At 61.7% G+C, this 57,671-nt stretch carries 52 protein-coding genes and 1 pseudogene (1 of these 53 running past the window's edge); 12 read left to right on the top strand and 41 right to left on the bottom strand.

The features are described 5' to 3' along the window. The 7 genes in view from KY459_08420 to KY459_08390 are tightly spaced (at most 38 nt apart) and all read right to left on the bottom strand, a layout consistent with a single transcriptional unit that may run on beyond the window. Positions 1-210: the start of a lysophospholipid acyltransferase family protein gene (locus KY459_08420; protein ID MBW3564735.1), read on the bottom strand. The gene continues 486 nt to the left of window position 1, outside the view; 210 of the gene's 696 nt are visible here — the first part of the coding sequence; its start codon is at positions 208-210; its stop codon lies beyond the left edge, outside the window. Then, entirely contained in the window at positions 200-2,098 is a 1,899-nt protein-coding gene (locus KY459_08415; protein ID MBW3564734.1) for an ATP-binding cassette domain-containing protein, read from the bottom strand. The genes KY459_08420 and KY459_08415 overlap by 11 nt, the downstream gene beginning before the upstream one ends. Further along, entirely contained in the window at positions 2,095-3,204 is a 1,110-nt protein-coding gene (gene lpxB, locus KY459_08410; protein ID MBW3564733.1) for a lipid-A-disaccharide synthase, read from the bottom strand. Before lpxB ends, KY459_08415 begins: the two co-directional genes overlap by 4 nt. 19 nt (positions 3,205-3,223) lie before the next feature. Next, positions 3,224-3,712: an HIT domain-containing protein gene (locus KY459_08405; GenBank protein ID MBW3564732.1), complete on the bottom strand. Its 489-nt coding sequence runs from the start codon at positions 3,710-3,712 to the stop codon at positions 3,224-3,226. 6 nt (positions 3,713-3,718) lie between these two features. Beyond that, positions 3,719-4,015, bottom strand: a complete 297-nt coding sequence (locus KY459_08400; GenBank protein MBW3564731.1) for an integration host factor subunit beta — start codon at positions 4,013-4,015, stop codon at positions 3,719-3,721. Between the two features lie 38 nt (positions 4,016-4,053). Beyond that, complete coding sequence (sppA, locus tag KY459_08395) at positions 4,054-5,028, bottom strand: signal peptide peptidase SppA (protein MBW3564730.1); 975 nt, start codon at positions 5,026-5,028, stop codon at positions 4,054-4,056. Continuing rightward, on the bottom strand, positions 5,025-6,887 hold the full coding sequence (locus KY459_08390; protein MBW3564729.1) for a 30S ribosomal protein S1: 1,863 nt from the start codon (positions 6,885-6,887) through the stop codon (positions 5,025-5,027). Before KY459_08390 ends, sppA begins: the two co-directional genes overlap by 4 nt. A gap of 196 nt (positions 6,888-7,083) precedes the next feature. Between KY459_08390 and KY459_08385 the strand changes: the two genes are divergently transcribed. Continuing rightward, a complete protein-coding gene (locus tag KY459_08385; protein ID MBW3564728.1) occupies positions 7,084-7,293 on the top strand; it encodes a hypothetical protein in 210 nt (69 codons plus the stop codon). A gap of 425 nt (positions 7,294-7,718) precedes the next feature. Here the strand turns inward: KY459_08385 and KY459_08380 are convergent, their stop codons facing one another. The 4 genes from KY459_08380 to KY459_08365 all read right to left on the bottom strand — a co-directional run bounded on the left by KY459_08380 (position 7,719) and on the right by KY459_08365 (position 15,050). Continuing rightward, the gene (locus tag KY459_08380; protein MBW3564727.1) at positions 7,719-9,002 is read right to left on the bottom strand and encodes a hypothetical protein; all 1,284 of its coding nucleotides are present in this window, start codon (positions 9,000-9,002) and stop codon (positions 7,719-7,721) included. A 52-nt stretch (positions 9,003-9,054) separates the two neighbouring features. Further along, on the bottom strand, positions 9,055-11,256 hold the full coding sequence (locus KY459_08375; protein MBW3564726.1) for a Na-K-Cl cotransporter: 2,202 nt from the start codon (positions 11,254-11,256) through the stop codon (positions 9,055-9,057). Positions 11,257-11,281: 25 nt separating this feature from the next. Beyond that, positions 11,282-13,396, bottom strand: a complete 2,115-nt coding sequence (gene tkt / locus KY459_08370) for a transketolase (GenBank protein MBW3564725.1) — start codon at positions 13,394-13,396, stop codon at positions 11,282-11,284. 379 nt (positions 13,397-13,775) lie between these two features. After that, a complete protein-coding gene (locus tag KY459_08365) occupies positions 13,776-15,050 on the bottom strand; it encodes a M48 family metallopeptidase (GenBank protein MBW3564724.1) in 1,275 nt (424 codons plus the stop codon). 30 nt (positions 15,051-15,080) lie between these two features. On the opposite strand from KY459_08365, the gene KY459_08360 reads away from it, so the two are divergent. Further along, positions 15,081-15,548, top strand: a complete 468-nt coding sequence (locus KY459_08360) for a bacterioferritin (GenBank protein MBW3564723.1) — start codon at positions 15,081-15,083, stop codon at positions 15,546-15,548. A 17-nt stretch (positions 15,549-15,565) separates the two neighbouring features. On the opposite strand, the gene KY459_08355 is transcribed toward KY459_08360, so the two are convergent. The 3 genes from KY459_08355 to KY459_08345 are packed head-to-tail and all read right to left on the bottom strand — an operon-like array spanning position 15,566 to position 17,795. Next, a complete protein-coding gene (locus KY459_08355) occupies positions 15,566-16,435 on the bottom strand; it encodes an ABC transporter substrate-binding protein (GenBank protein MBW3564722.1) in 870 nt (289 codons plus the stop codon). Further along, positions 16,432-17,061, bottom strand: a complete 630-nt coding sequence (locus tag KY459_08350; GenBank protein MBW3564721.1) for an ABC transporter permease — start codon at positions 17,059-17,061, stop codon at positions 16,432-16,434. The genes KY459_08355 and KY459_08350 overlap by 4 nt, the downstream gene beginning before the upstream one ends. Further along, positions 17,055-17,795: an ATP-binding cassette domain-containing protein gene (locus tag KY459_08345; protein ID MBW3564720.1), complete on the bottom strand. Its 741-nt coding sequence runs from the start codon at positions 17,793-17,795 to the stop codon at positions 17,055-17,057. Before KY459_08345 ends, KY459_08350 begins: the two co-directional genes overlap by 7 nt. Before the next feature lie 82 nt (positions 17,796-17,877). On the opposite strand from KY459_08345, the gene KY459_08340 reads away from it, so the two are divergent. Genes KY459_08340 through KY459_08330 form a run of 3 tightly spaced genes read left to right on the top strand, consistent with a single transcriptional unit; the run spans position 17,878 to position 20,094 of the window. Continuing rightward, the gene (locus KY459_08340; protein ID MBW3564719.1) at positions 17,878-18,504 is read left to right on the top strand and encodes an RNA polymerase sigma factor; all 627 of its coding nucleotides are present in this window, start codon (positions 17,878-17,880) and stop codon (positions 18,502-18,504) included. Next, on the top strand, positions 18,483-19,379 hold the full coding sequence (locus tag KY459_08335) for a methylated-DNA--[protein]-cysteine S-methyltransferase (GenBank protein MBW3564718.1): 897 nt from the start codon (positions 18,483-18,485) through the stop codon (positions 19,377-19,379). The genes KY459_08340 and KY459_08335 overlap by 22 nt, the downstream gene beginning before the upstream one ends. After that, positions 19,372-20,094 (top strand): serine/threonine-protein phosphatase, encoded by a 723-nt coding sequence (locus KY459_08330; protein MBW3564717.1) that lies wholly within the window; start codon positions 19,372-19,374, stop codon positions 20,092-20,094. Before KY459_08335 ends, KY459_08330 begins: the two co-directional genes overlap by 8 nt. 48 nt (positions 20,095-20,142) lie before the next feature. Here KY459_08330 and KY459_08325 read toward each other — a convergent pair whose 3' ends face one another. Then, positions 20,143-20,730: a TMEM165/GDT1 family protein gene (locus KY459_08325; protein MBW3564716.1), complete on the bottom strand. Its 588-nt coding sequence runs from the start codon at positions 20,728-20,730 to the stop codon at positions 20,143-20,145. A gap of 212 nt (positions 20,731-20,942) precedes the next feature. Here KY459_08325 and KY459_08320 point away from each other — a divergent pair, with 212 nt between their 5' ends. Both KY459_08320 and KY459_08315 read left to right on the top strand, forming a co-directional pair. Continuing rightward, positions 20,943-21,863: an ATP-binding cassette domain-containing protein gene (locus KY459_08320; GenBank protein ID MBW3564715.1), complete on the top strand. Its 921-nt coding sequence runs from the start codon at positions 20,943-20,945 to the stop codon at positions 21,861-21,863. Then, positions 21,860-23,203, top strand: coding sequence for an ABC transporter permease (locus tag KY459_08315; GenBank protein ID MBW3564714.1), 1,344 nt, complete (start codon positions 21,860-21,862; stop codon positions 23,201-23,203). The genes KY459_08320 and KY459_08315 overlap by 4 nt, the downstream gene beginning before the upstream one ends. A 68-nt stretch (positions 23,204-23,271) precedes the next feature. Here KY459_08315 and KY459_08310 read toward each other — a convergent pair whose 3' ends face one another. Further along, the gene (locus tag KY459_08310; GenBank protein ID MBW3564713.1) at positions 23,272-24,291 is read right to left on the bottom strand and encodes a hypothetical protein; all 1,020 of its coding nucleotides are present in this window, start codon (positions 24,289-24,291) and stop codon (positions 23,272-23,274) included. 98 nt (positions 24,292-24,389) lie between these two features. Here KY459_08310 and KY459_08305 point away from each other — a divergent pair, with 98 nt between their 5' ends. Beyond that, positions 24,390-25,802, top strand: coding sequence for a S8 family serine peptidase (locus KY459_08305; protein MBW3564712.1), 1,413 nt, complete (start codon positions 24,390-24,392; stop codon positions 25,800-25,802). 69 nt (positions 25,803-25,871) lie between these two features. Here the strand turns inward: KY459_08305 and rapZ are convergent, their stop codons facing one another. From rapZ to KY459_08240, 13 genes are all read right to left on the bottom strand, one after another. Beyond that, positions 25,872-26,798: an RNase adapter RapZ gene (rapZ, locus tag KY459_08300; GenBank protein MBW3564711.1), complete on the bottom strand. Its 927-nt coding sequence runs from the start codon at positions 26,796-26,798 to the stop codon at positions 25,872-25,874. Between the two features lie 9 nt (positions 26,799-26,807). After that, entirely contained in the window at positions 26,808-27,845 is a 1,038-nt protein-coding gene (hprK, locus tag KY459_08295) for an HPr(Ser) kinase/phosphatase (GenBank protein ID MBW3564710.1), read from the bottom strand. 17 nt (positions 27,846-27,862) lie between these two features. Further along, entirely contained in the window at positions 27,863-28,432 is a 570-nt protein-coding gene (raiA, locus tag KY459_08290) for a ribosome-associated translation inhibitor RaiA (GenBank protein MBW3564709.1), read from the bottom strand. Positions 28,433-28,445: 13 nt separating this feature from the next. Then, on the bottom strand, positions 28,446-29,885 hold the full coding sequence (rpoN, locus tag KY459_08285; GenBank protein MBW3564708.1) for an RNA polymerase factor sigma-54: 1,440 nt from the start codon (positions 29,883-29,885) through the stop codon (positions 28,446-28,448). A 29-nt stretch (positions 29,886-29,914) separates the two neighbouring features. Further along, a complete protein-coding gene (gene lptB / locus KY459_08280; GenBank protein ID MBW3564707.1) occupies positions 29,915-30,694 on the bottom strand; it encodes an LPS export ABC transporter ATP-binding protein in 780 nt (259 codons plus the stop codon). Further along, positions 30,691-32,661, bottom strand: coding sequence for a hypothetical protein (locus KY459_08275; protein MBW3564706.1), 1,971 nt, complete (start codon positions 32,659-32,661; stop codon positions 30,691-30,693). The genes lptB and KY459_08275 overlap by 4 nt, the downstream gene beginning before the upstream one ends. Before the next feature lie 116 nt (positions 32,662-32,777). Then, positions 32,778-34,334, bottom strand: coding sequence for a BatD family protein (locus KY459_08270; GenBank protein MBW3564705.1), 1,557 nt, complete (start codon positions 34,332-34,334; stop codon positions 32,778-32,780). Further along, positions 34,331-34,984 (bottom strand): hypothetical protein, encoded by a 654-nt coding sequence (locus KY459_08265; GenBank protein MBW3564704.1) that lies wholly within the window; start codon positions 34,982-34,984, stop codon positions 34,331-34,333. Before KY459_08265 ends, KY459_08270 begins: the two co-directional genes overlap by 4 nt. Next, on the bottom strand, positions 34,981-35,958 hold the full coding sequence (locus tag KY459_08260) for a VWA domain-containing protein (protein ID MBW3564703.1): 978 nt from the start codon (positions 35,956-35,958) through the stop codon (positions 34,981-34,983). Before KY459_08260 ends, KY459_08265 begins: the two co-directional genes overlap by 4 nt. Continuing rightward, the gene (locus tag KY459_08255; protein ID MBW3564702.1) at positions 35,937-36,944 is read right to left on the bottom strand and encodes a VWA domain-containing protein; all 1,008 of its coding nucleotides are present in this window, start codon (positions 36,942-36,944) and stop codon (positions 35,937-35,939) included. The genes KY459_08260 and KY459_08255 overlap by 22 nt, the downstream gene beginning before the upstream one ends. Further along, positions 36,941-37,684, bottom strand: coding sequence for a hypothetical protein (locus KY459_08250; protein MBW3564701.1), 744 nt, complete (start codon positions 37,682-37,684; stop codon positions 36,941-36,943). Before KY459_08250 ends, KY459_08255 begins: the two co-directional genes overlap by 4 nt. Positions 37,685-37,707: 23 nt before the next feature. Next, positions 37,708-38,631 carry a DUF58 domain-containing protein gene (locus tag KY459_08245; GenBank protein MBW3564700.1) on the bottom strand — a complete coding sequence of 308 codons (924 nt, stop codon included), beginning with the start codon at positions 38,629-38,631 and terminating at the stop codon, positions 37,708-37,710. After that, positions 38,628-39,629, bottom strand: a complete 1,002-nt coding sequence (locus KY459_08240) for a MoxR family ATPase (protein MBW3564699.1) — start codon at positions 39,627-39,629, stop codon at positions 38,628-38,630. Before KY459_08240 ends, KY459_08245 begins: the two co-directional genes overlap by 4 nt. 51 nt (positions 39,630-39,680) lie before the next feature. Here KY459_08240 and rsmA point away from each other — a divergent pair, with 51 nt between their 5' ends. Further along, positions 39,681-40,484, top strand: a complete 804-nt coding sequence (gene rsmA, locus KY459_08235) for a 16S rRNA (adenine(1518)-N(6)/adenine(1519)-N(6))-dimethyltransferase RsmA (GenBank protein ID MBW3564698.1) — start codon at positions 39,681-39,683, stop codon at positions 40,482-40,484. A gap of 161 nt (positions 40,485-40,645) precedes the next feature. Next, entirely contained in the window at positions 40,646-41,032 is a 387-nt protein-coding gene (locus KY459_08230) for a hypothetical protein (protein MBW3564697.1), read from the top strand. A gap of 75 nt (positions 41,033-41,107) precedes the next feature. Here the strand turns inward: KY459_08230 and KY459_08225 are convergent, their stop codons facing one another. The 12 genes and pseudogenes from KY459_08225 to KY459_08170 form a co-directional block, all read right to left on the bottom strand. Further along, the gene (locus tag KY459_08225) at positions 41,108-41,563 is read right to left on the bottom strand and encodes a hypothetical protein (GenBank protein ID MBW3564696.1); all 456 of its coding nucleotides are present in this window, start codon (positions 41,561-41,563) and stop codon (positions 41,108-41,110) included. A 224-nt stretch (positions 41,564-41,787) separates the two neighbouring features. Further along, positions 41,788-42,975 (bottom strand): acetyl-CoA C-acetyltransferase, encoded by a 1,188-nt coding sequence (locus KY459_08220; GenBank protein MBW3564695.1) that lies wholly within the window; start codon positions 42,973-42,975, stop codon positions 41,788-41,790. A gap of 97 nt (positions 42,976-43,072) precedes the next feature. Continuing rightward, positions 43,073-43,519, bottom strand: a complete 447-nt coding sequence (locus KY459_08215; protein MBW3564694.1) for a biopolymer transporter ExbD — start codon at positions 43,517-43,519, stop codon at positions 43,073-43,075. A gap of 27 nt (positions 43,520-43,546) precedes the next feature. Beyond that, positions 43,547-43,969, bottom strand: coding sequence for a biopolymer transporter ExbD (locus KY459_08210; GenBank protein MBW3564693.1), 423 nt, complete (start codon positions 43,967-43,969; stop codon positions 43,547-43,549). 34 nt (positions 43,970-44,003) lie between these two features. Then, positions 44,004-44,702: a MotA/TolQ/ExbB proton channel family protein gene (locus KY459_08205; GenBank protein ID MBW3564692.1), complete on the bottom strand. Its 699-nt coding sequence runs from the start codon at positions 44,700-44,702 to the stop codon at positions 44,004-44,006. A 49-nt stretch (positions 44,703-44,751) separates the two neighbouring features. Continuing rightward, on the bottom strand, positions 44,752-45,477 hold the full coding sequence (locus KY459_08200) for a TonB family protein (GenBank protein MBW3564691.1): 726 nt from the start codon (positions 45,475-45,477) through the stop codon (positions 44,752-44,754). An 11-nt stretch (positions 45,478-45,488) separates the two neighbouring features. Next, positions 45,489-46,307 (bottom strand): hypothetical protein, encoded by an 819-nt coding sequence (locus KY459_08195; GenBank protein MBW3564690.1) that lies wholly within the window; start codon positions 46,305-46,307, stop codon positions 45,489-45,491. Between the two features lie 209 nt (positions 46,308-46,516). Then, positions 46,517-47,218 (bottom strand): tryptophan 2,3-dioxygenase, encoded by a 702-nt coding sequence (locus KY459_08190; protein MBW3564689.1) that lies wholly within the window; start codon positions 47,216-47,218, stop codon positions 46,517-46,519. Between the two features lie 52 nt (positions 47,219-47,270). Continuing rightward, the gene (locus KY459_08185; protein ID MBW3564688.1) at positions 47,271-48,491 is read right to left on the bottom strand and encodes a bifunctional 3,4-dihydroxy-2-butanone-4-phosphate synthase/GTP cyclohydrolase II; all 1,221 of its coding nucleotides are present in this window, start codon (positions 48,489-48,491) and stop codon (positions 47,271-47,273) included. A gap of 9 nt (positions 48,492-48,500) precedes the next feature. Beyond that, positions 48,501-48,686 (bottom strand): nitrile hydratase subunit beta, encoded by a 186-nt coding sequence (locus KY459_08180; GenBank protein ID MBW3564687.1) that lies wholly within the window; start codon positions 48,684-48,686, stop codon positions 48,501-48,503. A 24-nt stretch (positions 48,687-48,710) separates the two neighbouring features. After that, positions 48,711-50,180, bottom strand: a pseudogene (locus KY459_08175) (ATP-grasp domain-containing protein). A 5-nt stretch (positions 50,181-50,185) separates the two neighbouring features. After that, positions 50,186-50,974 carry an enoyl-CoA hydratase/isomerase family protein gene (locus tag KY459_08170; GenBank protein MBW3564686.1) on the bottom strand — a complete coding sequence of 263 codons (789 nt, stop codon included), beginning with the start codon at positions 50,972-50,974 and terminating at the stop codon, positions 50,186-50,188. A gap of 95 nt (positions 50,975-51,069) precedes the next feature. On the opposite strand from KY459_08170, the gene KY459_08165 reads away from it, so the two are divergent. Together KY459_08165 and KY459_08160 are read left to right on the top strand one after the other, a co-directional pair. Next, entirely contained in the window at positions 51,070-56,082 is a 5,013-nt protein-coding gene (locus tag KY459_08165) for a S8 family serine peptidase (GenBank protein MBW3564685.1), read from the top strand. Between the two features lie 116 nt (positions 56,083-56,198). Then, a complete protein-coding gene (locus KY459_08160; GenBank protein MBW3564684.1) occupies positions 56,199-57,374 on the top strand; it encodes a type IV pilus twitching motility protein PilT in 1,176 nt (391 codons plus the stop codon). Positions 57,375-57,671 lie beyond the last annotated feature (297 nt).

The raw sequence follows: 57,671 nt of genomic DNA, 5'->3' as shown, positions 1-57,671 counted from the left end.
GGTCATCGGAAGTCGAAAGCCGGACCGGATCATCATCAGAATCTGACCGTGCCAGAAAGCGAGGATGAAGTTTTGTCCGCCCTGCTGCACGGCGTCGAGATTCTCCGAGCCGAGCCAGCGGAGCCTGACCGTGCGATCCAGAATCCGGATCAGCCCCGATGCGACGATCGGAAGAATCCGGCCGGAGATGGACCGTTTCTCAGTCGCCATTGTCCTCGACCAGGGCCGGATCATCGGAGCTGAACTGCATGCGGTGGAGCCGCTCGTATACGCCGCCCATCGCGAGAAGATGGTCGTGCGTCCCCTCTTCGACGATCCGGCCCTGATCGAGCACGATGATGCGATTCGCTCTCCTCACTGTGGAAAGACGATGGGCGATCACCAGCGTGGTTCTCCCTCGCGTCAGGTTTTCGAGCGCCTGCTGGACGAGCCGTTCGGACTCGGTATCGAGAGCCGAGGTCGCTTCGTCGAGAATCAGAATCGGGGAGTCCTTCAGAATCGCCCGGGCGATCGCGAGACGCTGGCGCTGGCCCCCCGACAGCCGTGTCCCGCTCTCGCCGATCCACGTCTCCAGTCCATCGGGCAGTTGCTCGATGAAACTCATCGCGTTGGCACTCTCCGCCGCCCTCTCGATCGCCTCCGTCGGAACCTCTTCCCGCCCGTAGGCGATGTTCCGGCGGACGGAGTCGTTGAAAAGGATCACGTCCTGGGTGACGATGCCGATCAGTCCTCGGAGCGAGGTCAGCGTGGCATCGCGAATGTCGACTCCATCGATGGTGATTCGCCCTTCATCGACGTCGTAGAATCTCGGAAGCAGATTCACGATCGTCGATTTTCCGGCACCGCTGGAGCCGACGAGAGCAACCATCTCTCCCGGCTTGATGTCGAGAGTGAAATCGTGCAACACCGGCCGTGTACCGTCGTACGAAAAACTGGCGTTCTCGTAGCGAATCCCCGAGCCGATTCCTGTGAGCTCCACCCCGTTCGGTTTTTCGGCGACCTCGTTCGCGCTGTCGACGATCTCGAAGACGCGCTCGGCCGCTGCAAGAGCGGAGGCAATCGCGAGATTCGCCTTGTTCAGCTTCTTGACGGGCTGGTACATCATCGAAAGCGCCAGAACGAAAGAAACGAACTCGCCGATCGTCATCGCGCCAGCCCGGATTCTGAAGGCGGCGTAGGAGACGAGCATGAGAATGATGACGCCGGCCAGCAGCTCCATCACCGGAGAGCTCATCGCCTGAATCCGCCGCGCCTTGAGATTGATCCAGAGATGGCGGTCGGTCGACTCGTGGAAGCGCGATATCTCGAAACGTTCCATACCGAACGCCCGGACGATTCGGACACCCCGGATCGTCTCCTCGAGAAGCGTCGAAACATCGGCCATCCGTTCCTGGGTCGTTCGCGTGGCCCGTTTCAACCGCCGTGCGAACTGCACGATCGGAATCACGATCACCGGAGCGACGAAGAACGCGAGCAATGAGAGCTCGGTATTTACATAGAGAACATAACCCGTGAGGATGATCAGGTTCGCGGATTCCTGGAAGACGTCACCGAGCCGATCGGAGACCGCGAGCTGAATGGCTTCGACGTCCGAGACGATCCGGCTGACGAGCTCGCCGGTCGATTTCTGCGTGAAGAAGTTGCTGCTCTGATGAATGATCGCTTCATAGAGCTCGTTCCGGATATCGCGAACCGCGGACAGGCCGACGCGCTTGAAGGAGTACTCCGAAAAGAACATCGACGACGATCGAACTACGGTCACGACGGCCAGGCCCACGAGTATCCAGCGCCATCGCGACTCCCCGAGTCCGTCCCACCAATCTCCGAGCGGGAGCACGACGGCGTCGAAAGCATTGATGAGAGCCCCCCGCTCACCCTCAGGCAGATCTCGCTTCAGCACGATCCGCTGTACCAGTGAGAGCTCATCCGCAGCGGGCTCGGCTCCCTCCGAGGCATCGGTGAGCACTTCGTCGAAGAGGGGCCGGGTCAGAGCCACGAGCGCGCCATTGCTCAGGGCGACGGTGAGCATGGCGATCACCGCAATGGTCGCCCAGCCACGGTATGGACCGATGTAGCTGAACATGCGGCGCAGCGTCATTTTCGAGCTTCCTCGATGATGATCCGGGCAACGTTCGCGGCCGGGCGCTCGCCGCCGAGCTTCTCGTAGACGCTCCGCAGCCCCGTGGTCACCTTCTTCCACTGATCCGGCTCGAGAAGACGTTCCAGCTCCTGAACGGCCCGCTCTCCGGTGGCGTCTCGCTGCAGCAGTTCCGGTACCAGACCGCGTCCGGCGACGATATTGACCAGGCTGACGTTCTCGAGTCTGACGATCCGCCTCGCGACCAGCCATGTCAGTCGTGGAAGCCGGTACATCACCACGCACGGGACCCCGAGAATCGCGGCTTCGAGTGTTGCGGTGCCCGATGAGACGATCGCCAGATCCGCCGATGCGAGGGCCTTTCGTCCTTCCGAGCTGACCAGCTCCACTGCCAGCGTACATCCGGGAGCCGCCGCTTCGAGCTGTTCTCGCGAGATCGTGGGAGCCTTGATGATGAAGGCCTCGACCTTCCTCCCGGCACGGAACTGATCGAGGGCTCTCATCATCTCCGGAAGGAGCTCCTCGATCTCCATCAGCCGGCTCCCCGGAAGGATCGCGAGCCTCACCTTCCCCTCCGGAAGGGGCCGCGGACGCGTTGGAACGAGATCTTCCAGTTGTTCCACCAGCGGATGGCCGACCCAGGTGGCCTTCATCTTTCCTTCATAGAGAAGCTTTTCGAAGGGAAACACGACCATCATGTGATCGACCGTACGCGCGATTTCCCGGATCCGCCCCGAGCGCCACGCCCAGACCTGGGGAGAGATGTAGTAGAAGATCGGAATATCGAGTTTCTGGAGGGCCCTGGCGATTCGGAGGTTGAAGTCGGGAAAATCGATGAGAAGAATCGCGTCGGGTCGCTCCTGCTCGATTCTGGATACCAGCTCGCGAAACACCCGGCGATACATCGGAAGATGGCGGATCACGTTGAACAGACCGACGATTGCGAGGTCGCGAACGTGATGAAGCAGCTCGACACCGCTGGCCGCGAGCTCATCGCCACCGATACCGAAGGCGACCAGATCGGGATCGAGCTTTCGGAGCTCCCGGACCGCGTCGGCTCCGTGGAGATCGCCGGAGGCTTCACCCGCGACGACACAGAGTTTCATGGCCGGCGCCACACTCTCGTCAAAAGGACTCGAAGGCCGGAGCCAGCCGCTCCCACGTCTCTTCCAGATCCTCGGGCACGATCCGGGTGTCGGCGGTCACCGACATGAAGTTCGAATCGCCGCTCCATCGCGGAACGATGTGGATGTGGTAGTGATCGGCTACGCCTGCCCCCGCCGCTTCGCCGAAGTTCATTCCCACGTTGAACCCGTCGGAGTGATAGTGGTCCGCGAGCAGTCGCTGCGCGTGTGCGGTCACCCGCATGAGCTCTCCCAGAACTGCCTCGTCCGTATCGTAGAGGCGTGCCTCGTGCTCGGCCGGCGCAACCATGACGTGTCCGTTCGTGTATGGGTAGCGGTTGAGCATCACGACGGCGTTCTCCGTGCGGGCCAGCGTCAGCGTGTCCCGGGAGACACCTCCGCGTGCAGCCACGCAGAATATGCACTCCTCCTGGGCTCCTTTGGGAGAGATCAAGTATTCGTACCTCCACGGAGTGAACAATACTCGCACTTGTTTTCAGGAGTCGGTATCCTGATCATCATCGTTGATCAGATTCTTCAGCTCCTTGCCGACCTTGAAATACGGAATCATCTTCGGCGGTACGTCGACACGTTCGCCCGTCTTCGGATTGCGACCCACGCGCGATTTGCGGTGCCGGAGTCTGAAGCTGCCGAATCCGCGGAGCTCGACCTTCTCGCCCCTCCGCAGAGATCCGATGATGGAGTCGAGGAAGACGTTGACGATTTCTTCCGCATTCCGCCTGTGAAGATCGGCAGTCCTCGAGACTCGCTCGACGAGGTCGGCCTTCGTCAGCACCGGTTTCTTCTCTTTCTCGCTCACTCTGCCCCCACTCATTTCCACCGGTAATAAAACGGGGATGTCGTTTCTCCGGCAAGTCTGCTCAGTACGGAGGTCCGTTGGCTATCGGATCCGAACAGGTAGTCCAGCAACCCTGGTTCCCATCGCTTCGGATAGATCACGTTGGGCTCTTCGACGCTTGCGAGATCAGCAGCGAGGTCGATCGCATCCCAGATATTGCCCAGCTCGTCGACCAGTTCCAGATCCTTCGCGGTCACTCCGGTGAAAACGCGGCCATCAGCGAGGCGCCGCACTTCTGCTTCGTCGAGCTTCCTCGCCTGGACCACGTCGGCTACGAACTGATCGAGCAGTTCGTTCACGAAACTCTGATAGAAGGCGCGCTCCTCTTCGGTGAGATCCCGGTAGGGCGATCCCGTGTCCTTCATCTCGCCGCTGGCAATCGTGATCGGCTCGACGTGCGCCCAGTCGAGAACCCCGCCGATGTTCATCCACTGGGTGATGACCCCGATCGAGCCGGTCACCGTCCCGCGTCCGGCGATGATCCGATCGCAGGCTGCGGCAATGTAGTAGCCGCCCGACGCAGCAACTCCTCCCATGGCGGCGACCACCGGTTTCCCGCTCTCTTCACGGAACTTGATGATTTCGTCATGAATCTCCTGGGAGGGCACGATGGCGCCGCCCGGTGAATCCACCCGGATGACGACCGCTTCGATGTTGGCGTCGTCCCGGTATCGATGAAGGGTTTCGACGATGTCGCGCGAATCGACGATCGCCCCTTCAATGGGAATGACGGCGACCGAGTTGCGCAGGGTGATCGCCTTCCCGTCGAATGCCGAAGCGATCGCGACCGCGACGATGATGGCGGCCACGAGAAAAACGAGGCTCGCCACGAAGACCAGAATCGCGCCGGGACTGAGCCTGCGACGCTCCCGCGGCTTCGGTTGGGGACGCGGCGGCGGTTCGATGGGAGCCGGCGCTCCCGATTCGTGCTCGGGAGAGTAGCTCATTCTTCGCTGTCGTCCTCAGCCGACTCGTCATCGCCCTGTTCCGAATCCTCTTCCTCGGGCGCCTCGGCTTGCTCTCCGGACGGTTGCTTTCCCTTGAGTGCGGCCAGTCCCGAGTCGCCGAGGGTCTCCGAAAGTCCATCGCCCCGCGTCTGAACGATCGGTGTGCCTCGCTCACCGCCGGGACTCTCGAGCTCTCCACGCTCCCAGGCTGCTCTCTCGTCGTCGCTGAGCGGTTCGACGTCCCGGAGCGAAAGTCCGATCTTTTTCTCCGCCCAGTCCATCTTGATCAGCCGTGCCCGGATCGGCGATCCCGGACTGAACATCCCTTCCAGATTGTCCGAGGGCGTCCGTTCAATTTCCGACAGATGGATCAGACCTTCGACTCCCTCGGACATTTTGACGAAGAGCCCGAAATCGGTGATCTTCGAGATCGTTCCAATCACTTCGTCCCCGATGCTCCGATCGCGAGCGTAGTCGTCCCATTCGTTCGGCATGAACTCCTTGATCGACAACGAGAGCCGCTGACTCGAAGCATCGACCGCGGTGACCTTCGCGGTAACCTCGTCTCCCTTCTTTACGACTTCACTGGGGTGCTTGAGGCGGCGGGTCCATGACATGTCCGAGATGTGGACCAGCCCGTCGATCCCGTCCTCGACCTCGACGAATGCCCCGAAGTCGGTCAGGTTTCTGACCTTTCCGGTGATCGTTGCACCGACCGGGTAACGCTCTTCGATCGTGTCCCACGGATTGGTCTCGAGCGCCCTGAGCGAAAGTGAAATCCGACGGTTCTCGTCGTCGACGTCAGTGACTACGGCATCGATCTCATCACCGACATTGAGAAGCTTCGAGGGTTTGACTCTCCGGGTCCACGACATCTCGGAGATGTGGACGAGTCCCTCGACGCCTTCTTCGAGCTCGACGAAGGCTCCGTAGTCGGTCAGCGAAACCGCCTTGCCATGGACGGTAGACCCGATGGGATAGCGATCGCTGACGTCCAGCCAGGGATCCGAGGTTCGCTGCTTGTACCCGAGCGAGACTCTTTCGTTTTCCTCATCGATCTTGAGAACGACCACCTCGATCACGTCGTTGACGTTGAAGTATTCGGAGGGATGATTGACGCGCCCCCAGGAGACATCGGTGATGTGAAGAAGGCCGTCGACGCCGCCGAGATCGACGAAGGCTCCGTAGTCAGTGATGTTTTTCACGGTGCCGGTGATCTTGGCTCCCTCTTCGAGACGCTCGAACGTCTCCTTCTTCATCTTCTCGTGCTTCTCTTCGAGGAGGGCTCGGCGGGACAGAACGACATTCGAGCGCCGCTTGTCGAATGAAATGATGCGAAACTCGAGCTCTTTCCCCTTGAGGCTGTCGAGATTCTTCACCGGGCGGACATCGACGAGGGAGCCGGGAAGAAAGGCCTTGACGCCTACGTCGACCGACAAGCCCCCCTTGACCCGGTCGAGAACCCGGCCGGAGATCGTCTCCTCCGCCTTGTACTGTTTCTCGAGCTCATCCCAGACGAGAACCCGCTCGGCCTTCTCGCGTGAGAGTTGCACGTAGCCGCTCGGATGCTCGAGTTTTTCGATGAACACATCGAGCTGCGAACCGGGGCTGACTCTGACGTTTCCCGCGTAATCGGTGACTTGTTCGATCGGAACGATTCCCTCGGACTTGTACCCGATGTCGACGACCACCTCGGTAGGCTTGACGTGAACGACCCTTCCCTTGACGATTTCACCTTCGTTGAATTCGCCGAGCTTCTCGTCGTACATCTCGAGCAGCTCTTCCATTCCGATGGATTCGAGATCCTTTTCTCCCTTCGGATGATCGTTCGGGTCTTTGACCTTTTCAGTGGGCGGCATAGCGCGGGGGTACCTCCTCCTTTCGTTTCCAGTCCGCAATCTTCGGCCCGCCTTCCGCACGGGCGCAGCCGAGGGCGAATCGGAACAAACCCGGCGCACGAAGTCCCAGCTGGAGACAAATGCGTCAGGCGTCGCAGTTTAGCGACCGTGTTGCAAACGAGTCAAGGAATCAGGATACAGGATTGAGGGGCCAGGATTGAGGGGCCAGGATTCACGGGAGAGGATCCAGGAGGCAGGAGACAGGATTCAGGAAAACAGGATTCAGGAGACAGGAGCCAGGATTCAGAAGGCAGGAGACAGAAGACAGGATTCAGGAGACACGATTCAGGAGACAGGATTCGGGAGCGAAGCACTCGTCATTCTGAGCCGGCGAAGCGCGGCGAAGAATCTGGCCGGGGGCTCGTGAATGGAGGGAACGAAAGGGATTACCTGGGGATTCACGACCCGCCCCGGGCTCCTTCGCCGTCCTTCGGCGGCTCCTGATGAAACGACCACGAAATTGCGTGGACTTCGACCTTTTGCAGCGCTTCGCTTGGGCTGATGTCCCACCCTGCAAGGTCCCTCGCTTGCCCACCCGACCGCCCGCTCGGGACGACGCCGGTTTGAGTATGGGGTGCGGAGTTTTGCGGGCTCCGGTTTTCATTCCCGCTTCACCGGCGCGACGCGCCGGTCAATTGCTCAGGATGACGAAACGATGGAGGCAATGGATGTCACCCTCGTACCTCCCTACTCTCCCATTTACTTCACCCTTTAACCCTCTTTCACTCTTCACTCTTCACTCTTCAGCTCCGTCTCCTGAATCCTGTTTCCTGGCTCCTGAATCCTGTCTTGTCACAACTGTTCGTTGATGATGAAAAAGGTTCCATCGATCAGCTTGTGACCGAGCCCTCGTTTTCGCCAGTCCCCGGCATTCATCTCGGTGCAGTGCTCGAGGTCCCTTTCGAAAATCTGCTCGAGCTCCTTCGCCACACCTTCGTCCCAGAATCCGACCGTGATCTCGTCGTTGATCTCGAATGAGCGATCGTCGAAATTCGTGGAGCCGACGGCAGCCCACGTTCCATCGACCGTGAGAACTTTCTGATGAAGGAGGGTCCGCTCGTATTCGAAAATGCGGATCCCGCCGTCGAGCATCGCTCCGAATTTATGATGCCCTGCATGCTGCACGATAGGGTGATCGGTCACCTTGGTCGCGGGGACCATCACACGAACATCCACGCCACGGTCGACCGCCTCGATCAGAGCGTCGATGCCGTCGGGGTCCGGAAGAAAGTAGGGATTCTGGATCCAGACCCGTTTCGTCGCACAGGTGATCGCGAGGTAATGGAGAAGCTTGACCGCCGAGGGGATACCCGCGGGCGTGATCCAGGTGACGTGCGCTTCGACCTCGCCGACCCTCTCGAGCTCCGGAAAGTAAGCATTGCCGATGAACACGTCTCCGGTCTCTTCGACCCAGTTCTCGCTGAAGGTCGACTGGATGTCGTGAACGACCGGACCTTCGATCCTGGCGGTGATGTCGCGGAACGCCGGTTTCCCCTTCCGCCCCTCCATCCAGTCGTCGGTGAAGCAGTGGCCTCCCACGAAACCGATTCGACCGTCGACGACGCAGATTTTCCGGTGATCCCGGTTGTTGATCTTGCCGAGATTGCTCAGCCTGAACGGATGATAGCTGGTGAGTGCGACTCCGGCTTCCTGAAGACGCTGCTTCTGCTCCTGAGTGATCGAGCCTCCCGAGCCGTCGAGCATCACGCGGACGTCTACGCCGTTTCTCGCGCTTCGTGCAAGAGCGTCGGTCACCCTGTCCGAGACCTTCCCCTCTTCCCAGAGATACGTCTCGAAGTTGACTGAGCCGCGGGCGCCGTCGATCGCCTCGATCAGAGCGTCGAAATAATCAGTGTCCTGCAGCAGCGTCACCCTGTTGCCGCGCTTCGCCGCGCCGTGGGTCAGTCCCGTGATCGAAAAACGGGCGTCCCGGAGACTCTCGGGGTGGTCGATGTCGTAATCGGGGTCCCGCCTGTGAAGCGTCGAATAGAGGATCAGGATGAGCCCGGCGATCGTGAAGACCATCAGCCAGAAAAGGAAGGCCGGAATCGCGATCGGTGAGGTGAAGAGAATCATGAGCGGGTGCGCGTGCGAGCGGAGCGAACCCCGTGCCTGGCCATTCTACCGACTAGCGAAAGGTTGCGCCGAAATCGACATCCTCGGCGGCCAATACGAAAACCGTCGTCGGAAGGCTTCGGGAACGCTTCACGGTACGCTCGTAGTAGTCCGGAAAGTCGTCGCCCGGCTCTGCAAGTCCCATGAAGACGAGATCGGCGTCCTTCGAAGAGCTCTGCAGAATCTCATCGAAGGTCTTCCCGTTCATCACGATCACCTCGTACTCGATTCCTGTGCGCGATCTGGTCGTGAGAGATTCGAGATTGGCTCTTGCCGATTGCGCGGCGCTCTCATCGGCAGCAGCCATCTTGAGGACGACACGCGAACCGCGCCACTCGAAGCTGGTCTTCAGCAGGTAAGCCAGCAGCAGCATCAGGCCGCCGTTCGAGCGCAACCCTCCCCACCAGACATCGATTCTCCGTACATCCTTCCGAGCTTCTGTTTCGATGGTGTTCTCGACGATCAGAATGTTGCGTTTCGACTCGTGAACGTGCCGGATCATCTCGCAGAATCGGGCATGCTTCGCCTCCTCGGCGGTCCCGCCCACCATGATCGTGTTCGGCATGACCGGGCCGAGGCCATACGCTTCGATGAGCGTCTCGACGCCCTCGAATGGGGACGGAGCACTGATCACCTTGACGAGACTCGATACTCCGCGGTCCAGCAGGTACTCGCGCACCGTCGATTCCATCGAGACCCGGCGCGCCGGAGGAACCGAGGCATCCAGAATCGATGCAACGGTCATCAGCCCGCGGTTATGAGAGAGCGAGTTGGCGAGATCGACCAGATGCCAGCGCCTCGACGGCGCTCCAGAGAGTACGAGAATGTGGGGACGCCAGGTCTTCGGATCTGCTCCCGGTTCGAGCCGCATCAGGCCCGTCCGAATGAGCGTCAGCCACATCCCGCGGCGAATGTCTCCCCATGCAACGCTCATCTCCGACCTTTCGAGCCAGAGATAGATCGTCAGCACGGTCAGAAAGGCAACGACGGTCGCCACGGGGTTGATCAGGAACATGACACTGATACAACCGAGCGCGCCGAGGAGTGACCACGCCCAGTGCACACGGAACGTCGGGCGGAACGAGGGGCTCTGGAGAAATCGTTCGAGCCCGGCGGTGATGTTCAACACGCCGTAGGTCGTCAGAAAGAACATCGTGAGGACTGGAGCGATCACGTCGAGATCTCCCAGCCAGACCGCCACGAGTGCGAGCGCCGTGGTGAACACGGTTCCGATTCTCGGCTCGTCCCCGGCGCCGCTGCCTCGTCCCAGCCAGCCCATCCAGTTCGGCAGCACACCATCCCGTGCAAGCGCCTGCAGGACTCGCGGCGCCCCGAGAATGCTGCCGAGCGCACTCGAGAGCGTCGCTCCCCAGACCCCGAGGAGAATCGCATTTCCAATGAAGGCGATTTTTGTCATCACCAGCGGATCGGCCACGAGAAGCTCCGCGCTGGCGTTGTTGCGAAGGTAGAGCGGGATCGCCATGTAGATGACGTATCCGACGATCACCGCTGCGATCGTTCCGGTCGGGATCGACTTTCGTGGGTTCCGCAGGTCTCCCGACATGTTGACGCCGGCCATGATCCCCGTGACGGCCGGAAAGAAAACCGCGAAGACAACCCAGAAAGGTGCAGGGTCGACGACGGGCTCGGTCATCGGCGCGCTGATCGGATCCCCGAGAAAAAGCGATACGAGGGAAATCGCGATGGCCGCCATGATGAAGTACTGCGCCTTGATGGCCACCTGCGCGCTTCTCATCGCCAGCGCCGCGATCAGAATCGTCGTGATCACGCCGGTGATCTTCGCGTCGAGAACCGGAAATGTCCGGTTGAGGCTTTCCGCGAAACCGACCGTGTAGAGAGCGACCGAGAGCGCCTGCGCGATGTAGAGGGGAATTCCGACCGTGCCCCCCGATTCGACCCCGAGCGCACGGGAGATCATGTAATACGCTCCGCCGGCCCGGACATGCTGGTCGGTTGCGATCTCGGAGATCGACAGCGCCGTGAGAAACGTGATCGCCGTAGAAAGGGTCACGATCACGAGCGTTCCGGTCAGCCCGGCGTTTCCCAGAATCCATCCGAACCGTAGATACATGATGACGCCGAGGATCGTCAGTATCGAAGGGGTGAATACACCACCGAACGTTCCGAGCCCGCCGGGATTCGGCTCAACGACGGCCGCTGGCGGGGGTGCATTTCTGAGGAAGGGAAACTTCATCGGCCGGGCTGCATGACTTCCCGGTTTACTTCGCTGCCAGCCATTTCTCGATCTCGGTCACGACCGCATCGGCGGTCAGCCCGTACTTTTCGGCCAGAACCTCCGCTGGCGCGGAAGCACCGAACCGCTCCACCCCGATGTGGAGCGCGCCGTCGTCAGCGTAACGGTACCAGCCGATCGTCGAGCCCGCCTCGATCGTGACGATCCTCGATCGGTCGCCGAGCACCCTCTTTCTGTACGCCGGTTTCTGTGCGTCGAACAGCTCGAGGCATGGAGCGGAGACGATCCGGACCGGCTGCCCACGACCCGCAAGTCGCTCCGCGGCCTCGATCGCCACGGGAACCTCGGAGCCGGTGGCGAGCAGCGTCACCGGATCATCACCTTCACTCTCGCGGAGAACGTAAGCTCCCTTCCAGACGGTTTCCGGATCGAAATCGTCGGGGTACTCGACCGGTGCGAGCTTCTGACGCGTGAACGCCATCGCCGTGGGACCCGAGCTCTTCACGACGGCCCATCCCCACGCCATCGCCGTCTCGACGTCGCTGCAGGGACGGAACAGATGGAGATTCGGGATCGCCCGCAACGCCCAGAGATGTTCGACTGGTTGATGCGTCGGCCCGTCCTCTCCCAGAAAGATCGAATCGTGTGTAAATACGAAGATCGATGGAATGTTCATCAGCGCCGCGAGACGGATGCTCGGTCGCATGTAGTCGGAAAAGATGAGGAACGTTCCGCCGTAGGCCCGCCATGGTCCTGCCAGCGTCATCCCGTTGACGATCGCTCCCATGGCGTGCTCCCGCACACCGAAGTGAAGATTCCGTCCGGTGAAGACGTCCCGATCCGGCGGTGGTCCCTCGACTGATTTTCGGGCGATGCTCTGACTTCCCTTGATCGTCGTGTTGTTCGAGGGTCCGAGATCCGCCGATCCGCCGACGAGGAATGGAACCATGTTCGACAGAGCCTGGATCGCCTTCCCGGAGAGGGATCGTGTTGCCGACTTTTCACTGGTTCGGACACCCTTCACGAGGGTGTCGATCCAGCCTGCCGGCATCTCGTGCTTCCAGAACCCGTCCCACATCGCCGCCATCTCGGGATTCGTCTCACGCCATTGCCGCATCTTCCTGTCCCATGCACGCCGTGACCGAACGAGCTTCTTCGTCTTCTTCTCGAAGTGCTCCCGGACCCCATCGGGGACGTGGAACTCTTCGAGCGGCCATCCGAGCGCCTGTTTGGTCAAGCGGACTTCTTCGGGACCGAGCGGCGCGCCGTGCGCTTCGGCGGTTCCGTGAAGATTCGGCGCCCCCCATCCGATGATCGTCCGGCAGATGATCAGCGAAGGTTTCGCTTTCTCCCGCTGCGCCTTTCTGATCGCCCGACGGATCGCGTCGCGATCGTGGCCGTCGATCTTCTGCACCTGCCAGCCATAGGACTGGAACCTTTTGCCGACATCCTCCGAGAACGCGAGCCGGGTTTCCCCTTCGATCGTGATCAGGTTGTCGTCGTAGAAGTAGATGAGGTTGCCGAGACCGAGATGTCCGGCGAGGGACGCGGCCTCGGAGGCGACGCCTTCCATCAGGTCACCATCGGAACAGATCGAGTAGACGTAGTGATCGATGAGCGCGTTCTCATCGGAATTGAATCGGGCGGCCATCATCTTTGCCGCGAGGCCCATTCCCACACCGTTGGCGAACCCCTGGCCGAGTGGGCCCGTGGTGGTTTCGATTCCCGCAGCGTGGCCGTACTCGGGGTGGCCGGCCGTTTTCGAATTCCACTGGCGAAAATCGCGAAGCTGATCGAGCGTCATCTCCTTGTATCCGGTGAGGTGAAGCAGCGAATAGAGGAGCATCGAGGCGTGGCCGGCCGAAAGGATGAAGCGGTCGCGACCGATCCAGTCGGGATGCTTCGGATCGTGCCGCAGAAATTCGGTCCAGAGCACATAGGCGATGTCCGCCATCCCCATCGGCGTGCCGGGGTGTCCGCTGTTCGCCTTCTCGACGGCATCGACGGCCAGAAACCGGATCGTATTGACGCAGAGCTCGTCGAGTTTCTCCTTCCGCTTCTTCTTTTCGTTTCGGCTCTCGGCGGCGTCGACGACGGCGGACGCACGATCTGCGGTTCTCTCAGCCTCTGAAGTGCTCATTCGGTTGGGATCCCTTCTGCCGGACGGCGTGCCCGATTATAGACAATCGGCCGGGGCGCGCGGCTTCCTGGCAAGGTCAGCGTGCCTGCTGCGCTGCACTGTCTCGAGCTTGCGCGATTTCCGCATCACCGGGCCCCGTCCCGAGCTGCGCGATTTCCCCCCTTACCGGGAGGGCGAAGCCCCTGCTGAGCCGTCCCGTCGCGAGCTACGCGATTTCGCCCCTTACCGGGAGGGCGAAGCTCCTGCTGAGCCGGCCCGTCCCGAGCTGCGCGACTTCCCCCATTACCGGGAGGGCGAAGCTCCTGCTGAGCCGCCGCTGATCGAGCTTGCGAAACAGAAGACACGCTGCGATCGGCCGATCGGAAGTCTCGTAACACGATCAGCGCTGCCGGTCGCCGGTTCGCGCGTGCTCCTCGTCCCATCGAAGCGCGAGCTCGATCCGCTCGACGATCGTGGGATGGCCGTAGCGCCAGAATCGGATGAACGGATGCGGATCAGGGTCAGTCTTCGCGGCTTTCGCAAGCGTCGCGAATGCGCTCGCACCGTCCGTTGCGAGCCCGGTGTGCTCGAGCGCAAAAAGGTCTGCCCGACGCTCGACCGCCCGTGAATAGGCGTTGATGCCGGGGCTGATCAGGAACATCAGCACCGAGCCGCTGAGAAGCATCCAGGGAAGCACGACCGGGTCGGATGGTCCCCGCGCGCCCCAGGAGCGCCCGAAACGCGAGATCCCTCGCGCGATGACGATCGATCCGAGCCCGAACGCGGCAAACGTCACCACCGCCGAGAACGCCATCCCCTTCCACAAATCATGGCGGACGTCGTGTCCCATCTCGTGTGCCATCACGAACACCACCTCGTCATCGCTCATCGCATCGAGCAGCGTGTCCCAGATGACGATTCGTTTGGAGGTTCCGACTCCGGTGACGTAGGCATTCAGCGTCCTCGTCTGCTTCGACTTGTCGACCTCGAAAACCCGCGAGTCCGCAATCCCGACGTCATTTGCGAGATTCAGAAGCCGCTTTTCGAGCGCCGACCTTCCGAGCGGTTTGAAGTCATTGAAGAGCGGCTCGATCACAATCGGCGCGAGAAAGACCAGCACGATCGTCAGCGGCACGCTCAGCGCCCAGGCCGCGAGCCACCATCGCTTCGGCCAGCGGTCGATCAGCGCGAGCACACCCGCCATCAGAGGTGCCGAGAGAACGACGGCGATCAGAAAGCCCTTGACTCCTTCGATCAGCCATTCGGCGAACGACTGGTTCGACAGATCGTACTGGTGAGGAACGATGAAGCCGGCGTACAGCTCGATCGGAAAGAGCATCAGCGAAAGGGCCGTCACGAGCAGTGCAGCGTACAGAAGACGCGAGCCGAGACGGCCGTCGGTGACCCTTTCCGAAACATTCCGTATCCGCCTGGACCACCCGCTCCAGAGGAGGACTGCGAGGGCGATCCAGCTGGCGGCGGCCCCGCCGAAGTAGATGACGTTGCGCGTCAGGCTGTGTCGCCTCATCTCCTCGGTGACGGTCAGGCCAGCTTCCTCGAGAACCTCCGAAGCGGCGGAATCTTCCTCGCCGGACTCGCTGCGGGCAGCCTGAAGGCCGATCGCAATGCCACCAGCGATGGTAACGATGCCGAAGAAGATTCCCAGTCGTTTCATCGCGGCTCGCAAATCGCATAAGGCGACGGCATGAGCAAAGAACTGGACAAACCAAAAGTCGTCAATCTGCTGAATCGCATCCTGGAAATGGAGCTTGCAGGAGTCGTGCGCTACACGCACTACTCGTTCATGGTTTTCGGGTACACCCGGATCCCGATCGTCTCCTGGCTCCGGGAGCAGGCCAACGAGTCGATGACCCACGCGCAGGAGGCGGGCGAGCTGCTCACCTCACTCGGTGAACATCCCTCGCTCAAGGTCGGACCACTCCTGGAAACACACAAGCACGACATCGGAGACATTCTCCGGGAGGCGCTCGGCACCGAGCGGGAGGGACTCAAGCTTTATGAGGAGCTGCTGACACTGGTCGAGCACCGTGACGTCACGCTCGAGGAGTACAGCCGGCAGAAGGTCTACGAGGAGCAGATGCATCTGTGGGAGGTCGACAAGATGCTCCGGAAGCCGGGTGACATCGAGACCTTCGTCGAACAGAACACCTGATCCCGGAGCCGTCCGCTCTACTCCAATCGGTCGCGCAATTCTCTGACGACCTGGGGGGGCGTGCGGCCTTCCGCATCGACGGCGTGGTTCATCCGGCGCATCTCGCTCTCATCGATGGCTCCGCCGAGCCCGTCGAGAGCGCCGCTCGCTCCGGAGCACTTCCCGTCGATGTCGGCGCGGTAGGCGATTGCGGCATCGTAAGGCGGAAAATACTCGCGATCGTCCTCGAGCATGACGAGGCCGAGCTTGTCGATCAGGCCGTCGGTCGAGTTGCCCGCGATCAGGTCGACCTCGCCGCTCTCGAGCGCCCGGTAGGTCAATCCGAGATCCATGGTCCGTGGAGCCGTCGAGAACTCGAGCCCATAGGCTTCGAGCAGTCCCGGCCATCCGTCCGCGCGGTCCGCGAACTCGTATCCGAATCCCGGCCGGAAGCTTTCCTGTACCCGCACGAGGTCGCTGATGGTCCGGAGCGAGTGTTTCTCCGCATCCTCTGCCCGCACGAGCATCGCGAACGTATTCTCGAACCCGAGATCCGGGCTCCACTCAATCCCGGAGCGCTCGAACGCCTCGGTGATGATTCTCCTCACTTCTTCACGGTCCATGACGGGCTCATGATCGAGGATTGCCGTCAGTGCGGTTCCGGAGTATTCGGGATAGGCATCGAGGTCCCCCGACCGCAGAGCGCTGTTGGCGACGAAGGTCCCTCCCATGTTCAGCCTTCGGTCGACGGCACACCCATATGCTTCGAGCGTCTGCGCAACGAGCTCCCCGAGGATCACCGACTCGGTAAAGTTCTTCGATCCGACGACGATGCGGTCCCGCCCGGCCTCGGCGCATCCGAGTGCAGACGAGATCACGAGGAGAGTGATCGAGATGAACCGCGTCATCGGCCCATCCTTCGTGCGATCGTTCGTTCCATCCGCGTGAAAATCAGGTCCGCGGCGAGCGCGAGCACGGCGGCCGGCAGCGCCCCTGCCAGCAGTAGCGTCGTGTCGACCATCGCGATTCCTCGAAAGATGAAATCGCCCAGCCCACCACCTCCGATCGCCGCGGCGATCGTCGCCACACCGATCCCGATGATCGCCGCGAGCCGGACACCACCGATGATCGCCGGCAGCGCCAGTGGAATCTCGATCTGTCGCCTCACCTCACCTGTGGTCATACCCATCGCGACGGCGGCCTCCCTCACATCGGGGTCGACCTCCCGGATTCCGATGACCGTATTCCGGACGATCGGGAGGAGCGAGTAGAGAACGAGCGCGACGATCGCGGTTTTCGTTCCGATTCCTCCGATGAACGGGACCGGAATCAGGAAGCCGAACATGGCCAATGACGGAACTGTCTGCACGGCGTCGACGACACGCAGCACCGCGCGCCCTGCCATCGTCCCGGTCGCGCACCAGAGACCGAGGGGTATCCCCGTGATGGTAGCCACGATCACCGCGATCCCGACGATCCGGATGTGCTCGAGGGTGAGCCGGATGATCTGCGCGCCGAGCTCCCCCGTCACGATGCTCGGACTCCCGCCGCGTCGATGAACGTTCTGGCCAGGGGGACCCGGGACTGGAGAAACTGCGCGGTCGTCGCCTCGACGACGACGCTTCCCGCCTCGAACAGCAGCACCCGATCCGAGACCCGCAGCGCTTCGGTCAGATCATGGGTGACGAACACGACCGTCGCTCCGAGGCGCGATTTCAGGTCTCTGATGAGCTCCTGAAGCTCCAGACGAACGATCGGATCGAGCGCGCCGAACGGCTCGTCGCAGAGGAGAATGTCCGGCTTGCCGACGAGTGCACGGGCGATCCCGACGCGCTGTCTCTCGCCCCCCGACAGGCTCCGGGGAAACCGCGAGCGGTACTTCGGCGCCGAAAGCCGGACGGCTTCGAGCATCGAATCGACTTCGAGTGCCACGCGCCCCTCCTCCCATCCGAGGAGTCGAGGGACGGTGGCAACGTTGTCGAAAACGGTCCGATGGGGAAAGAGGCCCGTTCCCTGGATGACATAGCCGGTCCGCCTTCGCAGCTCGATGAGATCCACCTCTTTAGTCGTCTCACCATCGATGGTGACAGCTCCTTCAGTCGGGAAGAGGAGCCCGTTGATCATTCGGAGCGCCGAGGTCTTTCCGGCGCCGCTCCGACCAATGAACGAGACGGTCTCGCCGGGGTGAATGGCGATCGAGATTCCGGAAAGAATCGTGGTTTCACCTGCCTCGTACCCGACCTCGTCGAAAATGATCTCGGACGCCACCTCGCGAGCGTAGCAGAATGGTGGCGCGGAGGGTCCGGACCGAAGCGCGAACGCGATGGCCCGATGCCGTGTTACTGAGATTGTGAGAAGCACCTGGACAGGAGGAACGGCTCTGACCGCTGACAGCGAACAACTCGCCCTCGCCGTACATGAATCACGGGACGGCGCCTTCGAGCGGCTGGTCGCGCGGTTCGAGACCTCGCTCTTCAACTATGCGAACAGGCTGCTCCAGAGTCCTCTCGACGCGCAGGAAGTCGTGCAGGACGCATTCGTTCGTGCACACCACGCGCTCACGAGCCAGTACGACGGCCGCCGCGTTCGAGAGCTGGCGCTCAAGCCATGGCTCTTTCGGATTGCACGTAACCTGTCGCTCAACCGGCGGCGCGGTCACAATCACGATCTGGAGCGTCCGCTCTCCGAATTCGACGACGGGAGGATCGGCCCGCTAGTCCCGGCGATATCGGTGACCGGAATCGTCGAGGCGCGGGAGGAAAGGGACGCGCTCGAGCGCGCGATCGAGTCGCTTCCCGACGATGCCCGAGAGCTGATCGTGCTCCGTTTCATGGAAGAGATGTCGTATCAGGAAATCGCAAAGTGCACAGGACAGACCGAATCCGCTCTTCGCGGCCGCGTCTTCCGTTCACTGAAGTTGTTGAGAGCAGCGCTCTCGGAAGGAGAGGCTCAATCATGCAATGCCGAAACGTGCTGACGCATATCGATGCGATGCGCACCGATGAGATCGATTCGCAGGATCGAGACCGCATCCGTCAGCATCTCGACGACTGCCCGAGCTGCGAGGAATCAGTCACTGATCTCGAGGGATTCGCCGCGCTCGCCCGCTCACTTCGTCACTCCCCTTCCGAGTCGCTCGCCGAACGTGTCTGCAGCTCGGTCCTCGATTCTTACGACTCGTTCGATCTCGATGGTGACCGCGTCTGGGTGGCATTCTCGAGCGCCGGTCTCCGCATGGTCGACATCGCCGCTGCCGATGAAAGTGATTTTCGCGAGCGCTACCGCAAGCGTTTCGGGCGCGAGTTGAGACGCGCGCCGATTCCGGAGAACTGCCGCAAGTCGGTCGAAGCGGCGATGCTCGGGCTCCCGATCGGACTCGATGCAATCGATTTCAGCGGACTGACCGAGTTCGAGCGCGATGTGCTGACCACGATCCGAAAGATTCCGCGAGGTGAGGTCCGGCCCTATGCCTGGGTGGCCCGCGCGGTTCGCCGTCCTCGGGCGATTCGGGCCGTCGGCAACGTGATGGCGAACAATCCGATGCCCTTCGTCCTCCCCTGCCACAGAGTCGTCCCGTCGAGTGGCGGCGTCGGCAACTATGCATTCGGCCCTGATCGCAAGCGGAGAGTCCTTCGATCCGAGGGGGCACCGATCGAGCTTCTCGATTCGCTCGCGCGGGAGGGCGTACGGTTCGTCGGTTCCGCCACGACGCGAATCTACTGCTTCCCCTCCTGCAGGGACGCGCGCAGGATCCGGGAGGAGAACCGAGTTCCGTTCAGAAGCGCGGAGGACGCCGCCCGAAAGGGTTTTCGCGCCTGCCTCCGATGCATGCCGGAGACGGCGAGTGCCTGAGACGATACTCGCTCCCCGTACGGTTCCGCACCCGGATGTGCTGGTTCGTCCGCCCGACATCGGCATCGACGCGATCTCGATTCCCGCGGGCGAGTTCACCGGTGATTTCTACTTCACCGAGGAGGTCGGCGGAGATTTCTGGTTCGCGGTAGGCGACGTCGCGGGGAAGGGGCTGAGTGCGTCTCTTCTGGGGGCGCTGATGAAGGAAGAGCTCGATCGAGCGATTTTCGAGTGCGCTTCGTCGAGTCCCGCCGAGCTGGTCGCGCGCATTCATGACGTCGTCGTGCGGGAGATGCCGGGAAACCGGTTCGTCACGGCCATCGTCGGACGGATCGATTCACGTCTGAACATGACGATCGTGAATGCGGGTCATCCTTCGCCTCTGCTCGTCAGCGAGCCGTCCCCTGCCGGCCCGCGCGGTGGCTCGACGGTCTCAATTCCCTCGACCGGTCCGGTCGTCGGAATCCTTCCGGTCTCGCTCTGGCGTGAGGAATCGTTCAGGCTCCGCAGGGGCGACCGGCTCGTGATGTACACCGACGGGCTGATCGAGGCGACTTCGCCTGACGGAGAAGAGATAGGAGAACAGAGAGTCCTCGACATCCTGCAAGGCTCCGATCGGGAATCGATTGCGGAAGAGCTCGTCGCCGGGGCTGACAGTTTTTCGAACGGAATCCAGAGCGACGACCTGACGGTGGTGGTTCTGGAGGTGCGCTGAACGGGTGGCTCGGTGTGCTGTTCCCAGGGAACGGGTGACCGGGTTCGCTCACGACCAGAGGAGCAGGATCACTCCCGAGACGATGAAGATCACGGCGACTCCGACGTCGCGCATGCGATCCGAGATGCGCGCGATGAACGCCCCGACGAGCGCGATGGCGATCACATTCGCCGCGATCAGCCCGGCCGAGGCTCCAGCCCAGACCGGCAGAGGGCGTCCGGTGCCGGCCGCGAGCGCGAGGGTCGCGAGCATCGTCTTGTCCGCGATCTCCGCGAGTACGAACACCGTCGTCGCCGCAGCCACCGGCCGAAACCATCCAGCGGCGCGCACCTCCTTCACTTCTTCTTCCTCCTCTTCGGAGCCTCTGAAGAGCAGGAAGAGGCCGAACCCGATCAGCAATACCGCTGCAGCGATCTGAATCGTTCTCTGCGGAAGAACGTCCTGGAGTGCTCCGCCGAGGAAGGCCGATACTCCCGACACCAGGATGCTGCCGAGCACGAGCGTAATCGCGGTCCGGGCGAATCCGATCTTGGCGGCGAAAGCGACGATGAGCAGCTGGGTCTTGTCGCCGAGCTCGGCGATGAAGACGATCGTGAAAGCGGCCGTCAAAGCCTGCAGATCTTCCGGTGTCGGCATCCCGGGGGGCCTCAGCCATGGTCATGCCAGTATGAGGGATTACGGACTAGGGATTAGGGACTAGGGAAGGAGGCTCACTCCGTTCGCCGCGATCAACTGAGGAGTCCTGGAAGATCTTCAGTGATCCGCAGATCGCGAGCGAAGCGAGCGCACCACCCCTAGTCGCTCGCCTCTCGTCGCTCGCCTCTCGTTCAACCCGTATAATCCGCCCGATGGAAACGATACTCAAGGTGAACGACATCAGAAAAACGTTCGGAAAAGTCCGTGCGGTCGACGGGGTGAGCTTCGAGGTTCCGAAGGGATCGATCACCGGCCTGCTCGGTCGGAACGGTGCCGGGAAGACGACGACGATCCGGATGATCACCGGGATTTTCTATCCGGATGAAGGAACGATTCACTGGGAAGGTGAAGCTGGATCTTTCCAGGACAGGGTCGGTTATCTCCCGGAGGAGCGCGGTCTCTACAAGCAGATGAAGCTGATGGAGCACGTACTCTTTCTGGCGGAGATCAAGGATCGAGTCGGTCCGGAGGTTCGCGAGCGCGCCGAATACTGGCTCGATCGTTTCGAGCTGCTCGAAAAGAAGAACGTGAAGGTCGAAGAGCTCTCGAAAGGGAATCAGCAGAAGATCCAGTTCATCGGCGCGCTGCTCCACGATCCCGATCTGATCATCCTCGACGAGCCGATGTCGGGTCTCGATCCGGTGAACGTCGTCCTGGTACGCAACATCGTGCGGGACCTCCGGGACTCCGGAAAGACTATCCTTCTCTCGACGCACATGATGGGAGAAGCCGAAAAGCTCGCGAATCAGATCGTTCTGATCCACAACGGCAAAGTCGTTCTTTCGGGCCCGCTCGACCAGATCCGCCGGGAAGCTGCACGGAACCGCGTTCAGATTGATTTCGAGGGAGACGCGTCGTTTCTCGAGTCGCTTCCCGGAGTCGAGCGAAGCACCATCCATGGATCCACCGCCGAGATCACGATGAGCGACGGAGCCGATTCCCAGACACTGCTTCGCGACGTCACCGGCCGGATCCCGATCCGGCGGTTCGAGATCGCGACTCCATCACTCGAAGAGATATTCATCGACCAGGTCGGCGCCGGAACGTTGCGCGACGAGGAGCCGGCGGCATGAAGAAGACATTCGCGGTCATCAAGAGAGAGTATCTGCAGGCGGTCAGGAAGAAATCCTTCCTGATTCTCACCGTTCTGATGCCGGGTATCTTCGCTGCCATGATTTTCGTTCCGGCGTTGCTCGCCTCGAAGGCTTTCGGCAGCAAGAACGTCGTCGTCGTCGACGGAACGGGCCGGCTCGGTGCAGCGGTCACCGAAGTGCAGGGCAAGGGAGAGCCGGATGCCGATCGGTCGCCTCTGGATACCGATCGCGGTCCGGAGATCGAAGGAGCCGAGCAGCAAAGCATCAATTCGAACTGGATCGACGCTTCCGGCTCGCCCGACGTTCGCGAGGTCGCGCAGCCGTACCTCGATCGGATGGTCGAGAAGAGTGACGATGGTGACGACGTCATCGATGGCGTCGTGATCATCCCGGGGGACGTATTCGAGAATCCCGAGGCCGAGATGTCGTACTTCAGTCGTTCGGCGACGGAGCTGGTCGCGAAGGAGCGGATCGGGAGATCCGTCAACCGTGAGATTCAACGGACTCGGCTCGCCGAGCGTGGCCTGCCGATCGAGGATCTCGACCAGATCCTGAAGACCGTTCCCTTCGAGACCGTGCAGCTCACCCGCTCGGGCGAAGAGAAGCGTGGCGGTGACATGGGCTTCATCATCGCGTTTCTTTTTGCCGGGCTGCTCATCTTTCCTTCGTTTCTCTACGGCACCGAGGTGATGCGGGGAATCATCCAGGAGAAGACCGACCGGGTCGTCGAGATCCTCATCTCGTCGATGAAGCCGATCGAGCTTCTCGCCGGTAAGGTTCTGGGGCTTGCCGCCGTCGGGCTGACCCAGCTGGCGGTATGGGTGGGGATGGCCGCTCTCCTGTACGGCTACGCGGGCTCGAAGATGCCGGCCGGCATGACTGAGGATTTCTCGTTCGTCCGACCAGCAATCGGCGTTTACTTCATGATCTTTTTCATTCTCGCGTACCTGCAATACGTCTGCGTGTACGCGATTGCGGGAGCGGTCTGCAACTCGGAGAAGGAAGCGCAGCAGTTCATCACTCCCGTCATTCTCATCCTGATGATCCCCTGGATCCTGATGATGCCGATCGTGCTCAATCCCGAATCGGCGATGTCGGTTGGACTCTCGCTCTTCCCGCTCTTTGCGCCGATCACGATGTTCGTACGCATCCTCGTTTCCGAGCCCGCCTTCTGGCAGGTGGCGCTCGCGGTCGCCGGATCGATCCTTGCCATCTGGGTGATGTTCTGGATCACGGCCAAGATCTTCCGCGTGGGGATTCTCTCCTACGGAAAGCGTCCGACGATTCCCGAGCTGTGGCGATGGCTCAAGGTCGCCTGACCTCGCGCAAAGTCACCGGAGCCGGACGATCGTAATCGTCCGGCCCCGGTCATACTCCCCGCCCACGCTCACTCCTCATCCACCTCACTCAGACCACGCCGATCCGGGATCACCCTCACCTCACCGCCCTCGGAACGGATCGTTCCGACCCGGGCCGTCCTGGCGCGAGCTCTGCGCGCATCGTCGATCGTGATCTCCCGTCCCCGCTGCTCACTCTTCGTCTCGAGTCGCGAGGCGCCGCTCACTCCGTTGAACAGAACTGATGGCGCGGCCAGCAGCGTCGGATGAATGAACTCCGCGTCTCCGGTCCGGTTGTCGACGACGGTGACGTACGGAAAGACGACCGACTGCTGTGATGGGTCGTCCAGCAGGAACTCGAGCGTGAGATCCACCCCCGCGATCGGAAGGCCCTGCTGTTCGTGCGCATACGGATGAAGCAGGAACTCGAGCGGCTGGTTGAACGTGTCGGCGATCGGATTTCCTGCACTGTCGTACACCGTGAGGAGGAGAACCACCGTCTCGTCTCCGAGGTTGACCCCCCCGACGTTGGTTCTGAAACCGCTCAGTCCCGGAACGCCGGAGTGGGTCACACCATGGGCGATCGAGGTGATTCCGTCGAACTCGAAATCGAGCAGCCCGGCCCAGACTCCGGGCACTTCCTGACCGTAGCTCCCTCCGGTCGGGGTCACGTTGTAGGTCTTGCTCCGGGCGACAAACGATCGTGAAATCGTGTCGTCGGAAACCCCGGGATTGTCTTCCGGAAAGGTTGCGAGCAGAAGCGAACCCCCGCCCGTCGTCCCGAACCACTCGTCGAGTACGTCGTCGGTCGAGATCGATTCGTTCGGCCCCAGCTCGACGATCACCTCGTCGCCGATCTCTCCATGAGTACGGAGGAAGGTCACCGAGATCACGAGCGTGTACGTGTGCGGATTGAACAGATGGAGGGCCGAACGCCAGGCGGTACCCGCCGCGCCTGGCTGATGCGCGACCGCGGGTATTGCGTACGTATCGTTGACCTGCGCCGACGCTGGTGTGGAGGCGAGGAGTGTCAGCAGTACGACTGTAAGAATGGATCCGGAGATTCTCATGTTCGAGCCTTTCCGGGGTCCGGCATCCTTTGAAACGGTGCCACCCTCAATTCGATTCCTCGTCAAACGGGACATGGATGCGATAATCCGTGGAGGCGATGCAGAAACTCACCAGAGCAACCGTTCATCTTCTGGCCGCCCTCGTGATGGCACCGGCCCACCCGGCCTTTGCGGCCGAGGTGGACCCCGGCATTCCTCCGCTGGAGCCGCAGTACGTATCGCTGCCGACCGAGATCATCCCGCAGACCGTTCCCTATGGGCTCGAACAGATTGGCGCCGTGGCGCTGTGGCGTTTCACACGCGGAGGAACTGCCCGGGTCGGCGTGATCGACAGCGGGATGGATCTTTCGCACCCCGACCTTCCGACCAACTACCGCGGGGGCGTCAATTTCATCAATTCTGCGGAACCTCCGAAGGATCAGATCGGACATGGTACGCACGTCACCGGGATCATTGCGGCTCGTAATGATGCCAACGGTATCGTTGGCGTCGCCCCTGACGCCGACGTCTACATGCTGAGAGTTCTCGACGGAATCGGCCGCCTCTATAACCGTGCATTTCAGAATGCGCTCGACTGGGCCGTTGCGAATTCGCTCGACGTCGTCAACATCTCACTCTCGGTCGAGGACATTCCTGCGAATCGTGAAGCAATCGACCGGGCTCTCGACGCGGGAGTGACGATCATCGCAGCGTCCGGAAACGATTTCCCGAACTCGCAGGAGCTCGGCTATCCCGCGTCGCATCCCGGCGTGGTGTCGGTCGGATCCGTCGACCGGGACGGCATCGTGAGTCCCTTCTCGCAGCGCGGGGTCACCCTCGATTTCGTCGCACCCGGGGTCGAGATCGAATCCTCCGACTGGTACGAGGTCAGAGGAGTGACGACCGCGGACGGCACGAGTTACGACGCGAAAGTGATGGGTTATGCGCCGGACCCGGATCTTCGCGGCCGGATCGTGGCGTGCGGTCTCGGGTTTCCCGAGGACTTTCCCGCGGAGGTCGAGGGTGCGATCGCGCTGATAGAGCGTGGCGAGCTGACTTTCGCGGAGAAAGAGCGAAACGCCGCGGCCGCGGGCGCGGTGGCCGTGATCGTGTTCAACCTCTACGAAGACGACGAGGAGGGGGGCGGAGCGTTCGAAGGTTCCCTCCGCGATCCGGGCGACTGGTTGCCGGTGGTCGGGGTCGCAAGGTCGACCGGCCATTTGCTCGAAGCGATCGAGGGGGAGCTGGTCTGGCTCGGTCCGGAGGAGTTCTCGGTGTGGGGAACGCGGACGGGTACCTCGATGGCGGCACCCTGGGTGACCGGTGCCGTCGCGCTGCTGCGGGCGTTCTCCCCCGAGTCGACTGGCGACGAGATCGTCGCAGCGCTCCGCTCGACCGCGCACGACCTTGGCGATCCGGGACCCGATCCGGTCTACGGATTCGGGCTGATCGACGTGGAAGCGGCGGCTCGCTATCTCGAGCCCGAAAAGTTTTCCTCGCACCGACGCGTTGCGGGCGTCCGCCGAAGGTAGCGGGATTGCGCGGAGATGTCGGACGGGTGAGGCACGTCCGACTACCTCCGATCCTGGCTGGTCGCGACTTCAGGCGGGGCGGGAGCGCCGCTCGATCCGACGCAATCCTTCGCTGCCGTCCGCTGCACGCCTGTCGTCGGCACGGCGAATGTCGCGGTGGATCAGCTCGACCGGGAAGCCGCGCTCGACGAGTTTTCGCGTGAGCGCCTCTCCGACGGCGACTGACCGATGCCTTCCTCCGGTGCAGCCGATTCCGATCGAGAGATAGCTCTTCATCTCACGCTCGTATTGAGGAAGGAGAAACTCGAGAAACTCGGTGAGCCGTTTCACGGTCTCCTTGTAATCGGAGCTGTTCTCGAGAAACTCGACGACCTCCTTGTCCAGGCCTGTCTTCTTGCTCAGGCCTTCGACAAAATAGGGATTCGGAAGAAATCTGAGGTCGAACTGGAGATCGAGATTCGAGGGGCCGGCGTACTTGAATCCGAAAGTCCGGATGGTCACCAGCATCCTGCGCTCGACTCCCATGACGTCGAACCGGTCGACGATGAAGGCCTTGAGCTCGTGGACCGAAAACTGGGATGTGTCGAGCACGATGTCGGCGTCGGACCGGATGGACTCGAGGATCTCGCGCTCGAGCCTGATCGCCTCGATCACCGGCATATCGGAGATCGGATGGGGACGTCTGGTCTCGGAGTATCTGCGTGCAATCACTTCGTCGCTCGCCTCGAGAAACATCAGCACGGCGTTCGTGTGCTTCTGTTTGATCTCGCGGAACAGGACCGGAAACTCCTCGGCGAAGTCATGCGTGCGGACATCGACGACGATCCCGACCTTGTCGAAATTCTCCCCGGCCATCTCGTCGAGAAATCCTCCGACGAGATTCATCGGCAGATTATCGATGCAGTAGAAGCCGAGGTCTTCGAGCGTGCTCTGGACGAAGCTCTTTCCAGCTCCGCTGAGCCCGGTGATGAAAACGAGACTTCCGAACTCACTCACCGCCGCACTCTATTTCGCGTGACGTTTGTTCTTGATTTGCGTGGCATGCTGCAGGACCTGTTTGCTCGGAAACTTCCTTGCCGGGTCTTCCGGCTCGCCGCTCTGTGCGGCGATCCGCTGATCGAGACCCTTCGAGAACTGTTCGGCGGTTCGATAACCCTGAAGTTTGATCAGGTGGTTGCGTGCCGCGATCTCGACGAGAAGGGCGAGGTTCCGTCCGGAAGCTACCGGGAGGCGCACCAGCGGACGGAGAACGTCGAGCATCTCGTGCTGTTCGACATCGAGACCGAGCCGGTCGTACTCGCTGCCTTCGATCCATCGTTCGAGACGAACCACGACATCGATCGGCTTGACCTCGCGGGTCGAGGCCACTCCGAACAGGTCCGCGATATTGATGATCCCGATACCGCGCAACTCCATGTGATGGCCGAGCGCTTCGGAAGCGTAGCCGAGCAGAACGTCATTCGGGTGGCGCTTGATCGTGACGTTGTCATCCGCGATGAGTCGATGCCCGCGGTAGATGAGGTCGAGCGCACACTCGCTCTTCCCCACACCGCTGTCACCGAGCAGCAGTACACCGATGCCGTATACGTCGAGAAGTCCCGCATGCATGGTGATCGTCGGCGCCATCGCTTCCTCGAGAAACCAGGTGATTCGGTTGATCACCTGGGAGGAGAGAGCCTTGCTCGAAAAGAGCGGGACCGAGCTCTTCTCGCATTCCTTGACGAAGTCGTCCAGAGGTTCGATTCCTTTGGTCACGACGTAACAGGAGATGTCGCGCGCAGTCACGTCGCGCACACGCTTCTCCCTGAGCCGGGGAGGAAGGCTGAGGAGGTAGTTGGTCTCGGATTCCCCGATGATCTGAACCCGCCACGGCTTGACGTATTCGTAGTAGCCGGCGAATGCGAGTCCGGGTTTCTGCACGCGCGGCCGTTCGATCGGCCGTTCGAGTCCGTCGAAACCGATGACCTGCGTCAGTTCGAGATCCTCGAGCTCCCCGGAAAGGAGAACTCCCGCTCTCGCGTGAATGAAGTCTTCCTGACGCATTGGGCGCGATTCTCTCCTCAGAACTCCGGTGCGATCAGACCGAAGTTTCCGTCCGCTCGTTTGTAGATGACGGTGACTCTCTCCGTATCCGAGTCTCGAAATACGATGAACTCATTGCTCGAGTCATCGAGCTTCATCGCTCCCTCCTCGACCGTCATCGGTTCGATCGGCAGCCGATCGGTCCGGATGATTCTCGACAGATAGGAGTCGGACGAAGGCTTGCGCGGGAAGATCTGAACCTGCCACTCGCTCCCCCGCTGCTTCGCGGTGGACCCATCCCTGCGGTGATGGTCGGTCATCCGCTCACGTTCCTTGCGGGCCTGGCTCTTCAGATTGCCAATGGTCGCCTTGACGGCCTCTTCCATCGTGTCGGCTTCCTGGATCGATTTCACATCATAATCCTTGCCGACGACGTAGATCTCACAGATGTTCCGGTGCTTTTCCTGCTGCAGAACACATCGCACCTCGATGATGTCGGTGAAGTACTTTTCGATCTTCGAGAACCTTTCTTCGATCAGCTTTCGAAGCCGATCCGTGACTTCGACGTTGCGTCCGGATATCTCGATGGTTTCTGCGGTGACTGTCATTGGCCCTCCTGGCTCAGAAAATGGCCTTTCGATCCGTCGACGACGGAATGTTCAATTCGTCGCGGTACTTGGCCACCGTCCGCCGCGCAATATTGATTCCTTCGTCGTTCAGTATCTTCATGATCTTTGAATCCGAAAGAGGTTTCTTCGGGTCTTCCTGGTCGATATAGGTCCTGATCTTCTTCTTGACGGCCAGGCTCGAGATGTCCTCGCCGTAGTCGCTGTCGATACCACTGTGGAAGAAATACTTCATCAGAAAGACGCCCCGTGGGGTGTGGATGTATTTGTTCGACACGACTCTGGAGACGGTCGACTCGTGCATCTGAATGTCGTCGGCGACGTCGCGAAGAACGAGCGGCCGAAGGTGCTCGATGCCGAGCTCCAGAAACTCGCGCTGGTGCTTCACGATCGATTGTGCGACCTTGTAGATCGTTCGCTGGCGCTGATCGAGCGATTTGATCAGCCAGACGGCGGATCGGATCTTCTCCTTGATGTAGTTGACCGTTTCCCCTTCTTCCTTCGAGTTCATCTGGCTGAGCATTCTCCGGTAGCGGGAGTTGATTCTCAGCTTCGGCATTCCGTCCTCATTGAGGACGATCACGTATTCGTCGCCGACCTTGTAGACGTGAACGTCTGGCTCGACGTAGACCGCTCGCTCTGAGGAGTAGCGGCGACCCGGCTTCGGATCGAGCTGTCTGATCGTCTCGACGACGACCTCGAGCTCCTTCAGCTCGACGCCGATCGCCTTCGCGATCTGGGCGTACTGGCGATTCATGAACAGCTGCCAATGCTGATCGACGACCTGATTCACCACCTCGTCCTCGATCTCCAGCCTTTCGAGCTGGTTCATAAGACACTCTCGCAGATCCCTCGTTCCAACGCCCGCGGGATCGAACGACTGGAGCTTTGCCACCGCCTGATCGATCTCTTCGTCGGTCCAGCTCGAGTCGGCCTCGTGCAGCTCTTCCCGTGACGCTCTGAGGTAGCCGTCCTCGTCGACGTTCCCGATCAGAAAAACGCAGATCTCCTTGATGCGAGGAGGGGCATCCGACATCGAGAGCTGCCATGAGAGATGGTCCCAGAGATCCGGCGGCTTCGTCAGCGTGTTCTCGATCCTGTACTCTTCGTACTCCTCCGACATTCGAGGGTTGTAGCCGTAGTCGACGTAGTCCTGGAAATAGGCCTCGTAATCGATCTCGTCGAACGAATCCTTCTCTCCGGTCTCCGCTTCGCGCGCTTTGTCGTCTTCCTCTTTCCGCTCTTCCTCGGCCTTCGCCTCGGGCTCTTCTTCCTGCTTCGACTCCTCCAGCAGCGGATTTTCCAGCAGTTCCTCGTTGAGGACCTCCTGAAGCTCGAGCTTGCTCAGCTGCAGAAGCTTGATCGCCTGCTGCAGCGAAGGCGTCATGATCAGCTTCTGAGACATCTTGAGGTTGAGTTTCTGTTCGAGTGCCATTTTGAGTGTGGACCGGTGCGGCCCTTCGTTCAGATCAGACTGAACTCTTCGCCGAGGTAAATCCGCCTGACCTCCGGGTCTTCGGAGAGCGTTCGGGGATTGCCCTGTCTGAAGATTTCTCCTTCCTTAATGATATAGGCGCGATCGGTGATTCTTAAAGTTTCGCGCACGTTGTGGTCGGTGATGAGGATACCGATCCCCCTCTCACACAACCCCTGAACGATCTTCTGGATGTCGTAGACTGCGATTGGATCGATTCCCGCGAAAGGCTCATCCAGCAGGATGAATGCCGGATCGATCGCCAGGCTCCGGGCGATCTCGCATCGCCGCCGTTCGCCTCCCGACAAAGAATAGGCCCGGTTTCGCGCGATGTGGGTCAGACCGAACTCCCCGAGGAGTTGCTCGGTGCGCTGAGCTCGTTCGGCAGCCGGCATGTTCCTCGTCTCGAAAACGGCCATCAGGTTCTGCTCGACCGTCAGCTTCCGAAAAATGGACGGCTCCTGCGGCAGATAGCTGATCCCCCGCTTCGCCCTGAGATACATCGGAAGATCGGTGATCTCCTCCCGGCCGAGCATTACGCTTCCGGCGTCGGGACGGGTCAATCCGACCGTCATGTAAAAAGTCGTCGTCTTGCCGGCCCCGTTCGGGCCGAGGAGTCCGACGATCTCACCCTTGCGGATGTCGATCGAAACGTCCCGCACGACCTTTCGACCCCGGTAGATCTTGAGCAGATTCCGGGTCGAGAGCCTGTCGCGGAGCGAGTGCTCTTCGAGGCCGCCTGGGGCGGGTCTTGTCGCGGTTTCGGTCACTGGCTAGAAGGATCATCCGATCCACCGGCCTGATTGTATGTCGCTTCAGTCTGGGAATCACCTCTCTCGACGCGTACGCGGTTGCTGGCCAGGTCGAATACGATCCGCCGCCCTGCCACCGACCCCCTCGCATCGTTGAGAGTGGCGGGATTGCCGTCGACCGAGATCGTTCCGGTTGACAGCTCGTAAACGGCCGAGTCCCCCGTCGCGGACCTCCCGGTCGCCAGCTCCTCGACGATCAATCGCCCATCTGCCGTCATCCTTTCCAGACGGTTCGACTCATTCAGAAACAGCCGCGCCTCCTCGGCTCGCATCACCCTCCCCTGCTGCCGCACCACGACTCCACCGTCGAGCTCGATGACGCTCGCCAGCCGGTCGACGCGCAACCTCGGAGCCTCGATCTCGACCGGCGAACCAGCGGGAGCGTTCGGGTCGACCAGATCCCCTCTCACCTTTCCCCGGGCGATCACGTCATTGCCGCCGTTGGTGATCTGGATGTCGTCCGCGAAAAGCGTATTTCGGCCCTGCCAGGCACGCACGCTTCCACTGAAAGCGGCAAGATCGTCGTCCTCTCTCACCACCATCGAATCCGAGTTGACGAAGACCGGACTCGATTCGTCGCCGAACAGATTTGCCGATCCCCCTCCGGAGAGCTCGGCGACGACCTGGTCGCGGGCTCTCAGAATGCTGCTCCCGGGCTCCAGCTCGATCACCCCTGCCTTCACCTTGTAGGACCCGCTCTCGATCGTCGGGCTCTTCTCGACCGAGCCGGTGAGCCTGATCAGATCACTCCCCACATTGAAAATCGCGTTCGTCGAAGTCGCGGTGGCCTCCGGGTTGGAGAATCGAACGTTCCCGTCCATCATCACGTGACTTACCTGACCGTTGCGCTGGTCGATCGTCATGACCGTGCGCTCGGCCTCGATTGCACCCGCGCGCTCCCCCGTTTCCACGATCCGGACACTGCCGCTTCCTTCGATCGACTCGGCCCGCTTCCGGGTGAAGTTGACCGTCATCAGGTCCGCCTCGACCGACCGTTCGACCGCGCCTTCCAGCCTCGCACGAACCCGCTTTCCTTCCCCCGATCGTGCCGTGATCGCGCGGATCTCCCCATCGCCATCCACTCTCACGTCGAACGCGGCTGCAGTGATCTCCCGGTTTCCCGGCATTGCGGAGACATTGACGCCGCCGATCGCCGAATCGGAGGCGACGATCATCTGGACGTTTCCCCTTCCCTCCATTCCGACCAGCTGCGTCCGATCGGCGTCGAATACGACGATCAACTCGTCGGATCGAACAATGTCGGTCCGCTGCTGAAGCGTGACATCGCCGCTGAATCGAGTCTCGCCCGAGCCGCGGTTCAGGTTCGCCTCCGACGCCTCGAGCGTGAACGGGTCTGCTTCCCCCGCACGCTGCATCGCAAAGTCGACGCCCCCGTGAAGCCGCAGCGACGCCTCCTCCACATCGAGGTCGACCCCGTTGGCGCTTCCCCGCCACGGCGGCATCGTGAAGCGGACCGGGATCTCATTCTCCAGCGTGGTACCGTCGAAGACAATTGCCTCCGTGCGCAGATCGAGCCCGTCGCTCGAGGTCACCCGGACCCCTCCGTCGGCCCTCGCCTCGCGCGTTTTCGCCTGAAGCTCGACCCGCGGCGCATCCAGCTCGTAGGTTCCACCGTCCTCCGAGAAGAACGTCAGCCTCGCCTCTTCCAGCCGGTACCATCCCGACTCAAAACCGACCGTCTTCCTCGCCCGGATCTTCGCCACGATTCGCGAGCCGACCAGATGCGTGTCCTCGAACTCGTACGAGATCAACTCGGCGCGATCCGCTCCCCGGCTTTCGTCGGTCGCTTCGAGCGCCTCGACGTCCGGAGCGCGATCCCTCCAGCTCACAACGAGCAGGATCGCGAACAACGCAAAGAGCGTCGGCAGAGCTATTCTGAGACGCTTGACCAGTTCAGGCTGCATGCGCACACCCGCAACATCGCTGCATTACCGTTAGTTCCGCGGATCTCACGACCCATCGTCGTGCCGATGAATAGATCATTTTGTCGATTATATTGAGCATTAAATGGTATGAACTGTCAACGGCGACTCATCTCATCGGCGAGCTCGCCAAGGCGTGCGGCGATCAGGGAGGACAGCTCGTCCGCTCTCCACGGCTCCCGGCGCCTCTCGTCGATCGCCGAAACCACCGATCGCCACGTGTCCTCGAGCTCTCCTACCCCGGCCTCGAGGTCCTCGGGTCTCAATCCGTGCCGCACGAGCACCCGCTCGACCGACTGCCTCGAGTCGCTCTGCCCGGCAGCAACCAGGAGCTCCTTTTCGATCCGGCGCCTGAGGCGGGACCGTCTTCGGCTCCCGATCAGCAGAGAGAGTCCGAGGACCGCCGCGAGTGCCAGCGCCCCGGCAATCAGTATGGCTGAACGCGTTCCTTCGCCTTCGACTCGCCGCGTCTCCGGAGGCTCCCCGCCGATCTCCGCGCCGGCGTCGGGCGCGGAGGGGGGCGTTCGGGAGGCCATCGCGATGATCCTGTGCGGCCTGCAGGAAACCGTTCGCTCCGTCTTCATCCCGGTATCGAAGAACGAAAACGTGAGCTCGGAAAGATCCATCGCGCCGGAGTCCTTCGGGAAGATCAGGTAGCGCCAGTTCCGGCTCATTCCGAGGACCTTCCCGTCCCAGGTCCAGCTCACCGGACCGGGCTCGATCCGTGTGAGGGCATCGATCTCCCTGTTCCAGGCTGGCGGACGGACGGTCCGAAGGTTTCCCTCCCCTCGCAGCCTCACGTCCATCACGACCGGTCCCGCGGGCGAAACGGTCGGGCGCGAGCACTCCATTTCGAACTTTCCGAGGTGCCGCGCGCCCGGCGGACGGGGCGCAACGGAGATGGTCAGAGGTCGGGAGCGCCGCCTGACCGAAACCGGAAGCCGCGCACCGAAAAGGTCGGTCCAGCGCCCCGATCGATCGAGGTTCACAATCACCTCGACGTACCCGATATCGTGCTCGCCGGCCGAGAGGGGGACCAGAGCAAGCCTCTTGATCGAGCGAACGACGTAGATTTTTCCGGCGATCCGCTCGATCCGATCGTCGCCGGGATCGATCTCCTCGACCAGAAAGCCGTCAGTATCGGGCACTTCCTGCACGACCGTACGGGTCACTGCTTCCTCGGAGACCAGATCCCAGCTGACGATCACCTGAGCTCCCTCCCACGTCTCGGTGTCCTCGGTTCGGGCGATCAGCCACGGACCCGGCCCCGCGAGCCTCTGTGCGAGCCCCGCGCGCACGCTCGATTCCATGACATTGAGGTGGACCCGGATCGCAGAAGCCCCGCGATTGAACACGATCGGCCCGATCCAGGCCGGTCCCGGATCACCGGCGACGGCCCGATAACGGTACCTCCTGATCCTCTCGACTTCCCCGTCGATCCGGCGATACTCGGTGGACTGATCGGGCGGCCCATCGATTGTGACGTTCGAAGCATCGATCTCTTCCGGGGCCTTCGACCAGTCATCCCCTTCGAGCACGAGATCGAAGTCGAAGAGCTCTCCCGTTTCGACGGTCTCCGGAACTCCCTCGATCGAAACTTCGGCCGCGACGGGACTTGCGATCAGAAGAATCAGGAGCAGAAAGATCCGGTTCACCAGTCGTTGCCCCGGCTTCGGGCTCGTGCACGACGCATCCTCGAAAGCTCTTCCCGCTCCTGATCTTCGACCGACTGCAGGATCGATTCGAGCCGGGGGTCGGATTCGGCCTCGCTCCCCTCCTCCGACTCTCGGCCCTCCTGTTCGCCCTCCTCGGGTTGCTGCTGCTGATCCTCGCCTTCCTCTCCGCCTCCGCGCTGTTCCTGGTTGCGGCTTTGTTCCTCCTCGCGCTGTTGCAGCGCAATCTCGAGGTTTCGCTTGGCGTTGCGATTGCCCGGGTCGAGTCTCAGCGACTGCTTGAGCGCCTCGATCGATGCCTCCAGATTCCCGTTCCCGAGCTCGAATGTCCCTTCGTTGTAGAAGGATGCGGGTGCGAGACCAGGATCGGTCCGGGCTTGTTCGAGGAAGCGGAGCGCGAGATCTCGCTCGCCTCCCGCGGCCAGTGTCGTTCCGAGATTGAAGGCGGAACCGGGGTCTTTCCGTATCTGCCAGGCGGTTCCGAATGCCTCCGCTGCCGCGCCCGTCTCCTCCCGCTCCCACGCCTCGATTCCCTCTGCGGCCGCACGCGACGAGCTCGACTCCCGAGTGAGCGCGCTCCAGACGGTTCCGAACGACAGAGCCCCGATGATCATGGGAACCAGGAGCTTCATTCCGCACCCCTCCTGACGAAAGAGGAGAGAAGAAAGAAGAGGAGAGCAATGCCGAGCGGAAGCTGATACCGATCGGCCGGAACCGCGACGGTAGCGTCATCCTCGGCGGTGCCGCCTCGTCCGATGGTGCTGGCGATCCCGCGCACACCGCTCTCGTTGAAGGGATTCTCGAAATACGACCCGCCCGTTTCCGCCGCGATCTTCCGGAGGTCCTCCGGACGTGCCCGGCTGACGACGATCCTGCCGTCATCATCCCGGAGGTTCCCATCATCGGCAGGGATCGGGCCACCTGCGAGAGTGCCGACCAGCACGGTGTGGATCCGCACGTTTCGCTGGCGAGCTGTTTCCAGCGCGCGATCGACGGTTCCACCGCGGTTCTCGCCGTCGCTGACCAGTATCATCATTCCGGAATCCGTCCCGGCGCGCTCGAAGAGGTCGAGCGCGGTGGTGAGCGCGAGCCCGATGCTCGACCCCGATGTGACCAGCTCCCCGGTGCCGATCGACTCGAGCATGAGGCGGACCGCAGCATGATCGTCCGTGATCGGTGCGAGGGTCTCGGCGCTCCCCTCGAAAACGACCAGCCCGACGCGCCCTCCGATGCGATTGAGAACCTCGTTCATGATCGCTTTTGCGACTGACAGTCGCGGGGCACCGACGTCTTCGACCAGCATGCTGTTCGAAACATCCAGAACGATCACCGTCGACTGAGTCGACGTCATCGTCGGCATCTCGACCATTCCGTATCTCGGCCCGGCTATCGCTACGAGCGCGGAAACGACGGCGAGACTCCAGAGCCAGGGCGCCGCTGCGCGCGCCGGAAGACCGACACCACGAAGGCGCTCCGACTGAAACCGGTTCGCCCGCCGGCGTCTCTGCTGCTCCATCCAGTACCCGACGATCCCGAGGACGAGCGCGAGCGGAATCAGAGCCAGAAGCTCCGGTCTGGCAAAGGTCAGCTGGGTATCCGGATCCATAGTGTGTTCCCGCTGAGTGCTGAAATGAAAAGGAGAGCAAGGCCCCAGGTGAGCGGCCGGAAATAGCGATCCTCGACCCGGTAATGTTCCGGAGCTTCGAGCTCGGAGCGTTCGAGCTCGTCAATCCGATCGAGCACCGCCTCGAGCGCCTCCGAATCCGTGGCACGGAAGTAGTGTCCTCCCGTGACTTCCGCCATACGCTTCAGTATTTCCTCGTCGAGATCCGCCCGGATGTACTGATAGCGCGTTCGAATCTGATTAGTGAAGGGATCCTGGAATCTCACCGGAACCGGCACGGGTCCGAGACTCCCCACCCCGATCGTATAGACGCGGATTCCCAGCGCGGCGGCGAGCTCCGCAGCGGTGTTGGGATCGACCGTGCCGGAGTTGTTCACGCCATCGGTCAGGAGAATGATGACGCGTGACTCGGTTTTCGAGGGTCTGAGTCGATTCACGGCCGTCGCGACCGCCTGGCCGATCGCCGTACCGTCCCCGTTCTCGCCGATCTGTGCTGCCGCCAGGCTCATTCTCGCGATGTCGCGATCGAACGAGACGGGCGCTCGTGTGGCCGCTCTGGAACCGAACGTGACGATCCCGATACGGTCATCGGTGCGCTGGTCGATGAACTCCGACACGAGGCGCCGGGCGACGGCGAATCGGTTGTCGGGGCGGAAGTCCTCCGCCGCCATACTGCCGGATGCATCGAGGACAATCGCGATGTCGATTCCCTCCCGCTGGTTCTCCGACGTCTCGACCCATTGGGGTCTGGCCAGTGCGATGATCACGAGGATCAAGCCCGCGAGCTCGAGCGTGAAAGGGATCCATCGAGTCGGTCCTGCTTTCGCTCGCGCGGTGTCGACGAGCTGCAGCGATGAGAAGCGGAATGCGAAGCGACCCCGGCGCGTGTCCCCGATCGCCAGCCACACTCGCAGAACCAGCAACAGCACGACCCCGAACCAGAGCGGATCAGCCCACTGGGTGCTCATGCGGCCACCTCGCGCGGTTCGAGCGACGCGAATTGTTCGGCGAGCATGAAAACTTCGTCGAACCTGCCCGGATCAGCTCCCCAGCCTGAAAACTTCTCCCTGTCGCCAAACCGGAGAACAACGGCGAGCGCGTGGCCGTAACGACGGGACATCCGGAGCGTGGTCTGCGCGATCACCTCGGCCGAGGTGAGCTCCAATCCGAGATTTCCGTCGAGCTCGGACAGTAAAGCCCGAAGCGCGTTCGCGAGCTCCGAATATCGATCCGCGTTCTGGTCCAGTGCCCGGATGCGCTCGAGCTCCTCACGAAACGTCCGGCGTCGGATCCGGGAGCCTTCCTTTGCGACGCCTCTTCGGACGCGCAGCAGAGGAAACCAGAGAAGCAGAGCAGCGAGCGTCGCGACGGCCGGGAGGATCCAGCCAATCGGTTGTATGCGGGGCGGCACCGGGCCGGACAGCGGAGCCGGGTCGGTCTCACCTTCGGCGAGGACCGATTGAATCGTCTGCGGAATGACCAGGCTTCGAGCGCGTCCGAAACGGTCGACAATCTCGAATCGAAGTTCGAGATCTCCGGGACGGAAGGCTCGCAGAACCATGTGGCTGCCGTCTTGCGAGATGACCTCCCAGTCCGGGCTCTGCCCCGGCGCCGGCAGGAGACGGGCGCCCGGCTCGATCGGATAATCGATCGCAAACGGCTCTCCCACGGTCGGAGCAGCAGCAGCCGCCGCCGCCAGGCCGATCACGAGGAGGAACAGGATCAGATTTCTCAGGATGCGATCCTCCTCGAGGATCTGGCGATCCTGCTCTCGAAGAAACGAATCAGATCCCGATCGAAGGGACGGACGGTCGACAGATTGAGGACGTCGGTTGCGGACCGGATTGCCTCCCGTTCGAGCGAGCGCTCCACCTGGGCGAACAGCTGCGAGGTGCCCGCTCTGCCGAGATCGACGGCGATGCGCTCCCCGGTTTCGGCATCCTCGAGCTCCGCGATACCACGCGACGGAAAAGCGCGCTCGCGAGGATCGAGAATCCTCGTGATGATCAGATCGTGCCGGAAGGCGACCGGGCGGAGCGCCGGTTCGCTTCCTCCGAGGAGATCCGTCAGGAGGATGATGATCGACTGGCGCTTCAGCGTTGCTGCGAGAAACTCGGCCAGTACGGCATAGTCGGATCCTCCATGACACCGCGATCCGGCGCCGAACGCGTCACGCACCAATCGCTGGACGTGCTGCGTCGAGCGGCCCGGACGAAGATGGGCGCGGATCTCGTCACCGAACGTGACCAGACCGACCCGGTCGCGGCTGTGATTCGCGGCGAAGGCGAACACCGACACCAGCTCGACCGCGACGTCGATCTTCCGTCGGTCGACCGAACCGAATCCCATCGAGCCTGAAGTGTCGAGACAGATCATGATGGTCAGATCCCGCTCCTCGATGAACTCCTTGACATGGGGTACTCCGCTCCGTGCCGTCACGTTCCAGTCGATCGTTCGAATGTCATCACCCGGCTGATAGTGCCTCAACTGATGGAACTCGATGCCGCGTCCGTGAAATGCCGCATGAAACTGACCGGTGAAACCTTCCCTGATCAGCTTTGCAGTCGTCAGCTCCAGATGGCGCAGACGTCTTGCGTCCGCATCTTCGCGCGGCGCGGGCGACTCTCTCCGAAACCAATCCAGAAATCGCTTCACGGTACCGGTACGGCCCCCAGAATCTCCCGGATCATCATGTCGGGAGTCATTCGCTCGGCAACCGCTTCGTAGGTTGGAATCAACCGATGCCGGATCACATCCGGCGCGACGTCCTTGACGTCCTCCGGAACCACATACCCTCTCCCCTGGAGGAATGCGAACCCTTTCGCCGCGTGTGCCAGCGCGATCGAGGCGCGTGGAGAAGCACCGAACTCGATCTTTTCCCGCAGCCGGACAATCCGTCCCTCCCGCGGGTCCCTGGTGGCGGACACGATGGCGACGATGTATCGGATGATCCGCTCGTCGACGTGCACTCGCGAGACCATCGCCATGAGAGCTTCGAGATCGTCGAGGTTCAGGATCTTCCGGATGTCGATCTCCATGCTCGCTGGATCGAGGTACATCGCCAGCATCTTCTCCTCCTGCTCCCGCTCCGGATAATCGACCATTACCTTCATCAGAAAGCGGTCGACCTGCGCTTCCGGAAGCACGTACGTCCCCTCCTGTTCGATCGGGTTCTGGGTCGCGATGACCAGAAAAGGATCGGGAAGTGCCCATGTGGCGTCTCCGATGGTCACCTGTCGCTCCTGCATCGCTTCGAGCAAACCGCTCTGAACCTTCGCCGGGGCCCGGTTGATCTCGTCGGCCAGAACGATGTTGGCGAAGATCGGCCCCAATCGCGGCGTGAAGATGCCGCGCGCGGGGTCGAAGATCAGGGTTCCTGTGAGATCGGCCGGCAGAAGGTCCGGGGTGAACTGGATCCTCTTGAACGTCCCTTCGACCGACGATGCTAGAACCTTCGCCAGCAGGGTTTTGGCCAGTCCCGGGACCCCCTCGAGCAGCACGTGGCCGCGAACCAGCAGTGCCACGAGAAGCCGATCGATCAGGCGCTCCTGGCCCACGATCGCCCGAGAGATCTCCCTCCTGAGAGCGACGATCCGCTCATGGGCAGCGGCCAACCGCTCATTCATCGTCTGCTCGTCGAGTTGTTCGACCATTCCTCCTCCGCTTTCCACCTGTTTTGAAGCTTCCTGAGTTACTTTAACGCAGTGAACGGGCCATCGAATCACACGCCACAGAAACGTTGGGGGCAGAATTTTCTCCAGGATCGGCGGGCGATAGACCGTATCGCCCATGCGATCGATCCCGAGCCGCGGGCGGTCGTGCTCGAGATCGGACCTGGAAAGGGTGCTCTGACGGAAGCGCTGCTCGATCGAGGCTTGTCCGTCACGGCTCTCGAGATCGATCCGGATCTGGTGGCCTGGCTTCGCTCGAAGTTCGAGGGGCGGGATCTCGAGGTCGTCGAGGCCGACGCCGTCGAGGCACCGCTCCCGCCGGGAGCGTTCCACGCCTTCGGAAACCTCCCTTACAACGTCGCCAACCCGATCATCGCGCGGATCGTTCGCCACCCCGGTTTTCTCAGCGCTGCCTTCATGGTTCAGAAGGACGTGGCCGAACGCTACGTCTCCCCCCCTGGCCGCAAGAGCTACGGGTACCTGACCGTCGCGACGAAGATTCACGCGGACTGCGAGCTCGTCCTCGAGCTCGGACCGGGGGCGTTCCGTCCCCAGCCGAAGGTGAGAAGCGCGGTTGTTCGATTCGAGCGTGCGGAGCCCGACCTGATGACTCCTGCAGATGCACTCGAGGAGCTGATCTCCGCAGCTTTCCGGATGCGAAGAAAGACGCTTATCAACAACATCCTGGCGGGATTCGAGGGGCCGTCGCGCCAGGCGATCGAGAGCGCCCTCGGAGACGCGGGAATCGAGCCGGCCGCCCGGGCCGAATCGCTCACGCTCGACGACTTCGACCGGCTGGCTGTGGCTCTCGGCCTGGGGAAAGCGCCCAGCCGCTGATTGACACCTCCGAGAAGCCACGCGGATTCGTGGCATCGACGCGGCGCCCATGAAAGTCCGGCGGGCAGGAGGAACGCCATGCTCCTGGAAGCACGACCCGACCGGTACAATCATCCGTCGCGGGCAGCCGTCTGAGGAGCTGCTTCGTCGCGAGGCGACATTTGAAGCTTTCAACAGGGACAGGACCCGATCTCTCCGAGCCGACCTCCGATCAGATCGTGAACGCGATCAGATCTCTTCCCGGAGGCGTCGACTCGTTTGTCGTTCTTGCGCGGTCCGATCATTTTTTCCTGCAAACCGCGGGCTCTCGTGAAGAGGGGTATCAACTCGAATACAAGGAGCTCGACGATTCCCGGCACTTCGAGGCGACCGGAAAGAGTCTGTCCGAGGAGGAGCTGATCCAGGTGTTCCTCGCCTACGCTCGCGGAGACGACAGTTGGAAACAGCAACACCAATGGAAGCCGCTCCACCGGTCGGGTGGCTGCGGTTCGGCAGCCGGGTCGCTCCTTCTTCTGGGCGCTCTCATCGCCCTGGCCCTCGCGGTCTGATTGAAACTGCCTGATCCGGCCACGCCACGACATCGCTCTTCGTCGCGGCAGTCCTGGTCGTTGAGCCCGCCCGGGTCAACCGGTGCAGGTTGGCGACTCGACCGATGCGACCGCTGGGAGCTGGTTCGCACGATGGACTTTGATCCGGTGCACCGAGGCTTTCGCTGCGAGGGAAGTGAGCTCGTCGATGGCGCGGCCATTCAACCATACGGCGCTGAAGCCCCCGAGTGGTTCGGTGGATGGGGTCAGGGACAGCCGGGCGAGCTCGGGAGTGGGTACGGCCGCGGTGGGTGTTTCGCTTACCTCCTCCGGCGACGGGATCTGCTCCGCGAGAACGAGCTCCACATCGGTGCGGACTCCGTCGGATGAACCGGAAAGGGGAAGCGCCGAGACGATCAGAGACTCGAACAGTCGACCAGAAAAACCGGCAACTACACTGCAGAGCGTGACCGGGCGCTCAGGCAGAACCGATTGGCCGGTCGCTGCGACCAGAAGGAGTATACCTACCGCTAGGAGGATCGGTCGTCTCATCGTCGTCTCGACGCTTCTCACTCATAAAGACGTCCCGGAAGCTCGGTGGGTTCGTCGGCCGGCCAGGCTTTGACTGCTCCGTCACACTGTTTCGGGTAGAGACCGGATTCTGTCGTCCGTTGAAAGGGGCTCGGGCATTGAGAGGCGTCGCGGTTGTGTGCCCCGGCTGAAAGCCGGGGGTGCGCTCTGGCGCCGCCTTTCGGCGGCTTACGATTCTCACGCTGCTACACGGCTTCGACCACCATCGCGATTCCCTGCCCACCGCCGATGCAGGCGGAGGCCAGGCCGTACTGCTTACCAGCTCTGCGAAGCTCCTTGAGAAGCGTATAGACGAGCCGGGTCCCGGTCGCCCCCAGCGGATGCCCCAGCGCAATCGCGCCGCCGTTGACGTTGAGTTTCTCTTCGTCGATGCCGAGCTCTTTGACGACGGCGAGGATCTGGCCGGCGAAGGCCTCATTGATCTCGATCAGATCGATCTCGTCGAGCTTCATTCCCGCGCGGTCGAGCGCGCTTCCGATCGCGGGCACTGGTCCGATCCCCATGATCGCGGGATCGCAGCCGGCGATCCCCCATGAGACGATCCGGCCGAGCGGTTTCTTTCCGGCCGCCCTCGCACCATCCCCCGTCGTCACCACGACCATCGCAGCACCGTCGACGATACCGCTGGCGTTTCCGGCGGTGACGAAACCGTCCTGGGAAAACGCCGGCTTGAGCTTCCGGAGGCCCTCCAAGGTCGTATCCGGACGCATGTGGTCGTCCTTGTCGACGACGGTTTTCTTCCTGCCGACTTCGATCGGCTCGATCTCCTCGTCGAACTTTCCGGCCTTCGCAGCTTCGGCAGCGCGCTCCTGGCTGCGGATGGCGTACTCGTCCTGGGCTTCCCGCGAGATCTCGTACTTTCGCGAGAGGTTGTCCGAGGTTTGCGCCATGTAGAAGCCGCAGTAGGTGTCGAGCAGGGCGACCATCAACGAATCTTCGAGCTGTCCCTGGCCCAGTCGGAATCCGGTGCGGGCGCCGCGGATGACGTGCGGAGCCTGCGACATGTTCTCCATTCCGCCCGCGAGCACGGTTTCGGCCTCATCGAGCAGGATCTGCTCGGTGGCCGAGACGATCGACTGGATGCCGCTGCCGCAGAGACGATTGACGGTCAGAGCCGGAACTTCCTTCGGCACGCCTGCCTTTAGGCCCACGTGGCGTGCTCCGTAGATCGCATCGCCGGAGGTCTGCAGCGCATTGCCGACGATGACGTGATCGATCTCCGAGGGCTCGACTCCGCTTCGCTTCATGGCAGCCGAGGCGGCGTGAGCGCCGAGGTCGAGAGCGGTGATTTCGGTGAAATGGCCGCCGTACTCCGCCATCGCGGTTCGGGCGCCGTCGAGAATGACGACTTCTTTTCGCTCTGCGGTTTTCAAGGATTCCTCCGTTCTTCAGGGAGTGGACGAATGCGTTCAGAAAAAAGGCACGCGGTGGAACGCGTGCCCATTCAGTTCAACGCGATGACGAACCGGACTACTCCCTCGCCAGCTCCCGCATCGTTTCGCTCGGTTGCCAGATGTCCTCGACGATGATGCCGATGTTCTCGGCTCCTGCCGCGCGTGCCGTGTCGAGGAAATCGACCGTCTCGTCGTAGTTGGCTTCCGGATCGCCGGCGAAAAACACCATCTTCCCTGTGTTTCCTTTCAGCGTCTGCTCCAGCCTGGGGCCAAACTCGGCGAGCGGAACCTGCTGTTTGTTGATGAACGCGTTTCCGTCCTTGTCGTATCGCAGGATGATCTGAGTCGGGTCGGGGACCACGGTGACGCCTTCTTCCGGCTTCGGTGGAACCCTCACCAGATAGCCCATCTGAACGACGGGAACCATCACCATGAAGATAATGAGCAGCACGAGGATGACGTCGACCATCGGCGTCACATTGATCTCCGACATCGATCCGCCGGTACCACCACTTACCTGCATCGATCTGCTCCTTTCCGAATCATGGGTTTACTGGACACCAGCTTCTTCCTCGGTGATGCGACGCATTGCGGCGGCACGATCCTCGGGCTCGGTGACAAGTCCGATCCTCTCGAATCCGACCTCCCGGGCGGCTCGAAGAACCGCCATCACGTCACCATACTTGCCGAACTTGTCGCCTTTGACCGCGATCTGAGTTCCCGGGTTCTCCTCGAATTTTTCTTCGAGCGCTCTGACGAGATCCTCTTCCCGCACCGCGTTGCCACTAAAGTACGCAATCCCATCCTTGACCGAGATGACGATCTGACCCTCTTCTTCCGTTTTCTCGGGCGATTCCGTAGTCGGAAGCGTGATGTTGGTGGAGGCCTCGACCATCGGCGTGACGACCATGAAGATGATCAGCAGCACCAGACAGACGTCGACGAACGGCGTGACGTTGATTTGCGACGTCATCGGACTCGACGCCAGCTCGACGAGCTTGTTTTGTTTAGGTTGCCCGTGACTCACTCATACCCCCGGATTCTGCTTCCTTGATGAAATAGATCGACATCTCGGAGCCTGAATTCGACATCTCGACGGTGAAGCGGTCGACGCGGTTCTGGAAGTAGTTGTAAGCCCAGACGGCCGGGATTGCGACGAACAGTCCGACGGCGGTGGAGATCAGCGCCTCGGCGATGCCGACCGAGATCTCGTTGAGGCCCGCGCCCTGACCGATGGCTTCGAAGGCGTTGATGATTCCGACGACCGTACCGAAAAGACCGACGAAAGGCGCCGTCGCGCCGATGGTCGCGAGCCCGCCGAGATTCTCCTTCAGCTCGGCAACCGTGATCATCGCGGTCCGGTCCATACCCTGGCGAGCCGCTTCCACTGTGATCTCGTGATCGGTGATTCTCTTGTCTCGCCGTCCCGCCTCGAACTCGAGAAGACCCGCCGCGATGACCTTTGCGAGGTGGCTCTTCTTGTACTTCTTGGTGACGTCGATCGCTTCCTGGTACGCGCCGCGACTCAGCACGTTCGAGAGCGAACCGAGCAGCTTGAGCGACTGGTTCTTTGCCTGGGTAAACAGGATGAACCGGTCGATCATCACCCAGATCGAGTACAGGGACATCAGAACCATCAGGATGAAGGTCGACTTGACGATGATCGTCATCGTCTCCCAGATTTCCATTGGTGAAAAACCAGCCATTACGTATCCTCCTAGCCCTTACGGGATTTGTCTTTTCTTCTCTTGGTCGTCAGTTCAGCCTGAAGTTGACGGTCAAACTGAAGATGACATCGACCGGCTGCCCATTGAGCGTTCCCGGTCTGAATTTCCATCTCTTCACAGCATCAACCGCCGACTGGTCGAGTCCGAATGAGAGCGGCTTCAGAACCTTGACGTCAGTGACGTTGCCCTTCCGGTCGATCACGGCTTCGACGATGACGATTCCGGAGACGCGCGCTCGACGCGCCACCTCGGTATATTCCGGCTCGACTCTTCGGATGACCTCGGGAGCCTTGACATCGCCGCCCACTCGAACCGGGCCGGTGTCGGCAACCACTCCACCGATCACTCCACCGAGGACGCCTCCGACGACACCACCTTCGACGCCGCCCTCGACGCCTCCCTCGACCCCTGTTTCAACCTGCGCGGGCTCCGGCAGGTCCGGAATTTCGTCCGGAATCACGGTCGGAGCGACGTCGGGCGTGGACTGGACGACCTCGACCGGGGTGGTGGTCTGGACCACCGCCTTCGGTGGCGGCGGCGGTGGGGGTGGAGGCGGTGGCGGCGGTGGGGCTGCTGCCACCGAGTACTGAACGACCTGCGGCGGTGAGTTGGTGGGAAATTGTACCGCCCAGATCGTCATGAAAACGACGGCGATCAGCGCCGCGGCGTGCAGTCCGATCGAGATCGGAAGCAGCATTGCCCGGCGTTTGTCCATCGGCCTTTTGCGCGATTCGACAGCTGTGGTCTCGAACATCGCTCTCTCCGTTATTCTGACGGCGTTGTTGCGGCTTCCGCCTCGGCTTCGGCGGCTCTCTTCCGTGCAATCGCGATTGCGCGCTGCCGGTATTCGTCGGCTTGGTTGATCAGAGCCGTTTTCTCTTCGAAGTCGTCCGTCAGGACGGCCTCCTCACGATACAGCAGGTTCGTGAAAACGAGCGCGTCGAAATACTCGGGATCGCGCTCGAGAGCCTGGCCCAGATTGTCCTTCCCCCTCTCGATGAACTCGAGCGCCTCTTCACGGGACGACGCCAGCCCTTTGGACACCATCTCATAGAGGATTACACCGAGGGTGTAAAAATTCTCCTTGGTCGGCTCGGTGTCGATGACTCGCTGGTACCAGACCAACGCGTCCCGAGCCTCTCCCTTTGTCGCGAGCAGATTCGCGATCGACTTCATCACCAGGACGTCGTCCGGGTCGTCTTCGAGCGATCGTTCGAGCCGTTGGATCGCCAGGTCAGTCTGGTCGGAGTTCAAAAGGAGATTGATCAGCACTTCCTCTGCAGCAGGATCGTCGGCCTCTTCCAGATAGCGATTCAGATAGGCCGCCGCCTGCCTCGCATGCACTCCCGTGGAGGGATCGCCCGCCTTGAACAGGCCGAGATGGCTGTAACCGATCATCCGGTCCAGCTCATCGAAGTTCTCGAGCTGCTGTGCCCGCTTGTACAGCTCGAGCGACTCGCCGTAGTTGCCTTCCATGTAGAACCTGTTGGCATCCTGAATCGTGCTCCGCGCGCGCACCTGGTTGCACGCCATCGTCGCGAACGAAAGCGCGACGACAGTGATCAGGCACAGTGATCGCTTCATCGAAATATTCTCCATTGTTTGCTTGCCGCACCTGCCGGCCCGAGCCGGAACCGAAGGTCGCCTCAGCGGCTCTGATGAGTCGGCTCGCGAGTCTAACGACCCATGGTTTGCCGGGTCAAGATCGTTTTCCGAAGCCTGACAGTCCATCTGTCTCATCTTACCCCTTCCATGATGTTCAGCAATTCGTTCGCCACCGCCCGTTCACGGAATCAATAAACGGGCCTGATCTCTTCAGTGAGGTCACTGATCATCTCCCACAACGCGGGAAACAACGGCTCCCTGGTCCCATTTTCGAGTTGACTCACGGGCACATTCTTCAGAGACACGACCCGCGACCCGATCACCCGCATCGCGAGCTTCATGTGTGTGTACCGCCATTTCATGAAATTTTCGTCGTACTGGAGCAGCGCCTGAATCAGCCGGTGGAGGTCGTAGTGGACCGCCGGCTCGCGCTCGACATCGATCGGCCGGACGCCTCGCGACTCCAGCAGAGCTTCCACCTGGGGCCAGACCCGCTCTCCGACGTCGAGCAATCGACCAAACCCCGGTGACTCCTGACCGCTTCCCCTGCCGAGCGACGAGGTCCTGATCACGTGATAGTCGGCCGGCGCCATCGTCTCCAGAATCTCGATCTGCTTTCTCAGCAGATCGAGGATCCATGCTTCTCTCGTCAGAAGATCCGCCGCCTGGTGAATCTGCCTCTCGCTGATCATCGCCCTTGCCCGCTCGATCTCGTAGTCGACCAGACGGAGCCACAGCTCGGCCGCCTGATGCGTGGTCTGGAAAAGCATCTCGTCCGGATTGATCAGATCCTCGGGACTCTTCTGCAGCTCGAGCAATTCCTCCGTGCGAATGTATCGCTCGTAGTCGGTCGCTCCCCTGCCTTCGAGAATGGGTCCGGTGTGGGTCATCTCTGCCGCCTGACGACCAGAACGACGATCTTCTCCTGCGCTTTCCCCGTTTTCAAACGAGCTCCAGCATGTGTCCCAGCTTTTTCTTTTTCGTTTCCAGGTATTTACGTGTTCCTTCCGACGGAACGATCTCGAGCGGAATCCGCTCGACGATCTCCAGACCATAGCCTTCGATCGCCACATATTTCGCCGGGTTGTTGGTCAGCAGACGCATCTTCCGGACACCCAGATCGCGAAGAATCTGGCTTCCGGTTCCGTAATCGCGAATGTCCGGAGCGTAACCGAGTTTCTGGTTCGCCTCGACCGTGTCGTCCCCTTCGTCCTGGAGCTGGTAAGCCTTGAGCTTGTTCAGCAGGCCGATGCCACGGCCCTCCTGGAGAAGATAGAGGATCACGCCTTTTCCTTCGGTGGCCACCAGCTCGAGCGCCTTCTCCAGCTGGTCGCCACAATCGCATCGATCCGATCCAAAAACATCTCCGGTCAGACACGCAGAGTGAACCCGGACGAGAACCTCGTCCTCCTCCGAGATCTCGCCCATCGTCAGCGCGACGTGCTCTTCGCCCGTGATGTCGCTGCGGTACGCGATGACTCGGAACTCGCCATAAGGAGTCGGCAGCTTCGGAGATGCGACTCGGTAGACGTGCTTCTCCATCTGCATCCGGTATCGGATGATCTCGGCCACGGAAACGATCACGAGCCCGTGCTCGACCGCGTACTCACGAAGGTCGGGAAGCCGGGCCATCGTTCCGTCGTCCTTCATGATCTCGCAGATGACCGCGGCCGGGGTAACGCCAGCGATCGCGGCGAGGTCGACCGACGCTTCGGTCTGCCCGGCTCGCTTCAGCACACCACCTTTTCTGGCGCGAAGCGGAAAGACGTGACCAGGCCTCACGAGGTCAGCGGGCTTCGTCTCGGGATCGATTGCCGTTCGAATCGTCTCTGCCCGATCCCTTGCCGAGATGCCGGTGGTCACCCTTCCCCGGGCTTCGATCGACACAGTGAACGCCGTACCGAAGTTCGACGTGTTCCGCTCGACCATCAGGGGGAGGCCCAGCTCCTCGCACCGCTCCTCGGTCAGCGCGAGACAGATCAGCCCGCGCCCGTACTTCGCCATGAAGTTGATCGCCTCGGGCGTCACCCTCTCGGCCGCCAGACAGAGGTCCCCCTCGTTCTCCCGGTCCTCGTCGTCGACGATGATCACCATCTCGCCCCGGCGGTATCGCTCGGCGGCGTCCCTGATGCTGGCGAATGGATCAGCTCGCTCTTCGGACATGACGCCCTCTCAATGTTGCTCGGTTTGCTCGAATTCCGGGTCTTCGATCAATTGATCGACGGCTGCCGCGAGCTCTGCTTCGCTCAGCACTCCTTTTTCGACCAGAAGATTGATCACGGCCTGCAACGCGACCCCCTGGTCGAGCACCATCTGGGTCATTCCTTCCTCGAGCTCCAGATCCTCGTCAATACTCATTTGCTCTCCCCCCTCCGGGTGGGGTCACTTTCCCCAGTTCCCGGCCGTATCCCATACATCCTGCAGTCGGCGGGCCGGATCGGCTGAATCCGCCGACGATTCGCTTCTCTGCCGGGCAACCATCGCGGCAATCGCGAAAAGTCCCCCGACGTCCTTCTTCATCAGATCGATTTCGTGTCGCTCGAGAAACCCGGTGTCGTGCCTGGCCTCCCGGAAGCCCGGGTGATCGAGGATCCTTCGAAGATGACCGATGTTGGTCCGCACACCGAGGACCACGAGCTCCGCCAGGGCGCGGCGCAACCGCGCGATCGCTTCGGCTCTCGACTCTGCGAATCCGATGATCTTGGCGAGCATCGGATCGTACCGGACCCCGATCTCGCTCCCGGCTCCGACACCGCCGTCGACTCGGATGCCCGGACCCGAAGGCTCCCGCCACGCCACGATCCTCCCGGTCTGGGGCAGATAGCCCTGATCCGGATCTTCTGCGTAAACGCGCGCTTCGATCGCATGACCACGCGGCTCGATCGCGTCCTGCGACCATGGGAGCGCGCTCCCGCCCGCGATCTCGATCTGCGCGCGCACCAGATCGACGCCCGTCACGAGCTCGGTGACCGGGTGCTCCACCTGGAGACGCGTGTTCATCTCGAGAAAATAGAATTCGCCGCCGCTCATGATGAGCTCGATCGTTCCGGCGTTTTTGTATCCGATCCCGCGGGCCGCTCGCACGGCCGCGTCGGTCATCGTCTCGCGCAGATCTTTCGAGAGCGAGGGAGCGGGACTCTCTTCGATGATCTTCTGATGCCGCCGCTGGACCGAGCAGTCGCGCTCGTAGAGATGGATGACGTCCTCACCGTCGCCGAGGATCTGAACTTCGACGTGTCGGGGCTTGTCGAGCCAGCGCTCGATCAGAAGGCGGTCGTCTCCGAAAGCGCGGGAGGCTTCGCGCCGGGCCGATTCGATCGCTGCCGGCAGCGCCGCCGGTTCTTCGACCCGCTTCATCCCTTTCCCACCGCCGCCGGCGCTCGCCTTGACCAGAATGGGGAACCCGATTCGCCCGGCCTCCCCGATCAGAGTCGCGTCACTCTGATCCTCTCCGTCGTAACCGGGAACGACGGGCACACCGAGGGCGGAAACCAGCTTTCGCGCCTCGGTTTTCGATCCCATCTTCTCGATGGTCTCCGCGGAGGGACCGATGAACACGATGCCACTCTCCTCGCAAGCCGCGGCAAGCTCGGGTCTTTCGGACAGGAAGCCGTACCCGGGATGGATCGCCTTCGCATCGGTTCGGCGGGCCGCATCGATGATTCGGTCGACGGAGAGGTACGTTTCGCCGACGGTTCCGGCTCCGAGCGAGGTGGTCTCGTCGAAGGTGCGCGCGACGACCGGCTCGAGGTCGTCCTCCGCGCGCGCCAGAATGGTGTGAATGCCCATCTCGCGAGCGGTCCTGGCGATTCGCGCGGCGATCTCTCCCCGGTTCGCTACGAGGATGCGATCGATGGTCAGACTGCCCACGGGGCTTTTTCCTTCTTGAGAAAGGCCTTCATACCGGCCTGTCCCTCCTCCGAGGTGCGGCGGTCGGCGATCGCTTCGATTGTGTAGGGGATTGCTTCGGCGAGCTCACTGTGGGCCACGTGCTCGATCAGCCGCTTGCACTCACGAACCGCCTGGGGCCCGGAAGTGCGGAGATTCGCAACCGTATCCTCGACGGCCTGGTCCAGATTCTCGTCGCCCTCGACGATCGTATGGACGAGTCCGATTCGGAGCGCCCGTTCGGAATCGAACCGCTCGCCGGTGAGAAAGAGCGCCCTCGCGTGTGTCTCTCCGATTTTTCGAATGACGTACGGCGAGATGACCGCGGGCAGGATCCCGAGCTTCACCTCGGAGAGTCCGAACTTCGCTCCCTTTTCCGCGATGACCACATCACATACCGCTACGAGCCCGACGCCGCCGCCGATCGCAGCGCCGTGTACGCGTCCGATCACCGGGATCGGACTCTCGTTGATCGATGCGAACATCTTCGCCAGACCAGCCGAGTCCCTGATGTTCTGACTCCGGTCGTAATCGACCATGCTCGCCATCCAGTTGAGATCGGCGCCCGCACAGAAGTTCTTTCCACTCCCCCTGAGCACCACGGCTCTCAGATCGTCGCGGCCATCGAAACCGTCGAAGAGCTCCAGCATCTCGCGAATGAGAGTGTCGTTGAACGCGTTGTGGACCTCCGGACGCTGCAATTCGATCGTGACGACACCTTCGCGTTCGACGACGTTCAGTGTTTCCAGTTCGGACATCGAGTCTCCATGTATCATGGTTTCCAGAAGTTGAGCGCTGCGTCCGATAGCTTATCGCAGCGGTCGTCCACCCCTTACCCGGGAAGGTTCACGAAATGCGCAGGACAATCGGTGCAATCCTCGTCTCATTGATCGTCGGCGGACCCGCGTTGTTCGCGTCCGGTCCGAAGATCGTCCGGATCGATGGAGCCGCCGAGGCAACGGCGGACCGGCGCCCGATTCACATTCATGCGGGACCGTTCGATCCTCTGATCGAACGAGTCGACACCGCGGGAATCGAGTCAATGGAGCGAACAGACGATCGGTTTGCGCTCCTCCAGTTCCACCCGGGCCCCTTCGATGAGTGGAAAGACGAGCTGGAGAGCGCCGGAGTCGAGTTCGTCGGATACGTCCCGGACGGCGCATGGCAGATTCGCGTTCCCGCCGGGACCTTCCGGATCGCGAGCCATGCCGGAGTTCGATGGGTCGAGCCGTATCAATCCGGCTGGAAGGTGCATCGCTCTCTCTGGCCCGGATCCGACGACCCCCGGCATGAGGTGATCGTCGTTCCCTTCCGCGGGGAGAATCTCGAGCGGATCGCCCGGACGATCGAAAAGTCCGGTCGCGCGTGGAGCGTCACGCGAATCGATGACGGTGCGGTTCCCCGTCTCGTGGTCTCTGTCTGGCCCGAACAGCGCGACCAGTTCGTCATCGAAACGGCCGGCGTGACCGGCGTGGCGTGGCTGGAGCCGGTTCTCGAGCTCCGCTTCGAGAATGAGCGCGCGTCGAGCGTCATTCAGGGCAACGGCACGAGCCCCTCTCAGCGAACGTTCTTCAATCGTGGTCTCACCGGGACCGGACAGATCGTCGCCGTCGCCGACAGCGGCGCCGACGTCGACGCATGTTTCTTCCGATTTTTGAACGGCGTCGAAGCCGTCACCTCGGCCGATCTGACCGATCAACCCGAGCTCGGCAGCATCTTCGCCGACCGGAAGGTCATCGGTTACTGGGTGCAGCGCGGCGCCGATCCCTACGACGACAACGAGACATGCCCCGGAGGGAGTAGCCCGACGGGATTCCACGGCACTCACACGGCTTCCTCGGCAGTCGGAGACAATCTGGCCACTCCGTCGACATCCACATCGCCCGGGATCGATCCCGGAGACGGCATGGCTCCGAACGCTCAACTCCTCTTTCAGGATGTCGGCTCGTCGGATGGCTGCCTGAGCGGCGCAGGAGACCTCTTCAACACGTTTCTGCAGGCTCTCAGGGCCGGGGCGAAAACCCACACGGACTCGTTCGGCGGCGCCACCACCGGCGATTACACCGTGACCGACCGGATCGTCGACACCTTCCTTTTCGAGCACGAGGGAATGACGATTTTCACCTCGGCTGGAAACGACGGGCCTGGCGCCGGAACCTCCGGCTCTCCCGGCAATTCGAAGAACATCGTCGCGGTCGGAGCGCTCACATCCGGCGCCGATCCGACTACCAGCGCTTCGTTCTCCGGGCGTGGGCCGACCAGTGACGGGAGAATCAAGCCGGATCTTCTCGCTCCGGGGTCGGGGATCGTCTCCGCGGGCGGCAACACGACGTTCGGCGACGGCAACTGCGGGACCCGCACGCTTTCCGGAACGTCGATGGCCAGCCCCATCGCGGCCGGCGGTTCCGCGCTCGTCCGGCAGTATCTCGAGCAGGGCTACTATCCGACAGGCTCGCCACGTTCCGACGACTCGCTGGACGCGACTTCGACTCTGATCAAGGCGATTCTCCTCAATGGAACCCGCCCGCTCCCCGACGGTGGAGAATTCGGCAATTTTCGCCACGGCTGGGGGCGCGTCTTCCTCGACGGAAACGTCTTCTTTCCCGGAGACACCCGGGAGATGCGCGTGTGGGATCTCCCCAACCTCAGCGGCGTCTCCACCGGCGTCACTCACGAGTACGCCGTCAACGTCGGTTCGGGTGAGGAGCTGCGCGCCACACTGGTCTGGTCGGATCCTCCCGCGTCATTCGGCTCGGCCATCGCGCTCGTGAATGATCTCGACCTCGAGGTCACCAACGGTTCCGAGACGTTCCGGGGCAACGTTTTTTCTTCAACCGGCGAAAGCGTACCGGGAGGTGAAGCTGACCGGAGGAACAACGTCGAGCAGGTCCGGTTCACTGCACCCTCCGCGGGGAGCTGGACCGTTCGTGTCCGCGCGCATGGCGTGCCCGGTAACTCGACTTTTCTCTCAGATCGCCAGGGATACGCGCTCGTGGTCTCGCATCAAACGTGCGACACGGCTGTAACCTTCGCTCCTACCCGTCTCTCTGCGACGTCGAATCCGGTTCAGGGAATCGATCTCCGGTTCGAGCCTGCCGACGGATCGAGTGTGACGCAGATTTACCGCGCGCCGCTCGACGATCCGGACGACTGGAAATACGTCGGGTCTTCCGCGTCGGGCCTTTTCACCGACTCGCGAGCGCAGGGGGGCGAGACGTATTTCTATCGCGCGAGAGGCGTCGATGGATGCGGAGAGGGGCCGGCGTCGGCGACGGCTCTCGGAACCTCGACGAGTGGCTGTGACATCGAGCCGGAGTTCGACGGTCTGCAGTCCGCGACGCCCGCGAGTCCGAATTGCGCGGTGTTTCTCGAATGGGAACCGGCCTCCAAACGCTGCGCTCTGGGCGAAACGATCTTCTACAACATCTACCGCTCGACCGATCCCGATTTCGTTCCGGCTCCGGGCGAAGAGCCGATCGCTTCCGTGCGCAACGACACCAGCTACATTGATACGACTGTGGAGTCCGGCGTCCGCTACCACTACATCGTCCGCGCCGAGGATACGGCCTCCACCGGTACCGGACCACACGAGGGCCGCGAAGAGAAAAACATCCGGCGTCGCAGCGCAATCAGTACCGGTCCGGCGACGGCATTCGGTGACTGGACAGACGACGCGGGCGACACCTCTTCTCTCGTCGACCTCGAATTTCCCTGGCACGTCTCGACGCGGCAGGCGCATAGCGGAACGAAATCCTACTTCGCGGGTCGCGAGAGCGGAAACTACCCGGCACTCACCTGTGCGGCGCTCACCACGCCGGCACTTACGCTCGGCAACAATCCGACGATCACTTACTGGGCACGGTACAACCTCGAGTTTCAATGGGACGGCGTCATCGTCGAGATCTCCACCGACGGAGGCAGATCATGGAGTGACCTGCCGCCCTCATCCGGCTATCCATCGTCGCTCTCGGAAACGCTCAATCCACCCATCAACCAATGCGGTTATCCGGCGACCCAGGGGGCCTTCAACGGCCCGGCGACAAACGACGGACTGACGGAATGGACTGAGTTTTCCTCGGACCTCGCGGCGTACGCAGGTGAAACGGTGCGCATCCGGTGGAGACTGACCACCGATCCGGGTGCCGAGTTCGAGGGCTTCTACCTCGACGACATCACGGTCACCGAGGTCGGCATCCCCGGTCCCTGCATTCCACTGGTGCTCAGCCCCGAGGCGGATTTCTCGTGGTCGCCACGATCGCCTCTGTCGGGCTTGCCGGTCGAGTTCACAGACGAATCGATCCGGCAGCCGACATCCTGGTCGTGGGACTTCGGCGACGGTTCGAGCTCCTCGGAACGGAATCCTTCGCACACCTACCTCGAACCAGGGGACTATGAGGTGACTCTCACCGTCGCGAACAACGCGGATTCGGACTCGATCACCCGCGTCGTCCCGGTTTACGACAACAACCTCTCCTATGAGATCCGCGGCGTCATTCCGGGACAGGCCCGAACGCGCGGCGCGCAAAACTCCTTCTTCAAGACGTCGTTCTGGATGACGAACCTCTCGACCCAGCCGACCTCAGTCCGTCTTCGCTACCTCGCGACACCGGTTCAGGCCGACGGAGGAGCCGAGGGCGCCATCATCCGGCGAGTCGAGCCGGGCGAGTCGATTGCGTTCTCGGACGTGCTCGAGGAAGGCTTCGGAGCGACGACGAACACCGGAGGCTCGATCGTGATCGAAGTCCCCTCGAATCTGCCCGTCCCGGTCGTCACGACGCGAACCTACAACCAGCCGGGGCAGTTCTCGGGCACCTCCGGCCAGTACATTCCGGCGGTCCTGCTCGAAGAGGGCGACGGAACCTCCGCGAGGATCGACGGACTGACCGATAACAGGTCGTTCCGCTCGAACATCGGTGTCGTGAATCTGGAGAACATCGTGATGACCGCGACCCTCCGCGTCTTCGACGAGGAAGGCGTCGCGCTCGGATCTCCCGTTCCGATCACCGTCCAGCCTTACTCCATGCTTCAGGTCAACCGGATCACCAACCAGGCGGGCGCCGGGAGCCTGGACGTTTTCAGCGTCCTCGTCGAATCGGACCGGGAGATGTTCGTCTACGCTTCGAAGCTCGACAACGTCACCTCCGATCCGACCTACATCTCGAGCACTCTGTCTGCCCGATCGCTCCAGTGGATCGACGGTGTCGGCTCTCTCGCGGGAGCGGGCGGGACCTTCTTCCGATCCAATCTCTCGCTCACCAACCGGAACGGATCCGCCGCCAACGTCACGATCATCTACAGACTCCGGGGCACCGGACAGCCTTCGATCGAGCCGGCATCGCTGATCATTCCCGCGGGAACGAGCATCTTCTTCGAAGACTCGGTGGTCGAGCTCTTCGACCGTCCCGGAACGGCGGGGACGTTCGAGATTATCTCCGACGTTCCTCTGGTCGCCTGGGCGCGTACCTTCAATGACCGCGATCTGTCGGGAACCCTCGGGCAGTACATTCCGGGATTCGGCGAAGAGGATTTGATTCCGTCGAGCGGCTCGATCATTCAGGGGCTCACAGAGAACAGCGAGTTCAGAACCAATGTCGGGATCGTCAACGTGAGCGAGACGCCTGGGCACGTCGTCGTCCAGGTCTTGGCGAAAAGCGGACAGATGCTCGGTCAGAAGACCTATCCGGTCGGGGCGAAGGAAGCGCGTTTCGTCGGGAGGCTTCTGACGGACGTCGTCCCCGGATCGTCTCCGGCGGACGCTTACCTGATCCTGATTCCGTCGCAGCCGGGAGCCTTCTACGCGTGGGCGTCGTACGTCGACAACCGCTCGACCGACCAGACCTTCGTCCGTCCGGTACGCATCCCCTGAGGAGAGAGGCCCGTGCCCGGGCTCATGAGCAAGCAGGGGAAAACCGCTCGAAAAGGGCAAATAGCTCCCCGGTTTGCTAAGATGAGTGGTTGACGGCGTATCTGAAAGGACGTCCGGTGCACATAAACGACTTATTGAAGATTGCAGCCGAGAGGCGGGCATCCGACCTTCACATCAAGGTCGGCTCCCATCCGGTCATCCGTGTGGACGGGGAGCTGATCCCGCTGGTCGAGCTCAAACGCCTCATGCAGGAGGACACCATCGCGATGGCCTTCTCCATGATGTCCTCGCGCCAGAAAGAGAAATTCAAGAACAATTACGAGATCGATTTCGCCTACTCGGTACCGGGTCTCGGGCGTTTCCGTTGCAACATCTTTCAGCAGCGCGGCACGGTCGGACTCGTGCTGCGCGTCATTCCCGTCAAGATCAGCTCGGTCAGGGAACTGATGCTGCCGCAAGTCATCGAGAGGATCTGCGAGGAGCGTCGCGGCCTCATTCTCTGCACCGGAACGACCGGCTCCGGAAAGTCGACGACCCTGGCCGCGATGATCGACTACATCAACGCCCACCGTACCGAGCACATCATCACGGTCGAAGATCCGATCGAGTTTCTCCACCGCGACAAGAAGTCGATCGTCAACCAGCGAGAGGTCGAGGTCGACACCAAGTCGTTCGCCCAGGCCCTTCGATCCGCGCTTCGCCAGGATCCCGACGTCATCCTCGTCGGCGAGATGCGCGACTACGAGACGATCGAGACGGCGCTCACCGCGGCCGAGACCGGCCACCTCGTTCTCTCGACGCTTCACACGATGGATGCGACCGAGACGGTCAACCGGATCATCTCGGTCTTTCCGCCCCACCAGCAGAAACAGATCCGTCTGCAGCTGGCCGCGGTCCTGAAGGCAGTCGTCTCGCTCCGTCTTCTTCCGCGCGCCGATGGGCTCGGCCGTGTTCCCGCCTGCGAGGTGATGATCTCGACCGGCTACATCCGCGACTGCATCGAGAACAAGGAAAAAACGAAGCTGATCAAGGACGCCATCTCTCAGGGCACCTCGCAGTACGGTATGCAGACGTTCGACCAGTCGATTTTCGTTCTCTACAAGAACGGGCTGATCACGGTCGAGGAAGCGCTCAGACGTGCTTCGAATCCGGACGAGTTCAAACTCAAAATGCAGGGGATTCAGTCGACATCCGACATCGCACGGGAGGAGATGGAGAGCAAGCTGTCGATGCCGGGTGACTCCGATCCGTTCAGCGACGACTCTCCATTCGACTTTTCGAACCAGGCGTAAGAAGAGAAGAGTGAAGAGTGAAGGGTGAAGAGTGAAAAAAGGCAGACCCTCGTCCTTCACTCTTGACTCTTCAACCACCCCCACCTAGATTCTTCGCCCGCGCTGCGCCCGGCTCATAATGACGAGTGCTGCGTTTTCGCGAAGCGACGATCATGGACGAATGCTTAATCTCGCGAGATCCAAACACTCGTCATCCTGAGCAATTGACCGGCGCGTTGCGCCGGTGAAGCGGGAATGAAAACCGGAGCCCGCAAAACTCCGCACCCCATACTCAAACCGACGTCGTCCCGAGCGGGC

Source organism: Acidobacteriota bacterium, assembly GCA_019347945.1.
Classification (GTDB): Bacteria; Acidobacteriota; Thermoanaerobaculia; order Gp7-AA8; family JAHWKK01; genus JAHWKK01.
Note: the sequence above shows the minus strand (reverse complement) of the source record. Positions and strands in the feature narration are given on the sequence as shown.

What these genes read in the sequence shown, in the direction of transcription:
- KY459_08415 (MBW3564734.1), bottom strand. Translation starts at nt 2,098, where the DNA reads ATGACGCTGCGCCGCATGTTCAGCTACATCGGTCCATACCGTGGCTGG.
- lpxB (MBW3564733.1), bottom strand. Translation starts at nt 3,204, where the DNA reads ATGAAACTCTGTGTCGTCGCGGGTGAAGCCTCCGGCGATCTCCACGGA.
- sppA (MBW3564730.1), bottom strand. Translation starts at nt 5,028, where the DNA reads ATGAGCTACTCTCCCGAGCACGAATCGGGAGCGCCGGCTCCCATCGAA.
- KY459_08390 (MBW3564729.1), bottom strand. Translation starts at nt 6,887, where the DNA reads ATGCCGCCCACTGAAAAGGTCAAAGACCCGAACGATCATCCGAAGGGA.
- KY459_08380 (MBW3564727.1), bottom strand. Translation starts at nt 9,002, where the DNA reads ATGATTCTCTTCACCTCACCGATCGCGATTCCGGCCTTCCTTTTCTGG.
- KY459_08375 (MBW3564726.1), bottom strand. Translation starts at nt 11,256, where the DNA reads ATGAAGTTTCCCTTCCTCAGAAATGCACCCCCGCCAGCGGCCGTCGTT.
- tkt (MBW3564725.1), bottom strand. Translation starts at nt 13,396, where the DNA reads ATGAGCACTTCAGAGGCTGAGAGAACCGCAGATCGTGCGTCCGCCGTC.
- KY459_08365 (MBW3564724.1), bottom strand. Translation starts at nt 15,050, where the DNA reads ATGAAACGACTGGGAATCTTCTTCGGCATCGTTACCATCGCTGGTGGC.
- KY459_08360 (MBW3564723.1), top strand. Translation starts at nt 15,081, where the DNA reads ATGAGCAAAGAACTGGACAAACCAAAAGTCGTCAATCTGCTGAATCGC.
- KY459_08355 (MBW3564722.1), bottom strand. Translation starts at nt 16,435, where the DNA reads ATGACGCGGTTCATCTCGATCACTCTCCTCGTGATCTCGTCTGCACTC.
- KY459_08335 (MBW3564718.1), top strand. Translation starts at nt 18,483, where the DNA reads ATGCAATGCCGAAACGTGCTGACGCATATCGATGCGATGCGCACCGAT.
- KY459_08325 (MBW3564716.1), bottom strand. Translation starts at nt 20,730, where the DNA reads ATGCCGACACCGGAAGATCTGCAGGCTTTGACGGCCGCTTTCACGATC.
- KY459_08320 (MBW3564715.1), top strand. Translation starts at nt 20,943, where the DNA reads ATGGAAACGATACTCAAGGTGAACGACATCAGAAAAACGTTCGGAAAA.
- KY459_08315 (MBW3564714.1), top strand. Translation starts at nt 21,860, where the DNA reads ATGAAGAAGACATTCGCGGTCATCAAGAGAGAGTATCTGCAGGCGGTC.
- KY459_08310 (MBW3564713.1), bottom strand. Translation starts at nt 24,291, where the DNA reads ATGAGAATCTCCGGATCCATTCTTACAGTCGTACTGCTGACACTCCTC.
- KY459_08305 (MBW3564712.1), top strand. Translation starts at nt 24,390, where the DNA reads ATGCAGAAACTCACCAGAGCAACCGTTCATCTTCTGGCCGCCCTCGTG.
- hprK (MBW3564710.1), bottom strand. Translation starts at nt 27,845, where the DNA reads ATGCGTCAGGAAGACTTCATTCACGCGAGAGCGGGAGTTCTCCTTTCC.
- raiA (MBW3564709.1), bottom strand. Translation starts at nt 28,432, where the DNA reads ATGACAGTCACCGCAGAAACCATCGAGATATCCGGACGCAACGTCGAA.
- rpoN (MBW3564708.1), bottom strand. Translation starts at nt 29,885, where the DNA reads ATGGCACTCGAACAGAAACTCAACCTCAAGATGTCTCAGAAGCTGATC.
- KY459_08275 (MBW3564706.1), bottom strand. Translation starts at nt 32,661, where the DNA reads ATGCAGCCTGAACTGGTCAAGCGTCTCAGAATAGCTCTGCCGACGCTC.
- KY459_08265 (MBW3564704.1), bottom strand. Translation starts at nt 34,984, where the DNA reads ATGAAGCTCCTGGTTCCCATGATCATCGGGGCTCTGTCGTTCGGAACC.
- KY459_08260 (MBW3564703.1), bottom strand. Translation starts at nt 35,958, where the DNA reads ATGGATCCGGATACCCAGCTGACCTTTGCCAGACCGGAGCTTCTGGCT.
- KY459_08255 (MBW3564702.1), bottom strand. Translation starts at nt 36,944, where the DNA reads ATGAGCACCCAGTGGGCTGATCCGCTCTGGTTCGGGGTCGTGCTGTTG.
- KY459_08240 (MBW3564699.1), bottom strand. Translation starts at nt 39,629, where the DNA reads ATGGTCGAACAACTCGACGAGCAGACGATGAATGAGCGGTTGGCCGCT.
- KY459_08225 (MBW3564696.1), bottom strand. Translation starts at nt 41,563, where the DNA reads ATGAGACGACCGATCCTCCTAGCGGTAGGTATACTCCTTCTGGTCGCA.
- KY459_08215 (MBW3564694.1), bottom strand. Translation starts at nt 43,519, where the DNA reads ATGCAGGTAAGTGGTGGTACCGGCGGATCGATGTCGGAGATCAATGTG.
- KY459_08210 (MBW3564693.1), bottom strand. Translation starts at nt 43,969, where the DNA reads ATGACGTCGCAAATCAACGTCACGCCGTTCGTCGACGTCTGTCTGGTG.
- KY459_08205 (MBW3564692.1), bottom strand. Translation starts at nt 44,702, where the DNA reads ATGGCTGGTTTTTCACCAATGGAAATCTGGGAGACGATGACGATCATC.
- KY459_08200 (MBW3564691.1), bottom strand. Translation starts at nt 45,477, where the DNA reads ATGTTCGAGACCACAGCTGTCGAATCGCGCAAAAGGCCGATGGACAAA.
- KY459_08195 (MBW3564690.1), bottom strand. Translation starts at nt 46,307, where the DNA reads ATGAAGCGATCACTGTGCCTGATCACTGTCGTCGCGCTTTCGTTCGCG.
- KY459_08190 (MBW3564689.1), bottom strand. Translation starts at nt 47,218, where the DNA reads ATGACCCACACCGGACCCATTCTCGAAGGCAGGGGAGCGACCGACTAC.
- KY459_08185 (MBW3564688.1), bottom strand. Translation starts at nt 48,491, where the DNA reads ATGTCCGAAGAGCGAGCTGATCCATTCGCCAGCATCAGGGACGCCGCC.
- KY459_08180 (MBW3564687.1), bottom strand. Translation starts at nt 48,686, where the DNA reads ATGAGTATTGACGAGGATCTGGAGCTCGAGGAAGGAATGACCCAGATG.
- KY459_08170 (MBW3564686.1), bottom strand. Translation starts at nt 50,974, where the DNA reads ATGTCCGAACTGGAAACACTGAACGTCGTCGAACGCGAAGGTGTCGTC.
- KY459_08165 (MBW3564685.1), top strand. Translation starts at nt 51,070, where the DNA reads ATGCGCAGGACAATCGGTGCAATCCTCGTCTCATTGATCGTCGGCGGA.